Origin of the sequence: Kitasatospora sp. NPDC048407 (genome assembly GCF_043200475.1) — a bacterium.
Taxonomy (GTDB): Bacteria; Actinomycetota; Actinomycetes; order Streptomycetales; family Streptomycetaceae; genus Kitasatospora.
On the sequence record NZ_JBICXW010000022.1, the window covers coordinates 1 to 54,268 of the forward strand.

Annotated in this window: 57 protein-coding genes and 4 tRNA genes (1 of these 61 cut by a window edge); 43 read left to right on the plus strand and 18 right to left on the minus strand. The window is 72.5% G+C overall.

Translation table 11 applies throughout. The features are described from left to right. Positions 1–268 precede the first annotated feature (268 nt). Positions 269–1,399 carry a hypothetical protein gene (locus ACGFWJ_RS29905; protein ID WP_392955121.1) on the plus strand — a complete coding sequence of 377 codons (1,131 nt, stop codon included), beginning with the start codon at positions 269–271 and terminating at the stop codon, positions 1,397–1,399. 73 nt (positions 1,400–1,472) lie between these two features. Here the strand turns inward: ACGFWJ_RS29905 and ACGFWJ_RS29910 are convergent, their stop codons facing one another. The 6 genes from ACGFWJ_RS29910 to ACGFWJ_RS29935 form a co-directional block, all read right to left on the minus strand. Continuing rightward, positions 1,473–1,898, minus strand: a complete 426-nt coding sequence (locus tag ACGFWJ_RS29910; protein ID WP_392955123.1) for a cytotoxic translational repressor of toxin-antitoxin stability system — start codon at positions 1,896–1,898, stop codon at positions 1,473–1,475. Then, positions 1,895–2,311 (minus strand): prevent-host-death protein, encoded by a 417-nt coding sequence (locus ACGFWJ_RS29915; protein ID WP_392955125.1) that lies wholly within the window; start codon positions 2,309–2,311, stop codon positions 1,895–1,897. Before ACGFWJ_RS29915 ends, ACGFWJ_RS29910 begins: the two co-directional genes overlap by 4 nt. A gap of 176 nt (positions 2,312–2,487) precedes the next feature. Further along, positions 2,488–2,561: transfer RNA gene (locus ACGFWJ_RS29920), tRNA-Phe, on the minus strand. Positions 2,562–2,593: 32 nt separating this feature from the next. Further along, positions 2,594–2,667, minus strand: a tRNA-Asp gene (locus tag ACGFWJ_RS29925). A gap of 42 nt (positions 2,668–2,709) precedes the next feature. Further along, positions 2,710–2,782, minus strand: a tRNA-Glu gene (locus ACGFWJ_RS29930). Positions 2,783–2,890: 108 nt separating this feature from the next. Then, positions 2,891–3,232, minus strand: coding sequence for a metallopeptidase family protein (locus tag ACGFWJ_RS29935; RefSeq protein ID WP_387640729.1), 342 nt, complete (start codon positions 3,230–3,232; stop codon positions 2,891–2,893). Positions 3,233–3,414: 182 nt separating this feature from the next. Here ACGFWJ_RS29935 and ACGFWJ_RS29940 point away from each other — a divergent pair, with 182 nt between their 5' ends. From ACGFWJ_RS29940 to ACGFWJ_RS29955, 4 genes are all read left to right on the plus strand, one after another. Further along, positions 3,415–3,939: a hypothetical protein gene (locus tag ACGFWJ_RS29940; RefSeq protein WP_392955127.1), complete on the plus strand. Its 525-nt coding sequence runs from the start codon at positions 3,415–3,417 to the stop codon at positions 3,937–3,939. A gap of 313 nt (positions 3,940–4,252) precedes the next feature. Further along, the gene (locus tag ACGFWJ_RS29945) at positions 4,253–6,526 is read left to right on the plus strand and encodes a DEAD/DEAH box helicase (protein ID WP_392955129.1); all 2,274 of its coding nucleotides are present in this window, start codon (positions 4,253–4,255) and stop codon (positions 6,524–6,526) included. Positions 6,527–6,645: 119 nt separating this feature from the next. Continuing rightward, a complete protein-coding gene (locus tag ACGFWJ_RS29950) occupies positions 6,646–7,458 on the plus strand; it encodes a TIGR02452 family protein (protein WP_392955131.1) in 813 nt (270 codons plus the stop codon). Between the two features lie 17 nt (positions 7,459–7,475). Further along, on the plus strand, positions 7,476–7,673 hold the full coding sequence (locus tag ACGFWJ_RS29955; RefSeq protein ID WP_392955133.1) for a hypothetical protein: 198 nt from the start codon (positions 7,476–7,478) through the stop codon (positions 7,671–7,673). Positions 7,674–7,961: 288 nt separating this feature from the next. On the opposite strand, the gene ACGFWJ_RS29960 is transcribed toward ACGFWJ_RS29955, so the two are convergent. The 3 genes from ACGFWJ_RS29960 to ACGFWJ_RS29970 form a co-directional block, all read right to left on the minus strand. Beyond that, positions 7,962–8,261 carry a hypothetical protein gene (locus tag ACGFWJ_RS29960; protein WP_387640457.1) on the minus strand — a complete coding sequence of 100 codons (300 nt, stop codon included), beginning with the start codon at positions 8,259–8,261 and terminating at the stop codon, positions 7,962–7,964. A gap of 155 nt (positions 8,262–8,416) precedes the next feature. Further along, positions 8,417–9,118 (minus strand): tyrosine-protein phosphatase, encoded by a 702-nt coding sequence (locus ACGFWJ_RS29965; RefSeq protein ID WP_392955135.1) that lies wholly within the window; start codon positions 9,116–9,118, stop codon positions 8,417–8,419. A gap of 96 nt (positions 9,119–9,214) precedes the next feature. Next, the gene (locus ACGFWJ_RS29970; RefSeq protein ID WP_392955137.1) at positions 9,215–9,997 is read right to left on the minus strand and encodes an SDR family oxidoreductase; all 783 of its coding nucleotides are present in this window, start codon (positions 9,995–9,997) and stop codon (positions 9,215–9,217) included. Positions 9,998–10,067: 70 nt separating this feature from the next. On the opposite strand from ACGFWJ_RS29970, the gene ACGFWJ_RS29975 reads away from it, so the two are divergent. Then, positions 10,068–10,682 carry a transglutaminase domain-containing protein gene (locus tag ACGFWJ_RS29975; protein ID WP_392955139.1) on the plus strand — a complete coding sequence of 205 codons (615 nt, stop codon included), beginning with the start codon at positions 10,068–10,070 and terminating at the stop codon, positions 10,680–10,682. Here ACGFWJ_RS29975 and ACGFWJ_RS29980 read toward each other — a convergent pair. Continuing rightward, positions 10,649–11,869: a DNA glycosylase AlkZ-like family protein gene (locus ACGFWJ_RS29980; RefSeq protein ID WP_392955141.1), complete on the minus strand. Its 1,221-nt coding sequence runs from the start codon at positions 11,867–11,869 to the stop codon at positions 10,649–10,651. The two genes, ACGFWJ_RS29975 and ACGFWJ_RS29980, sit on opposite strands and share 34 nt — an antisense overlap. Positions 11,870–12,045: 176 nt before the next feature. Between ACGFWJ_RS29980 and ACGFWJ_RS29985 the strand changes: the two genes are divergently transcribed. The 5 genes from ACGFWJ_RS29985 to ACGFWJ_RS30005 all read left to right on the plus strand — a co-directional run bounded on the left by ACGFWJ_RS29985 (position 12,046) and on the right by ACGFWJ_RS30005 (position 15,162). Beyond that, entirely contained in the window at positions 12,046–12,717 is a 672-nt protein-coding gene (locus ACGFWJ_RS29985; RefSeq protein ID WP_387640468.1) for a DNA polymerase beta superfamily protein, read from the plus strand. A 123-nt stretch (positions 12,718–12,840) separates the two neighbouring features. Then, positions 12,841–12,913: transfer RNA gene (locus tag ACGFWJ_RS29990), tRNA-Lys, on the plus strand. 304 nt (positions 12,914–13,217) lie between these two features. Further along, positions 13,218–13,850 carry a hypothetical protein gene (locus tag ACGFWJ_RS29995; protein ID WP_392955143.1) on the plus strand — a complete coding sequence of 211 codons (633 nt, stop codon included), beginning with the start codon at positions 13,218–13,220 and terminating at the stop codon, positions 13,848–13,850. Then, positions 13,847–14,389 (plus strand): RNA polymerase sigma factor, encoded by a 543-nt coding sequence (locus ACGFWJ_RS30000; RefSeq protein WP_392955145.1) that lies wholly within the window; start codon positions 13,847–13,849, stop codon positions 14,387–14,389. Before ACGFWJ_RS29995 ends, ACGFWJ_RS30000 begins: the two co-directional genes overlap by 4 nt. Next, the gene (locus tag ACGFWJ_RS30005; protein WP_392955147.1) at positions 14,386–15,162 is read left to right on the plus strand and encodes a hypothetical protein; all 777 of its coding nucleotides are present in this window, start codon (positions 14,386–14,388) and stop codon (positions 15,160–15,162) included. The genes ACGFWJ_RS30000 and ACGFWJ_RS30005 overlap by 4 nt, the downstream gene beginning before the upstream one ends. Positions 15,163–15,843: 681 nt before the next feature. Here ACGFWJ_RS30005 and ACGFWJ_RS30010 read toward each other — a convergent pair. Together ACGFWJ_RS30010 and ACGFWJ_RS30015 are read right to left on the minus strand one after the other, a co-directional pair. After that, positions 15,844–16,014: a hypothetical protein gene (locus tag ACGFWJ_RS30010; protein WP_392955148.1), complete on the minus strand. Its 171-nt coding sequence runs from the start codon at positions 16,012–16,014 to the stop codon at positions 15,844–15,846. 49 nt (positions 16,015–16,063) lie between these two features. Beyond that, entirely contained in the window at positions 16,064–16,174 is a 111-nt protein-coding gene (locus ACGFWJ_RS30015) for a PIN domain-containing protein (protein ID WP_392955261.1), read from the minus strand. Between the two features lie 137 nt (positions 16,175–16,311). On the opposite strand from ACGFWJ_RS30015, the gene ACGFWJ_RS30020 reads away from it, so the two are divergent. The 5 genes from ACGFWJ_RS30020 (at position 16,312) to ACGFWJ_RS30040 (ending at position 18,795) form a co-directional block, all read left to right on the plus strand. Further along, a complete protein-coding gene (locus ACGFWJ_RS30020; protein WP_392955150.1) occupies positions 16,312–16,542 on the plus strand; it encodes a hypothetical protein in 231 nt (76 codons plus the stop codon). A gap of 20 nt (positions 16,543–16,562) precedes the next feature. Continuing rightward, positions 16,563–16,685, plus strand: coding sequence for a hypothetical protein (locus tag ACGFWJ_RS30025; RefSeq protein WP_387640480.1), 123 nt, complete (start codon positions 16,563–16,565; stop codon positions 16,683–16,685). Positions 16,686–16,817: 132 nt separating this feature from the next. Beyond that, positions 16,818–17,144 (plus strand): ribbon-helix-helix protein, CopG family, encoded by a 327-nt coding sequence (locus ACGFWJ_RS30030; protein ID WP_387640482.1) that lies wholly within the window; start codon positions 16,818–16,820, stop codon positions 17,142–17,144. A 29-nt stretch (positions 17,145–17,173) separates the two neighbouring features. Continuing rightward, positions 17,174–17,626 (plus strand): hypothetical protein, encoded by a 453-nt coding sequence (locus tag ACGFWJ_RS30035; RefSeq protein ID WP_392955153.1) that lies wholly within the window; start codon positions 17,174–17,176, stop codon positions 17,624–17,626. A 353-nt stretch (positions 17,627–17,979) separates the two neighbouring features. Then, positions 17,980–18,795 carry a hypothetical protein gene (locus ACGFWJ_RS30040; protein ID WP_392955155.1) on the plus strand — a complete coding sequence of 272 codons (816 nt, stop codon included), beginning with the start codon at positions 17,980–17,982 and terminating at the stop codon, positions 18,793–18,795. A gap of 5 nt (positions 18,796–18,800) precedes the next feature. Here the strand turns inward: ACGFWJ_RS30040 and ACGFWJ_RS30045 are convergent, their stop codons facing one another. Next, entirely contained in the window at positions 18,801–19,481 is a 681-nt protein-coding gene (locus ACGFWJ_RS30045; RefSeq protein ID WP_392955263.1) for a hypothetical protein, read from the minus strand. A 223-nt stretch (positions 19,482–19,704) separates the two neighbouring features. On the opposite strand from ACGFWJ_RS30045, the gene ACGFWJ_RS30050 reads away from it, so the two are divergent. The 3 genes from ACGFWJ_RS30050 to ACGFWJ_RS30060 all read left to right on the plus strand — a co-directional run bounded on the left by ACGFWJ_RS30050 (position 19,705) and on the right by ACGFWJ_RS30060 (position 25,109). Next, positions 19,705–22,284, plus strand: a complete 2,580-nt coding sequence (locus ACGFWJ_RS30050; RefSeq protein ID WP_392955156.1) for an SdrD B-like domain-containing protein — start codon at positions 19,705–19,707, stop codon at positions 22,282–22,284. A 98-nt stretch (positions 22,285–22,382) separates the two neighbouring features. Then, positions 22,383–23,291: a phosphorothioated DNA-binding restriction endonuclease gene (locus ACGFWJ_RS30055; RefSeq protein ID WP_392955158.1), complete on the plus strand. Its 909-nt coding sequence runs from the start codon at positions 22,383–22,385 to the stop codon at positions 23,289–23,291. 312 nt (positions 23,292–23,603) lie between these two features. Beyond that, a complete protein-coding gene (locus ACGFWJ_RS30060) occupies positions 23,604–25,109 on the plus strand; it encodes an LCP family protein (RefSeq protein WP_392955160.1) in 1,506 nt (501 codons plus the stop codon). A 7-nt stretch (positions 25,110–25,116) separates the two neighbouring features. Here ACGFWJ_RS30060 and ACGFWJ_RS30065 read toward each other — a convergent pair whose 3' ends face one another. After that, positions 25,117–26,511 carry a serine/threonine-protein kinase gene (locus ACGFWJ_RS30065; RefSeq protein WP_392955162.1) on the minus strand — a complete coding sequence of 465 codons (1,395 nt, stop codon included), beginning with the start codon at positions 26,509–26,511 and terminating at the stop codon, positions 25,117–25,119. A 213-nt stretch (positions 26,512–26,724) separates the two neighbouring features. Here ACGFWJ_RS30065 and ACGFWJ_RS30070 point away from each other — a divergent pair, with 213 nt between their 5' ends. From ACGFWJ_RS30070 to ACGFWJ_RS30085, 4 genes are read left to right on the plus strand one after another with little or no spacing between them, the layout of a single operon-like run. Next, the gene (locus tag ACGFWJ_RS30070; protein ID WP_392955164.1) at positions 26,725–27,315 is read left to right on the plus strand and encodes an RNA polymerase sigma factor; all 591 of its coding nucleotides are present in this window, start codon (positions 26,725–26,727) and stop codon (positions 27,313–27,315) included. Positions 27,316–27,328: 13 nt separating this feature from the next. Further along, entirely contained in the window at positions 27,329–28,330 is a 1,002-nt protein-coding gene (locus tag ACGFWJ_RS30075) for a CU044_5270 family protein (RefSeq protein WP_392955166.1), read from the plus strand. Positions 28,331–28,381: 51 nt separating this feature from the next. Then, positions 28,382–28,654 (plus strand): type II toxin-antitoxin system Phd/YefM family antitoxin, encoded by a 273-nt coding sequence (locus ACGFWJ_RS30080; RefSeq protein WP_392955168.1) that lies wholly within the window; start codon positions 28,382–28,384, stop codon positions 28,652–28,654. Beyond that, a complete protein-coding gene (locus tag ACGFWJ_RS30085) occupies positions 28,651–29,055 on the plus strand; it encodes a type II toxin-antitoxin system VapC family toxin (protein WP_387640506.1) in 405 nt (134 codons plus the stop codon). Before ACGFWJ_RS30080 ends, ACGFWJ_RS30085 begins: the two co-directional genes overlap by 4 nt. Before the next feature lie 83 nt (positions 29,056–29,138). Here the strand turns inward: ACGFWJ_RS30085 and ACGFWJ_RS30090 are convergent, their stop codons facing one another. Together ACGFWJ_RS30090 and ACGFWJ_RS30095 are read right to left on the minus strand one after the other, a co-directional pair. Beyond that, positions 29,139–29,531, minus strand: coding sequence for a DNA-binding protein (locus ACGFWJ_RS30090; protein ID WP_392955171.1), 393 nt, complete (start codon positions 29,529–29,531; stop codon positions 29,139–29,141). Beyond that, positions 29,531–29,785, minus strand: coding sequence for a hypothetical protein (locus ACGFWJ_RS30095; RefSeq protein WP_392955173.1), 255 nt, complete (start codon positions 29,783–29,785; stop codon positions 29,531–29,533). The genes ACGFWJ_RS30090 and ACGFWJ_RS30095 overlap by 1 nt, the downstream gene beginning before the upstream one ends. A 156-nt stretch (positions 29,786–29,941) precedes the next feature. Here ACGFWJ_RS30095 and ACGFWJ_RS30100 point away from each other — a divergent pair, with 156 nt between their 5' ends. The 20 genes from ACGFWJ_RS30100 (at position 29,942) to ACGFWJ_RS30195 (ending at position 52,624) form a co-directional block, all read left to right on the plus strand. Further along, positions 29,942–30,937 (plus strand): ABC transporter ATP-binding protein, encoded by a 996-nt coding sequence (locus ACGFWJ_RS30100; protein WP_392955175.1) that lies wholly within the window; start codon positions 29,942–29,944, stop codon positions 30,935–30,937. Then, on the plus strand, positions 30,937–31,731 hold the full coding sequence (locus ACGFWJ_RS30105) for an ABC transporter permease (RefSeq protein ID WP_387640515.1): 795 nt from the start codon (positions 30,937–30,939) through the stop codon (positions 31,729–31,731). The genes ACGFWJ_RS30100 and ACGFWJ_RS30105 overlap by 1 nt, the downstream gene beginning before the upstream one ends. Before the next feature lie 61 nt (positions 31,732–31,792). Continuing rightward, entirely contained in the window at positions 31,793–32,743 is a 951-nt protein-coding gene (locus ACGFWJ_RS30110) for an ACP S-malonyltransferase (protein WP_392955177.1), read from the plus strand. Further along, positions 32,730–34,274, plus strand: a complete 1,545-nt coding sequence (locus ACGFWJ_RS30115; protein WP_392955179.1) for a class I adenylate-forming enzyme family protein — start codon at positions 32,730–32,732, stop codon at positions 34,272–34,274. Before ACGFWJ_RS30110 ends, ACGFWJ_RS30115 begins: the two co-directional genes overlap by 14 nt. Further along, positions 34,255–34,503 carry an acyl carrier protein gene (locus ACGFWJ_RS30120; protein ID WP_035864761.1) on the plus strand — a complete coding sequence of 83 codons (249 nt, stop codon included), beginning with the start codon at positions 34,255–34,257 and terminating at the stop codon, positions 34,501–34,503. Before ACGFWJ_RS30115 ends, ACGFWJ_RS30120 begins: the two co-directional genes overlap by 20 nt. A 12-nt stretch (positions 34,504–34,515) precedes the next feature. Further along, on the plus strand, positions 34,516–35,721 hold the full coding sequence (locus ACGFWJ_RS30125; RefSeq protein WP_392955182.1) for a PLP-dependent aminotransferase family protein: 1,206 nt from the start codon (positions 34,516–34,518) through the stop codon (positions 35,719–35,721). Beyond that, positions 35,718–38,060: a lantibiotic dehydratase gene (locus ACGFWJ_RS30130; RefSeq protein ID WP_392955184.1), complete on the plus strand. Its 2,343-nt coding sequence runs from the start codon at positions 35,718–35,720 to the stop codon at positions 38,058–38,060. The genes ACGFWJ_RS30125 and ACGFWJ_RS30130 overlap by 4 nt, the downstream gene beginning before the upstream one ends. Further along, entirely contained in the window at positions 38,057–39,112 is a 1,056-nt protein-coding gene (gene sbnA / locus ACGFWJ_RS30135) for a 2,3-diaminopropionate biosynthesis protein SbnA (RefSeq protein WP_387866945.1), read from the plus strand. Before ACGFWJ_RS30130 ends, sbnA begins: the two co-directional genes overlap by 4 nt. Further along, entirely contained in the window at positions 39,109–40,137 is a 1,029-nt protein-coding gene (sbnB, locus tag ACGFWJ_RS30140; protein ID WP_392955186.1) for a 2,3-diaminopropionate biosynthesis protein SbnB, read from the plus strand. The genes sbnA and sbnB overlap by 4 nt, the downstream gene beginning before the upstream one ends. Then, entirely contained in the window at positions 40,134–40,886 is a 753-nt protein-coding gene (fabG, locus tag ACGFWJ_RS30145; protein ID WP_387640534.1) for a 3-oxoacyl-ACP reductase FabG, read from the plus strand. Before sbnB ends, fabG begins: the two co-directional genes overlap by 4 nt. A gap of 62 nt (positions 40,887–40,948) precedes the next feature. Then, the gene (locus tag ACGFWJ_RS30150) at positions 40,949–41,239 is read left to right on the plus strand and encodes an acyl carrier protein (protein ID WP_035864774.1); all 291 of its coding nucleotides are present in this window, start codon (positions 40,949–40,951) and stop codon (positions 41,237–41,239) included. A 2-nt stretch (positions 41,240–41,241) separates the two neighbouring features. Continuing rightward, entirely contained in the window at positions 41,242–41,760 is a 519-nt protein-coding gene (fabZ, locus tag ACGFWJ_RS30155; RefSeq protein WP_392955189.1) for a 3-hydroxyacyl-ACP dehydratase FabZ, read from the plus strand. Positions 41,761–41,793: 33 nt separating this feature from the next. Further along, positions 41,794–43,824: a GNAT family N-acetyltransferase gene (locus tag ACGFWJ_RS30160; protein WP_392955191.1), complete on the plus strand. Its 2,031-nt coding sequence runs from the start codon at positions 41,794–41,796 to the stop codon at positions 43,822–43,824. Between the two features lie 38 nt (positions 43,825–43,862). Beyond that, positions 43,863–44,900 carry an aminomethyl transferase family protein gene (locus tag ACGFWJ_RS30165; RefSeq protein ID WP_387640542.1) on the plus strand — a complete coding sequence of 346 codons (1,038 nt, stop codon included), beginning with the start codon at positions 43,863–43,865 and terminating at the stop codon, positions 44,898–44,900. Next, a complete protein-coding gene (locus ACGFWJ_RS30170) occupies positions 44,900–47,221 on the plus strand; it encodes a beta-ketoacyl synthase N-terminal-like domain-containing protein (RefSeq protein ID WP_392955193.1) in 2,322 nt (773 codons plus the stop codon). Before ACGFWJ_RS30165 ends, ACGFWJ_RS30170 begins: the two co-directional genes overlap by 1 nt. Before the next feature lie 8 nt (positions 47,222–47,229). Further along, complete coding sequence (locus ACGFWJ_RS30175) at positions 47,230–48,225, plus strand: hypothetical protein (protein ID WP_392955195.1); 996 nt, start codon at positions 47,230–47,232, stop codon at positions 48,223–48,225. Then, positions 48,222–48,479: a hypothetical protein gene (locus ACGFWJ_RS30180; protein ID WP_392955197.1), complete on the plus strand. Its 258-nt coding sequence runs from the start codon at positions 48,222–48,224 to the stop codon at positions 48,477–48,479. The genes ACGFWJ_RS30175 and ACGFWJ_RS30180 overlap by 4 nt, the downstream gene beginning before the upstream one ends. Further along, positions 48,476–49,711, plus strand: a complete 1,236-nt coding sequence (locus ACGFWJ_RS30185; protein WP_392955199.1) for a hypothetical protein — start codon at positions 48,476–48,478, stop codon at positions 49,709–49,711. Before ACGFWJ_RS30180 ends, ACGFWJ_RS30185 begins: the two co-directional genes overlap by 4 nt. After that, complete coding sequence (locus ACGFWJ_RS30190; protein ID WP_392955201.1) at positions 49,708–50,880, plus strand: hypothetical protein; 1,173 nt, start codon at positions 49,708–49,710, stop codon at positions 50,878–50,880. Before ACGFWJ_RS30185 ends, ACGFWJ_RS30190 begins: the two co-directional genes overlap by 4 nt. Before the next feature lie 43 nt (positions 50,881–50,923). Further along, on the plus strand, positions 50,924–52,624 hold the full coding sequence (locus ACGFWJ_RS30195) for a DHA2 family efflux MFS transporter permease subunit (protein ID WP_392955203.1): 1,701 nt from the start codon (positions 50,924–50,926) through the stop codon (positions 52,622–52,624). An 81-nt stretch (positions 52,625–52,705) separates the two neighbouring features. On the opposite strand, the gene ACGFWJ_RS30200 is transcribed toward ACGFWJ_RS30195, so the two are convergent. Together ACGFWJ_RS30200 and ACGFWJ_RS30205 are read right to left on the minus strand one after the other, a co-directional pair. Then, entirely contained in the window at positions 52,706–53,701 is a 996-nt protein-coding gene (locus tag ACGFWJ_RS30200) for a LuxR C-terminal-related transcriptional regulator (RefSeq protein WP_392955205.1), read from the minus strand. Positions 53,702–53,861: 160 nt separating this feature from the next. Next, positions 53,862–54,268, minus strand: partial view of a BTAD domain-containing putative transcriptional regulator gene (locus tag ACGFWJ_RS30205; protein ID WP_392955265.1) — the final stretch only. Its footprint extends 1,450 nt past the window's final position; the window shows 407 of its 1,857 coding nt (coding positions 1,451–1,857); its start codon lies beyond the right edge, outside the window; it ends in the stop codon at positions 53,862–53,864.

A 54,268-nucleotide genomic window follows, 5' to 3' on the forward strand; every position in this document is an offset into this window, starting at 1 on the left:
CGGTCCGAGAACCGCTCACCCGCCGACGACTTCACCTGTCCAGGCCTTGGCACAACCAGCCCAACGACCAAAACCACACAAAGTCACCGGTATTGCATCTAGTCGGCGAGTCCGCCGTTGGCCGGGTTCATCTACGCGTCAGGTTCAGCCGAGAAGTGCGCGGGTCGGTCCCGGTCGGCCGGCGCCGCAGCTGACTGCGGGCGTATGCCTGCCTCGGGCTTGGCGGATTTCGTCATCGGGGATCGGGGGTCCCGCTAGGGTCGCGGCGATGAGTGAGTACCAGTACTACGAGTTCCTGGCGATCGACCGCCCGCTGACCCGCGAGGAGCAGGAAGAACTGCGATCGCTGTCGACCCGGGCTCGGATTACGGCGACCAGCTTCACCAACGAATACCAGTGGGGCAACTTCCGAGGTGACCCCAGGCGAATGGTGGAGCAGTACTACGACGCTCATCTCTACCTGACCGACTGGGGCACCCACCAGGTGATCCTGCGTGTGCCCAAGGGGCAGCTCACACAGCGAGCGGTGGAACCGTACTGCTTCGACGAGTGCTTCGAGGCATGGACGACCAGGACCCATCTCATCCTCGACCTGCGCAGTGAGGACGAGAGCGGAGACTGGGACGAGGGTGCCGAGGACTCGCTCGGTGCTATCGCCGGGGTTCGGGCCGAGCTGGCCTCCGGGGATCACCGCGCCTTGTACCTCGCGTGGCTGTCCGGCATCGGCGCCTGGGCACTCCAGGACGACGGCGAGGAGGCTTACCAGGCAGCGGTCGAGCCCCCGGTCCCGGCTGGGCTCGACCGGCTCACCGCACCACAGCGGGCGCTCGCGGACTTCCTGCGTGTCGACGCCGACCTGCTGGCGGTCGCCGCCCAGGCCAGCCCGCCCGCCTCCGCGCCTTGGAAGAGGCCCGGGAAGAAGGAGTTGGCGCCGCTGGTCGCCGCGCTTCCCGAGACGGAGAAGGACGATCTCCTGTTGCGCCTCGCGCTGGGTGATGAGCCTCAGTTGGGAGCCGAACTCGTGCGCCGGCTGCGCGGCGAGCCGCCCGTCGCGACGGTGCCGGGGCAGCGCTCTGCCGCCGAACTGCTGGACGCCGCGCATGCGCTGGCCACCGAGCGTCGGCAGCGCGCCGAGCTGGTTGGAGTGGACGCGCGGGCGGCGAAGCTGTCCGCCCTGGCTGCCGATGAGGAAGTGATCTGGCACGAGGTCGAGAACCACGTCGCGCGTAAGCAGGCGGCCCGCTACGACACCGCCGTGGCACTCCTGGTCCAGCTCCGTGACGCCTGCGACCACGTCGGACGCGGCCTCCAGTTTCGGCAGCGGCTGACCGCGCTCCGCGAGGAGCATCAGCGCCTGCCTGGCCTGCTGCGCCGCCTCGACGACCGGGCGCTGGGCTGACGCCCGTCCTTCCCGTGCGTGGGGCTCGCCAAGGGAGATCGGATGGTCCTGGGCCGCGATCCAGCGGCCGTAATCAGTGCCCCTCGGTCCAGAACTGCTGGAGTCGCGCGATCGCCTGGGCCTTGTCCAGCTCGGCGACCTGGTCCTCGGTGAGTCCGACGCGGTTGATCAGCATGTGGACCAGATCTACGGGAAGCGCCTCGCGTGGTGGCTCAGGCGCGCCTCGATCGGGAAGCGTGCCGTCCAGGACACAGGGCCAGAAAACATCCTCCGTCACGTCCAGCTGATCGCGGAGGATGTGCGCCCACATGCTCGCGCCGTACGCGGTGCGGTCGACCGGGTGCGATACCCGAGTACGCAGGATCCGCTCGTCGGGGAGCCCGAATTCATATGTGATGTGGTGGGTGCCGGTGCGACCACGCGCGTCACGTACGCGTTCCCAGCCTTCAACCTTGCAGAACTGCTCGTGCCGTTCGCGTGTCGGCTGAGGCCAGGTCACTTCGCGACTCCGAGCAGCCAATCGCGGAGCTGCGCGTCGTCGCTGAGGCCGATCAGCTGAACCAGGCCCCAGTTGTCGCGGTGGTTCGGAGCGCTCAGGAGTCGGTCCTGCCAGTCCTCCGCGTACTCGCGCAGCGCGTCGACCATCTCGTCGATGGCCTCATCGAACGTGCCGCCGTCCGCGGCGACCGGGAGGCCGGGGAAGAACACCGACCAGCCACCGCCCTCGGCGACCACCTCGGCCTTGGAGGGGCACAGCAGCGTGAGGGCGTGGCGCAGCCGCCCCGCGTCGACGACGGCCGCACGGCCGGTGTCTCGGCGAACGGTCGCGACCCGGCCCTGCCCGGCTGCGTCCAGCAGGTCCTTCAGATGCGCTCGGGCTTCGGTGTAGCTCTCGTAGTGGACTGCTGCCATTGGGAGCCTCCTCGTCCGAGAACCAGGGTTGCGCCCGCCGTGAAGTACGTCAAGTACGTTACGTACTTACTGTCGGCAGAAGAGTGGCGACCGTCAGCCGTCCCGTTGGCGTCAAACGGCACAAAAATGCCCCCGCAGCGCGATGCGCTCGGGGGCTTTCTGCTGGTCAAACTGTGTGGCCAGGGCCGGGGTCGAACCGGCGACCTTCCGCTTTTCAGGCGGACGCTCGTACCAACTGAGCTACCTGGCCGTACTGCAACTGCACGCCTCTTGCGAGACGAGCGATCCCGACGGGACTTGAACCCGCGACCTCCACCTTGACAGGGTGGCGAGCTAACCAACTGCTCCACGGGACCTCATGCGGATTGCTCCGCACAGGACCTTACTGCGGTACTGCGTACCCCCAACGGGATTCGAACCCGTGCTACCGCCTTGAAAGGGCGGCGTCCTGGGCCACTAGACGATGAGGGCTTGCGGCCCTTCCGGCCGGTTTATCCGGCGTTCGGGGACGTCGAGAAGCATATGGGATGCCGGGCTGGAACGCCAAAACGGTTTCCGGGGGTGGGCGCGGCGGGGGTTTCAGGACCAGCCGAGGTCGTGGAGTTCGTCGTCGTCGAAGCCGAAGTGGTGGGCGACTTCGTGGATGACGGTGATGCGGACCTCCTCGACGGCCTGGTCGCGGGAGTCGCAGTGACGGAGGGTCGGGCCCATGTAGATCAGGATCCGGTCGGGGAGGACGCCGGCGTACCACTCGCCGCGTTCGGTGAGCGGGATGCCCTCGTAGAGGCCGAGCAGTTCGGGGGTGGCGGGGTCGGGTTCGTCCTCGACGAAGACCGCCACGTTGTCCATCATCGCGGCCAGCTGCGGCGGAATCTGGTCCAGCGCGTCGGACACCAGCGCTTCGAACTCGTCCCTGGTCATCTCCACCCGTCCATTGTCGGAGGTCCGTTGACGGGACGCCAGATGATCCGCGCCGGTGCGCCCGCGGTGGGTGGCGCGGGGCTGATGGTCGGCGGTTGCCCGTGTCCCGGTGGGGCGGACGCGCGTTGGGCACCCGAGAACGATTGGCGGCCCGGGCGGGTCGTGCGGGAGGTGGCTCGGTGATGGCGGTTCGGTCGGCGCGGCGACGGGTGGTGGCGGGGGCGGCGATGGCGGCGGTCGCCGTGTTCGGACTGAGCGGCTGCATGTCGGTGGGCGGGCAGCCGCCCGCCGGGCCGGACCGGGTGAAGCCGACCGGCCCGGGGACGGCCACCACGCTCAAGGCCGGCGTGGGGGCCGGTGGGCACCAGGGCGGGCAGCGCGGGGAGCGTGGCGGTGCGCCGAGTGCTGACGGCGCGTCACCCGGTGTGGCGCCGTCCCCGGGGGCGCACGTTCCGGGGCCGACGCCGCCGGCGGTCGGGTTGCAGGGAGCTCCGGTGCCGGTGCCCGGGACGAACGTCGGCACTCCCGGCCCGACCGGCACGCCCGCGACGCCGGGAACGCCCGCGCCGACCCCGACCGGTGGCGGCAGCGCGTCCACGCCGACGCCGCCGCAGCCCAGCACGCCGGAGCCCTCGCATTCGGCCAAGCCCTCGCCGACGCCCAGCGGGACGCCGGCGGAGCCCAGCGAGTCGCCGTCCGGCCACTGAGCGAGACGGGCGGGCACTGAGCGCGACGGGCGGGCGCTGAGCGCGACGGTCGGCGCTGAGCGCGACGGTCGGGCCGCCGCCGGGCCCAGAAGCGGCGGCGGAGCCTTGCTTCCGGGGCGCTGGCCAGGGGATTTGCCTCTGATCCGTAGGCTCCCCTATGGTGGTAGATCGTTCGTTTGATCCTATTTGGCTGGCGCTCCTCACACCTTTGAGCGCCCTTGGCGCGTTCCGGCGATCCGTGGCTGACCGCATAGAGGCGGTATTTCCAACAGACCCCCGGACTTTGGCGCGTGCCACTTCCGGAAGGTTTTGCATGTCTCTCGTTGACGACGCCCGCTTCGCCATGCCCGCGAACGGCTCCGACGCCGCCGACACCGACTCTCTCGACACCGACACGCTCGACGCGGAGCTCGCCGAGCTGACCGACGCCGGCGAGGCCGCGGAGGCCGACGCCACCGACACCGACGCCACCGACGCCGAGCCGACCATCACCTTCGGTGACCTCGGTCTGCACGACGAGGTCGTCCGGGCGCTCGCCAAGCGCGGCGTCACCACCCCGTTCCCGATCCAGGCCGCGACCATCCCGGACGCGCTGGCCGGCAAGGACGTCCTCGGCCGCGGCCGCACCGGCTCCGGCAAGACCCTGAGCTTCGGCCTGCCGCTGCTGACCCGCCTGGCGGGCGGCGAGCGCACCAAGGCGAAGCACCCGCGCGGTCTGATCCTGGTCCCGACCCGCGAGCTGGCCATGCAGGTCGCCGACGCCCTGGAGCCGTTCGGCTCGGTGCTCGGCCTGCGCCTGAAGGTGGTCTGCGGCGGTACCTCGATGTCCAACCAGATCTACGCGCTGGAGCGCGGCGTGGACGTGCTGGTCGCCACCCCCGGCCGCCTGCGCGACCTGATCAACCGCGGCTCCGCGAAGATGGACGAGGTCGAGATCGCCGTCCTCGACGAGGCCGACCAGATGGCCGACATGGGCTTCCTGCCCGAGGTCACCGAGATCCTCGACCTGGTGCCGGCCGGCGGCCAGCGCCTGCTGTTCTCCGCCACCCTGGAGAACGAGATCGACACCCTGGTCAAGCGCTACCTGAAGAACCCGGTCACCCACGAGGTCGACCCGTCGGCCGGCGCGGTCACCACCATGACCCACCACATCCTGGTCGTGAAGCCCAAGGACAAGGCGCCGATCACCAGCGCGATCGCTGCCCGCAAGGGCCGCACCATCATCTTCGTCCGCACCCAGATGGGCGCGGACCGGGTCGCCCAGCAGCTGGTGGAGTCCGGCGTGAAGGCCGACGCGCTGCACGGCGGCATGACCCAGGGCGCCCGTACCCGCGTCCTCGGCGACTTCAAGGACGGCTACCTCAACGTGGTCGTCGCCACCGACGTCGCCGCCCGTGGCATCCACGTCGACGGCATCGACCTGGTGCTGAACGTCGACCCGGCGGGTGACCACAAGGACTACCTGCACCGCTCCGGCCGCACCGCCCGGGCCGGCCGCTCCGGCACCGTCGTCACCCTGGTGCTGCCGCACCAGCGCCGCGGCGTGTTCCGCCTGATGGAGGACGCGGGCGTGGACGCCTCGCGCCACATCCTCGACCACGCCTTCGACGCCGAGGTCGCCAAGATCACCGGCGCCCGTTCGCTGGTCGAGGTCCAGGCCGAGAGCGCGTCCGGCATCGCCGGCGCCGCCGAGCGCGAGGTCGCCGAGCTCACCCGTGAGCTGGAGCGCCTCCAGCGCCGCGCCAACGAGCTGCGCGAGGAGGCCGACCGCCTGGCCGCCCGTGCCGCCCGCGAGCGTGCCGAGCTGGGCATCGAGGACGAGGTCGAGACGGACGAGGCGACCGCCGAGGCCGGCACCGAGACCGCCGAGCAGCCGGCCGCCGCGGCCGAGCCGGTGGCCGAGGAGCGCACCACGTCCTACCGCGAGGCCCGCAGCGAGCGCCCCGCCTACAACCGCGACCGCGACGACCGCGGTGGCCGTGAGCGTGGCGGCTTCAACCGTGACGACCGTGGCGGCCGTTCCTTCGGTGGCGACCGTGAGCGTGGCGGTTTCAACCGCGATGACCGTGGTGGCCGTTCGTTCGGTGGCGACCGTGAGCGCGGTGGCTTCAACCGCGATGACCGTGGTGGCCGTTCGTTCGGTGGCGACCGTGAGCGTGGCGGCTTCAACCGTGACGACCGTGGCGGCCGTTCCTTCGGTGGCGACCGTGGCGGCCGTCCGCAGGGTGGCTTCAACCGCGATGACCGCGGTGGCCGTTCCTTCGGCGGCGACCGTGAGCGTGGCGGCTTCAACCGTGACGACCGTGGTGGCCGTTCGTTCGGTGGCGACCGTGAGCGTGGCGGCTTCAACCGCGATGACCGTGGTGGCCGTTCGTTCGGTGGCGACCGTGGCGGCCGTCCGCAGGGTGGCTTCAACCGTGACGACCGCGGTGGCCGTTCCTTCGGCGGCGACCGTCCGCAGGGTGGCTTCAACCGCGATGACCGCGGTGGCCGTTCCTTCGGCGGCGACCGCGAGCGCGGTGGCTTCAACCGTGACGACCGCGGTGGCTTCAACGGCGGCGACCGCAAGCCGCGTTGGAAGAACTGACGCTCTGCATTGAGCACTGGCCGGGCCCGCTCCACTTCGGTGGGGCGGGCCCGGCCGCGTTCCCGGGCGGGCGGAAATCCGTTGGTGGGGCCGGGAGTCGGCGAGCTAGCGTGCCCGGCATGAGTAGTAGGCAGCGGGCACTCGCCACGCAGAACGAGGAGATCGCCGACCGGGGCGAGTACCGGTGCGCGGACGGCACGGCCGTGCGGATCGCCGAGGAGCTGGCCGAGGCCCGGGCGGGGACGGTGTCCTATCCGCCGGAGGCCGAGTTCGGGGCCGGGCCGGGGCCGCTGCGCGGGGCCGCCGAGGTGACGGGCGAGGGCAGTATGCAGGCCGCCGAGCGGCTGGTCGCGGACGGCGGGCGAAGCGTCGCGGTGCTGAACTTCGCGTCCGCGCGCAACCCCGGCGGCGGGTACCTGCGGGGCGCCAAGGCCCAGGAGGAGGACCTCTGCCGGACGGCACTGCTGTACCGCTGTCTGCTGGAGGCCCCCGACTACTACGAGGCGCACCGCGCCTCCAGCGACCTGCACTACAGCCACCGGGTGATCTGGTCGCCGGGCGTGCCGGTGATCCGGGACGGGCGCGGGGAGCTGCTGGCCCGGCCGCACCGGCTCGGCTTCCTGACCTCGCCGGCACCCAACGCGGGCCAGCTGGCGCTGCGTTCGCCCGGCAAGGCGCTCGACCTCGGGCCGGTGCTGGCGGAGCGGGCCACCCGGGTGCTGGCGGCGGCCGCCCGGCACGGGGCGCGCGAACTGGTGCTCGGCGCCTGGGGCTGCGGGGTGTTCCGCAACGACCCGGCCGAGGTCGCGGACGCGTTCGGGCAGGCCCTGGACGCGTGGGGCGCGGCCTTCGACCGGGTGGTGTTCGCGGTCTGGGACCGCAGCGTCCCCTCCGCGAACCGGGCGGCCTTCGAGGCGCGGTTCGGCGTCTGACCTGCGGTTGTTCGCCGGTGGCCGACGCCGAGGGGCGGGCCGGCTTTCGCGGCGTGGTTCGCCGTCCGGCCTGTGCCTACTCGCCGGTGGTCAGCGCCGAGGTGGCGGCGGACCGGCTTTCGCGGCGTGGTTCGCCGTCCGGCCTGTGCCTGCTCGCCGGTGGTCAGCGCCGAGGTGGCGGCGGACCGGCCTGCGTGGCGTGGTTCGGTGCCTGACCTGCGGTTGTTCGCCGGTGGCCGACGCCGAGGGGCGGACCGGCTTTCGCGGCGTGGTTCGCCGTCCGGCCTGTGCCTACTCGCCGGTGGTCAGCGCCGAGGTGGCGGCGGACCGGCCTGCGCGGCGCGGTTCGGTACCGGACCTGCGGTTGTTCGCCGGTGGCCGACGCCGAGCGGCGGGCGGCTTTCGCGGCGTGGTTCGCCGTCCGGCCTGTGCCTACTCGCCGGTGGCCAGCGCCGGGGCGGCGGCGGACCGGCCTGCGTGGCGTGGTTCGGTGCCTGCGGGGGTCAGTCGCGGGTGGCGATCGCCGAGGCGGCCGCGACCACGCCGGTGACGGCGAGGACGGACGGCCAGGCGCCGATCTTCTTCGCCAGCGGGTGCGAGCCGCCGAACGCCGCCACGTACAGCGTGGTCAGGCCGACCGCGACGGGCGTGCCCGCGCGGCGCTGCCAGCGCACGGCGGCCGCCGTCCCGGCGACGGCCAGGACGGCGCCGCCCAGCTCGCGCCGGCCGCTGAACCGGGCGGTGGCGTAGCCGCCGATCAGACCGGCGGCGGCGACGGCGGCGGTGGCGGGGAAGCGGGCCATGGGACGGACTCCTTCGGACGGCTGGTGGACGTACCTGCTGGACGCACCTGGTGGGCGCGCGCTGCAGCTCGTGACCGACGCGCGCACCGCCCACCGTAACGCGACCAACGAGTCGGGCCGCCGGGAGGGAACGGGACGGCGGACCGCGGGTCAGCTCACTCCGGGCGCAGGGCGCGCAGCGCGGCGAGGTCGGCGTCGGACGCCCCGTGGTTGAGGACGTAGTTCTCGAGGGTGCCGTGGAGCTCCTGGGCGCGGGCCAGTGCGGCGGTCAGGTGGGCGGCCTCGATGGGTCGGGAGAGGCGTTCCGCGCCGGCGGTGTCCAGGTAGGGGACGGGGCCGTTGTCGAGGCCGAGGCCGACGTTGGAGCGGAGGAAGTCGGCGATGACGGCGCCCTCGGGCAGGCCGGCCAGGGTCTGCAGGACGGCGATGGTCAGGCCGGTGCGGTCCTTGCCGACGGCGCAGTGGACCAGCACCGGGCCGCCGGTGGCCAGTGCGCGGACGGCGGCGGCGACCGCGACGCCGCCGGTCTCGGCCATGAACGGGTAGAGCGCGGCCTGGTCCTCGGGCCAGGCCAGGTCGGTGGTGGCCGGGTCCGGGAGCAGTGGCAGGTGCAGGTACTGGACGTCCTCGCCGATCGGGCGGTCCGGCCAGATCTCGAGCTCGGCGGCGCTGCGCAGATCGACGACCGTCCGGATGCCGAGTTCCGCGAGGCGGGCGGCGCCCTCGTCGGTGAGCCGGTTGAGGCTCGCCGAACGGTAGAGCAGCCCGGGGCGGTACACCCCCGCACCGGCGTCGCGGAGGTTGAGCACGTCGGGGATGTCGAGGAACGGCGCGGCGGCGATTTCGGTCTCGGTCATGCCGCCCACCGTAGGGGCGGTGGGCGGTGACACGCCGGGGCGTTGACCGAACCGGTATCGCCGCAATGCGTGATGTTCATACGGGCCGATGGCGGGTCAGCGACCGCCGGCCGCGTCCAGGAAGGAGCCGGTGATGTAGGAGGCGCCGGGGGAGAGCAGGTACAGGATCGCCTCGGCGATCTCCTCGGGCCGACCGCCGCGTCCCATCGGCAGGTTGGGGCCGACCCGGTCGACCCGGCCGGGCTCGCCGCCCAGCGCGTGGATGTCGGTGTAGATCAGGCCCGGGCGGACGGTGTTCACCCGGATGCCCTCGGCCGCGACCTCCAGCGACAGGCCCGTGGTCATCGAGTCCAGCGCGCCCTTGGACGCCGCGTAGTCCACGTACTCGCCGGGCGACCCCAGCCGGGACGCCGCAGAGCCGACGTTGACGATCGCCCCGCCCCGGCCGCCGTACCGGGTGGACATCCGGCGTACCGCCGCTGCCGCGCACAGGAACGGGCCGGTGATGTTGGCCGCCCAGATCCGGTTCAGCCGGTCCTCGTCGAGTTCGTCCAGCCGGCACTGCTTCTCCAGCGTGCCCGCGTTGTTCACCAGCGCGGTGAGCGGCCCGAGTTCGCGCTCCGCGGTGTCGAACAGCCGCTCCACCTCGGCGGTGGTGCTGACGTCCGCCCGCACCGCGACGGCCGTGCCGCCGGCGGCGCGGATCCGCTCCACCACGCCCTCCGCCGAGGCCTGGTCGGCGCGGTAGTTGACGCACACCCGGTAGCCGCGTTCGCCCGCCAGCAGGGCGGTGGCCGCTCCGATGCCGCGCCCGCCGCCGGTGACCACCAGTACCTCGTGCTGTGCCATGCCGCCCGTCCCTTCGTTCACGGAGACCATGCCGCAGACGGTAGTCCATGGGGTGAAATCCCTTTGCCCGGCGGCGAGTCGGCGACGCAGCATCACTGCCATGGACCCTTCCGTCTCCCCGCACGGCCTGCTCCGGGCCGAACACACCGCCCTCGACGCGTACCTGGCCGCCGACGAGGTGGTCGACCACCGGCACCCCGCCGTGCTGGAGCGTGCCGCCGCGCTGCGGCAGGACGACCCGGTTGCGACCGCCGAGGCGGTGTTCGGCTTCGTCCGCGACCGGATCGACCACTCGGCCGACGTCGACCACTGGTCGGCCGCCTACCGGGCCTCGGACGTGCTGGCCGCCGGCAACGCGATCTGCCACGGCAAGGCCCACCTGCTGGCCGCGCTGCTGCGCGCCAACGGCATCCCCGCCGGGCTCGCCTACCAGCGGCTGGAGGTGCTGCACGGCCTCAACGGCGTTCTGCTGCCCGGCAGTTCGTGGTGGGTCCGGCTGGACGGCCGGGGCAACCGGAACGGCGCGGACGGGCACTTCGCCACCACCCCCGCCACCGAGCGCCCCGCCTGGGCCAACGACCCGGCGCTCGGCCGGCACCACTACTCCACGCTGTACGCCTCCCCGCCGCCGGTGCTGCTGGACGGTCTGCGCCGGGCCCGGCCGGGCGCCGCCGGGTTCGGCTACCTGCCGCTCGAACTCCCGGGCGTGGCATAGCGGCTGGCGGTGCGCAGCGCGGCGAGCTTCGGGGCGCGGCTCTTCGGCGAGTCCAGGCCGAAGCTCCGCGCGTCGCCCAACTCCTCGCGGACGAAGGTCTCGACGGCGTCGATGGTGGCGCGCAGCGCGGCGTCCATCGGCACGAACAACTGGTGCACCAGCTCCCGCTGTTCGGGGTCGTACTCCCAGAAGCCGACGATCCGGCCGCGGTCCACCACCAGGTGGGTCGACGGGTCGGCCTCGCTGCCGAAGCTCCGCCCCGTCCGGGACGCCGGGGTGTGGCGGTTGGCGTCCCGTTCGTCGATCAGCCGCGGCAGGTCGCGGTGCAGCAGGTGCAGGCCGTCGATGCTTGCCACCAGTGCGTACGCGGGCTGCTCCGGGACGGTGAACTCGTGGAACTCGTCGGCGAGTTCGGCCGGCATCAGCAGCATTTCGGAGCCGGGAAGCTCGACCAGGTGCAGCGGGGCCAGTGCGGCCTTCGCGGTGGCGGCGTTGAAGCCGGAGAACCAGCGGAAGTGCCGCACCGAGGCGGGCGCCGCCCAGGAGAAGTAGCGTCGGGCCAGGTCGGCGGCCTCGCCGTGCACCGCCTGGTCCCAGCGCAGATAGCCGTACCGCTGCTGGTCCAGGCGCCCGTTGACCGGCACCCGGCGGATCATCCCGCGCGACTGCAACAGGCCCAGCGCCAGCGGCAGCGTGGTCGACACGCCGCGCTTGCGGCCCGTCTCGCCCAGCGGGCGGGCCGCCGGGCCGGCCAGGGTGCGGATCTGCTGTGGGCCCAACGGCTCGGTGTCGGACAGCAGTTCGGACACCGTCAGGCAGAGCTGCTCGACCTCGTCCCTGGTCACCCCGAGATGGCGCACCGCCGCCGCGATCTCCGACTCCGCGACGCCCGCGCCCGCCGCCAGCCCGAGCGCGAAGTCCTCCGCCGGCAGCACGTACGTACAGCCCCGGGCCGCGGGCAACTCCTGCACCTCCGCGGCCGCGAGCGCCGCGTCCACCGCCGCCCGGCCCAGCCCCGCCCGCGCGAACAGCCCCAGGTACGGCGCCGCACCGCCCACCGAACGGGCCCACCCCGTCGCCGTCAGCACCTGCGCCGGGGACGCCCCTTGGTGCAGCCCGCCGTCCAGCCACTGCCGGTGCGCCCACCAGGCCCGGAGCTTCGCCGCCGCGATCTCGCCGTTCGCCATGCGCCCAGTATCGGCACGGGGCGTTGCTGGGCGGAGCACCCTCGGCCGTGTCGGAAATCGCTCGCGCGTACGGGGCGTTGCTGGGCGGAGCGCCCTCGGCCGTGTCGGAAATCGCTCGCGCGTACGGGTCGTTCGGGGCGAGACTGCCGGGACGGCTCTTGTTGAGGTGATCTCCCGTGCACGTCCTGCTCTCCGGCATCGTCGGCTCCACCGCGTACGGCCTGGCCCACGCCGGCTCCGACCTCGACCGGCTCGGCCTGTTCGCCGCGCCCACCGTCGCCTTCCACGGCCTGCACCGGCCCGCCGAGTCGCACGTCACCACCGCCCCGGACCGCACCCTGCACGAGGCGGCCAAATGGTGCCGGCTCGCCCTCTCCGGCAACCCCACCGCCACCGAACTGGTCTGGCTGCCCGAAGAGTTGTACGAAGTCCGGACGCCGCTCGGCGAGGAGCTGATCGGCCTCCGGGAGACCTTCCTGAGCGGCCCGGCGGTGCGCTCTGCTTATCTCGGCTACGCCCGGCAGCAGTTCCGCAAACTCGCCGCCCGCGACCGCACCGACCCGGCGGGCGCCGCCCGCGCCGCCAAGCACGCCCGGCACCTGGTCCGCCTGGTCCGCCAGGGCGTCACCCTGCACGAGACCGGCCACCTGGAGATCCGCCTCCCCGACCCGGACCGGGTCCGCGCCCTCGGCGAGCAGTACGCGCAGCGCCCCGAGGACGCCACCGCCCTGCTCGCCGACGCCGAAGCCCGCTTCGACCGCCCCGGCGTCCTTCCCACCACACCCGACGAACGCCCCGCCGAGAGCTGGCTCCGCAAGGTCCGCGCCGCCCACCTGCCCACCACCTGACCGCCCGTCGGCCCCGCCCCGCCCCGCCGCCGACCCGCCCGGTAATCCGCTGGCCAACTCCCGCCGGGCACCAGGTAGGATCACCCCGGCAGGTGCTGTCCCACGAGGCCCACGCCTGCCACCGGGCCGCTAGCTCAATTGGCAGAGCTGCGGACTTTTAATCCGTAGGTTCAGGGTTCGAGCCCCTGGCGGCCCACTTGGAACGTGGCGGTAGTACCGCCTCTAACCTGCAGTGCAGCACCCCGACCAATTCGAGTGATCGGGGTGCTGCTGCGTTCTCGGGGCATCTGCGTGAGCGCGCTGCGGATGGACTCCTCGGCCTCCCAACCGCCTTGAACAAGCTGGGTGCTGACGGCGAGGGAAGGGAGTCGAGACGGTCTCCGACCAGCAGAGGCCGCAGGCTTCACCGCGGCGCGGGCCGCAGAAGGCCATGAGGTGCCACATGGCGTGCGCCTCGCCTCCGACCCGGCGGCGCTGCGCGACACCGACACGCCGAGCTCATGCCAGCCGGCGCCCAGGTCCTGGCGGGCATCGAGTTGGGCGGCATCCCGTTGGTCGTCGCCCTGTCGGCCGCCACTGGCCTGCCCGCCGGGTTTGTGCGTCGTCTGCCAAAGCCGTACGGCTCCCACCGGCAGATCGAGGGCATCGCCATCACCGTTCCGCGCACCGCCCTGATCGGCGACGTCGTCCGCTCCGGCAGCCAACTCCTCACGGTGGGACGGACGCTGCGGATGGCCGGGAGCCCGGTCACCGACGCGGTGTGCGGGCCGGAGCGCCCGCTCGGTGGCCGGACGGTGCCGGCCGAACCCCGGGTGTCCGCGCCTCCGCCAAGGCCGACAGCCGTTGACCGAGTCATGAGTCGGCCCGACCCGCTGCCGCCGATTGTCTCTGCGGACGGCTGGCGCGGCGGGATTACCATCTCGTACGTGCGGCCCCTGGGCGAGGGGCGACGAGGCATCGCCGAGGCCGGGGTGTTCGTGTGGCGCGGGTCACGGCAACGGCCGGACGCGGCGGGACAGGTACGGGCGTGGAGAAATCGATACGCGCTCAAATACGGGCTGGGGATGCGAGGGCGTTCGGGCAGGTCTTCGAGGACCACGCCCGCGCGGTGTACCGGCACGCCGTTCGGATGACGGGGAACTTGGACGTTGCCGAGGACGTGGTCTCGCTGACCTTTCTGGAGGCGTGGCGCCTTCGCACCAGGGTCGAACCCGAGGGAGAGAGCCTGCGGCCCTGGCTGCTGGGCATCGCCACCAACGTCATCCGCAACACCCGGCGGGCCGCCCGCCGTCATCGGAAGGTACTCGCCGCGCTTCCGCCGCGCGAAGTCGCCCCCGACTTCGCCGTCGAGCTGACCAGCCGCATGGCCGACGCCGAGGAGATCGCCGCGGCGAAGGCCGCGCTGGAGCAGTTGTGCCCGGCCGACCGGGAGGTGTTCGCGCTGTGCGTGTGGGAGGGGCTTGACCACGCGGCCGTCGCCGAGGCACTGGGCAAGCCGATCGGGACGATCCGCTCCCGGCTCTCCCGCGCTCGCAGCCGGCTGCGGAACTTCACCGCGAAGGAACTGGAGGCGAAGCGCTCCGCGAACAATCTGCAACCCACGGACAAGCGCGGACAGGTAACAGGTGACCGCGCCTTCGCGGTCCGGTCGACCAAGGAGACGATCCGATGAGCGCCACCCCCCAGCACCAGTCCCAGCAGGCTGAGCGGGAGGAACTGGCCCGGCTGCTGCCGGCCGCGGGCGATCCGGAACTTCCTCGCCGCCGCCAGCTCCTACTGAAGGAACATTTGATGGGCGCCATCATCGAGAATCCCCGGCCCGCGACCAAGCGACGGACCCTGATGCTGCGGGTGGTGCTCCCGCTGGGAGTGGCCGCTGCCGTGGCGGGGGCCGCGCTCGCCGTGGTGCCCGGCCACCGCGCCGCGCCTTCCCCGAGTGTGGCCGCGCCGGGAAGCGAGGGGCTGGGCAGCGTCACCACCGTGGCGTACACGTTGCAGGGCAGCAGCGACGACCTCGTCAAACTCACCATCCTGGACGGCTACAAGCCGATTGACGCGACCCAGTTGCAGCACGATCTGGACCGGGTCGGCGTCCGCAGCCGCGTCTACGCCGGCGAACCCGGCTGCCACGCCCCCGACCCTACGATGCCCTCCTACTCGCCGGAGACCGTGGCCAAGGCGAACCAGGACCCGCTGTCGGCCTTCGGCTGGGACATGCGGGGGGAAGCCGGTTCGGACGGCGCCCGGCAGGTTCTCACCATCCGCCCCAGCGCCATCCCGACCGACCTGCGGCTCTTCATCTACCTGCCGCTGGCCAAGACCGACCCGGAGCACAGTTCCCGCGAACTGCGGGCCGGTCTGATGCAGAGCCCCGCCCCCGACTGCATGCCCGCCGGGACTTATGAGAACCCCCTGGCCAGCCTGTACCCGACCCCGGAGCACTGAGTCCTCCCGACGCCCGACCGCCGGCGCACGGCGCACTCCGGACAACGGTCCCCGCACCCACCGGAGCACCGTCGCAGGCACGCCGCGCACAGGTACCTCCTGCCCGGCCCCTCGTGCGGAGGGTCGACCAGCAAGACCCCCCGGTCTGGGACGGCCTCGGCCGGTGGCATCCACAACGACCGCGCCAAGGCCGAAGCTGTGATCGGCCTGATTCGCGTCGCCCGCCCCGGAGGCGGGCCGGCCCGGACTGCCGCCCCCGCCCCGTTGGTTGGCCTCGGCATCGACACCCCACGGCCTCCCGCGTCTCCAGCACCGCCGGGGATGTTCCTGCGTGAGCGACGCGTGAGCTGACTGCGTGGCAGCGGCCGTTCGGTGCCGGATGGGCTGTCATCGCACACGCCGACACGCTGCAGACATAGCAGGAAATGACCTGCTCCAACCCGCCGGAGCACGAACGACGTTGATCTTTTAATCCGTAGGTTCAGGGTTCGAGCCCCTGGCGGCCCACTTGGAAGGACGGGGTCACACCCCTTCTGACCTGCAGCGCAGTACCCCGGCTGGTGTTTTTGGCGGGGTGCTGCTGCGCTTCGGAAGGGCGCGTGCGCGTGAGCGGGATGGTTGACATTCCGTCAGAACGTGCCCTGCTTGTCCGTCGCCGAGAGGGCGGTGCGCAGCACCTGATCAGGCGTGCGGCAGTGGGTCGGCGCGAAGAGCGGTTGAAGACTCGATCAGTCCTGAGCGCTCCAATTGCAGCAGGACTTCGTCGAACGTGACGGGCGGGTTGCGGCGGCTGTCCGCAATCTCGCGGGCACACGAGTACGCGACGCGCCCGTCCATGTCGATCAAGTCCATGACGAAGTCGTCGGCGGACTTTCGCTCGATGTCCCATTCGGCGAGGTAGTCAGATGGGAAGTCTTTGAGGGTTGTTCGTGACGATGACCTGAGCGCCGGCCTTGATGGCGGCGGCGAGGACGTGCCGGTCGTCGGGGTCGGGCAGTTTGAGCCCCTCGATGAGCGGCTCGGATGAGCGGCTCGTAGTTGGTGACTAGGAGGCAGTCGCGGTCGGCATTGTTCATGCGGCGTCGCCGTTCGGCGTTCTTCTCCGGTGAGATGCCCCGCTCGATCTACGCTCGGTCGACTTCGTCCAGGGTGGCGAACCCGACTCCCGGGACGCTCGCGGACCCGAGTGAGTACCTGGTCGGCCAGCACGCCGAGGGCACAGCTACCAGCGACGAGGTCGACCGTGTCCTCATGAACTCGGGCGTGGACATCCTGACCGACCGACAGGTCTTCGACTCCGTCGAGAACTTCGAGCCTCCTGTCTGCCCCGGCTGCGCGTACCGGCGCCACGGGAGCGGGGGGCAGCAGGCGAGGCCGTAGCTGCGATGGTGGCCGAGGGCGTGGATCCGAGGCTGGTTCGGAAGTGGGCCAAGAGTCAGGGGAGGGTGATCAGCGAGCGCGGGCGGCTGGCCAGCGGGCTGATCAAGGACTACCGGCGCGCCCACGGTCTGGCCGGCGACTGACACCGCCGGGGTGGGTGCCGGCGACGAGCGGGCCCCTCGTCCCGGAGCCTGGACCGGAGGGGGTGGGCCCCGGTGACGATCGTTGAGCGGAAAGCGCTTGGCGCGTCGTAATACGCGTAATAAACTAACGACATGGCCAAGACCAGGATCAGCATCAGTCTCGACAGCGATCATGCCGAGCGCATTCGGGAGCATGCCGAGCGCGCGGGTCTGGATGTTTCGGCTTATCTCGTCAACGCCGCTACCCGGCAAATGGCCGAGGCGGAAGCCGCTGAGGCGCAGTTCGCGCGGATCGACGCGGTGATTGCCGCAGCGGAGGCAGAGGCCGCCGAACTGCCTCCGCTGCCTGACGTCGCTGATGAAGACCTTACGGAGGAGGAGCGCCGGGAGGTCGCGGAGGCCATGGAACTTATCTATGGTGCGGATGCTCCTGTGGCCCGTCCGGGCAACGCCGCGTGACCGCGCGGGTGCCGGTCTATGACACTGGCATGCTGATCGCGCTCGCTGATCGAAAGCCCAAGGCGGTACGGCTGCACGCCGGCCTCAAGGAGACGCCGCATCGCGCGGTCGTGCTCGGGCCGGTACTGGCCCAGGTGTGGCGGCCCAGTCCTGCCACTGTGCACGCCATGGCCGGGGCCCTCAAGGACTGTACGGTGCCGCAGGCGCGGAGCTCGGCCCTGGCGATGCGTCCCACTACTGCTGGACAGACGGTCTGCATCATGTGTGCGACCGGGCCGGATCTGGCGGAGTGGCAGCGCATCGGTAGCGCGCTTGCTGTGGCCGAGCTGCCTCCGAAGAAGCGTCCGGACGCCGTGGATGCCTTGGTCGCGCTGACTGCGGCCCGACATGGCAGCGCTGTTGTTTTCACCAGTGACCCGACTGACCTCACGGCTTACCTGAAGGCGTTGGACGCCCAGGACGTCCATGTGGTCCAGGTCTGATCCCGAGCTCGGACCGGAACAGTGGAGGGAACGCGTCAGACCCTTCGCCCGGCCGCGTCATCGGTGGCTTCAGGAGTCTGGGCCCGCTGCGAGTGCGTGAGCTATGCGTGAGCGGACTGCGTGTCAGAGCCACTTCACCGGCGGATCAAGCGGCACGCCACAACCTGCCAGCCTGCAGAAGTAGCACGTAATGAGCGATGACAACTGTGCGGGGCACGATCGGGCTTGATCTTTTAATCCGTAAGTTCAGGGTTCGATCCCCTGGCGGCCCTCCGGATTCGAGGCCAGGTCGAATACTCTCCCACCTGGCCTCGAGCGTTTCCGAGGTGGCTCAGGGGTGGGGAAGGGGACGGATGAACGCCGCCGAGGAGTTGATCTCGCTGGCCCGTCGGGGCCGGTTCGAGGCGGTGTTGCCCGAGCTGCTGGAGATGGCGCGGCGGGTGGACGGTCCGCGGGACGAGGGGTGGGAGTCCGTTGCCGCCGCGGTTCAGATTCTCTGCTGGCGCGACCGGTTCGCCGAGGCGGCGGAGTTGGCCGAGCAGCTGATCGTCCGGGACGGGCCGCTCGGAGGGGAGTTGTGCGATCAGGACGTGCCGTTCCGCGAGGCCGTGCTGGCGGCCCAGCTGTATGCCGGGCGGCCGGCCGGGCCGCGGCTGGCGGGGCTGGTGGGGCGGCTTCCGGCCGGTCGGAATCTGACCGAGGATCTGGCGTGGGTGGCCGAGGAGTTGCCCGGGCGCCCGGTCGAGGAGCTGCTGCCCTGCCACTGCGAGTGGGGCGGTCCGGCCAGGCCGCTGGACGGGGCGACGGAGCGCATGCTGGCGAAGGGATTTGCCGAACTGGCGGTGGCGGAGCGGCAATTGCTCTGGCAGGACCTGTTCAGTGCGAATGCCTTCGACCGTGCCCACGCACTGGTCGAGAGCACCGGTGAGACGCCGGACCGCTTCGCCGCGTGCCTCTGGATGGCCGGCTGGTACGCGGTGCGCGGCGAGACTGCCCGGGGCGAGCGGCTGCTCCTTGCCGCCCATGGACGGTGGTGGCCCTACATGAAGTGGGATGCGATTCCCGAGGCCCCGGTGCTGCAGCCGACCCTGCGTCTGGTGCTCACCGAGCGGGTGCGGGAGTACTACCTGACCAGGCCGATCGGTCCGGAGGCGGAGCAGAACGCCTGAGGCGGCTACGGGGCGGGTGTGGCGTCGGGGGTCGGGGGGACGGGTGCGTAGGGCTGGGTGTCGAAGTCGACGATCACCGGTTGGGGGTCGGAGGCGAGGGCGGCCTGGACGCGGTACATGGTGCCGTCGGGGTCGATCCAGTACCGGACGGTGTCCGAAGTGGTGGTGGTGCCACGGGCGTTGGGGCCGGTGATGACGTCGGTGGGGTGGCCGTTCAGGGTGGTTCGGGAGAGCCAGGTGGCGCCGTTCTGGGGGAGGAGCTGGGGGTTGTCGGGGCGGTCGGCGGCCAGGTTCAGGGCGATGGCGAGTGAGGTGTCGAGGGAGCTGCCGGAGGTCTGGAGCGGGCGGGTGGACCAGCCGGAGGCGGGGGGTGTGGCGGGGGCGGTGGCCGGGGCGTCGGGCATGGGGAGGACGCGGACGGTGGTGGGCGTCCACTGGATCAGGCCGGTGGTGGAGCTGTCGCGGCCGGTTCCGTGCAGGACTCCGTAGCCGGTTCTGGTGCGGAAGTCGACGGATCCGGTGACGGTCAGCCGGCCGGCGGTGCCGGGCACGGTGATGGTCAGCGCGCGGCCGCCGGCCTCGTAGTTGCGGAACCGGGTGAGCGCCAGCCGGTTCGCCTCGTCCGTGGTCGGCGGGCGCGGGCCGGTGGGGTCGTCGCCGGTGCCGAGCAGGGCGAAGGTGCTGATCGCGGCGACCGCGACGGCGAGCAGGGCGACCAGCACCCAGCGCGTACGGCCCCGAACGATCCTGATGTTCCCCACGATGCTCCCCATGTGGCGGGAGGCCGACAGACCTCCGTCAGGCTATCCGAAATCAATGGTTCCGATTGTGTGAGTTTTCGTCAACTTGTGGGAAACTGGCGCAAGTTACCGGGCCTAGGCTCGGTGTGGGGCGAGGTGAAGGAGCACGATGCCAACTACCAAACTGGCGCGGGTGGGGCTGTGCGGCCTGTTACTGGTGGGCGGAACCACCGGTGCGGTCGTGGCGGGCGCCGGGCAGGCCGGTGCGACGGCCACCGACGGGACGCTGACGGTGCAAGTGCTGCGCGACTTCTTCGGTACCGGCGTGATCAACACGGCCATGGACGTGCCGCAGCGCGGCATGAAGATCAGCGTCACCGACCCGGCCGGCCGGCGGGTGACCGGCACCACGGACGTCACCGGGAAGGTCGTGGTGGCCCCGTCGGCCGCGTTGAGCGGTGGGCGGTACCGGGTGGATGTGAGCGTCCCGGCGCCGTTCGACGGCTACCTGCGGCCGGCGCCCGCCTCGACCGCGCCGAACCACTTCGACAGCTTCACCTCGTTCGTGGACGTCTCGGCCGGCAAGGACGCCTCGGTGATCACCGGGGTCTGGGACGCGGCGGACTACACGGAGCCGGACGCCCGCTACTTCGTGCCGGTCCAGACCGACAGGGTGATGGGGAGCGACACCCGGGCGCTGGTGTCGTTCGGCAAGGACGTTCGCGGTACCTGCCCGACCGGACCGGCCTGTCCGACCGTGCTCGACACCCAGCAGCAGGTGGGGACGACCTCGGGGCTGGCGTACGACAAGTACCGCGGCCGACTGTTCCAGGCGGCGTTCGCCCGGCGGTTCACCGCGTACGGGCCGGAGGGCGGCGACGCGATCTACGCCGTGCCGGCCGACGGCGGGAGCGCGCCGACGCTGTTCGCGAAGGTGCCGGGCTCCACCGAGACCGCGCACGGCACCAACATGATCAAGGACGCCGAGTTCGTCGACGCGCCGGGCAAGGAGAGCATCGGCGGCCTGGCCCTGTCCGAGGACGGCTCGACGCTGTACGCGGTGAACATGCTCACCCGCAGCCTGGTCAGCTTCGACGCGACCGGGTCGGAGGCCACCGGTCCCGAGAACACGGTGGCGATCCCCGACCCCGGCTGCGCGGCGTCCGGCGACTGGCGCCCGGCCGGCCTCGCCGTCCACGACAACACCCTGTACGTCGGCGGCGTGTGCTCCGCCGAGAGCACCCAGAAGCGCGCCGACCTGAAGGCCGTCGTCTACGGCTACGACGGCAAGCGGTTCACCAAGGTGCTGAGCCAGGCGCTGGACTTCGAGCGCAGCTACGTCGGCACCGGCGTGGCCGAGTACGACCAGGACCACTACTGGAACCCGTGGCACGCCGGGCTGGACAACTGGGACAGCTACCTGCTGAGCGGTTGGATGGTCTACCCGGAGCCGGAGCTGGCCAGCATGGCCTTCGCCCGCGACGGCTCGATGATCCTCGGCTTCCGCGACCGGTTCATGGACGTCGCCTCCGTCGGGCTCGACCCGCGGCCCGGCAACAACAAGACCGAATCCGGGTACGCCGGCGGCGACATCAACATGGCCTGCGCCGTCCCCACCGGCGGGTACGCGTGGGAGGGCACCGGAAACTGCCCCAACCACGCCGCCACCAACACGCCCCCGCTGCCCCGGCCCAGCGGCGCCGTCTCGTACTTCGCGGGTGACTTCGCCGTCTTCTACCACCAGGAGACCTCGCTCGGCGGCGTCGCCTACATCCCGCAGCAGCAGTGGGTGATCAGCACCCAGATGGACCCGACCGTCAACTACTTCACCAGCGGCACGGGTTACTACGACATCGACACCGGCGCCGGCCCCGGCAACAAGCCGGACGCCAACGGCTACGAGTTCGTCCAGAAGAACGGCTTCGGCAAGGCCGGCGGCCTCGGCGACATCGCGTACACCGCCGCCAACGCGCCCGTCCAGATCGGCAACCGGGTCTGGTTCGACGGCGACCACAACGGCATCCAGGACGCCGGGGAGGCACCGCTGCCGGGCGTGACCGTCAACCTGCTCGACGCCGAGGGCAAGGTGGTCGCGACGACCAAGACCGACGCCAACGGCGAGTACTACTTCGGCGGGGTGGGCGCCGCCTACCAGCTGACGCCGGGCGCGGACTACACCGTGGAGTTCGACGTCTCGACGGCGGACACCAGCGGGGTGCCGGGCAAACCGGCCGCCGCCGACCTCCGGTACACCCTCCCGACGGCCGGCGACGACCGGGCCCACGACTCCAACGTGATCCCGCCGACCGAGGGCCCGCCCGGCCTCGGCCACGCGCAGGTCACCGCACCGTCCGAGCCCGGCGGCGTCGACCACACCATCGACGCCGGCGTGTACGTCCCGGAGGCCACGCCGTCGAGCTCCGCGTCGCCGAGTCCCAGCCCGTCGGACTCCGCCTCGCCGAGTCCCGAGCCGTCGGGGTCCGGGTCGCAGAGCCCGAGTTCGAGCCCCAGCCCGAGCGCGAGCCCCAGCGAGAGCGCGAGCCCCAGCGAGAGCCCGAGCCCGACGGCGTCCGTGCCGCCGGCCGGAACGACGCCCGCAGGCCCCGCCGCGACCAGCACTCCGAAGGGATCGCTCGCCTTCACCGGCAGCTCCGGCACGGGCCGGATCGTGCTCCTCGGCGCCTTGCTGGTGGGTGCGGGCGCGGCGCTCGTGCTGCTGAGCCGGAAGCGTCACGCCAGGCGCCACTGACACCTCGAACCACCCGACGGGCCGGTGCCGCACGCACCGGCCCGTCGGCATTCCGGCCCGGTGACGGGCCTTCAGCGCTCCGAACTACCCTGGCGGGCATGGATTGGCTCGAGCGGGTGGCGAAGCTGAGACGGTGGACGAGCAACGGCGCGCGGGCTCCGCACAAGCCGTTGCTGCTGCTGTACGCGCTCGGGAGTCACCAGCGGGACGCCGACCGCGAACTCCGGTACAGCGAGGTCGAGGAGGAGCTGAAGCGGCTGCTCGCCGAGTACGGACCGTCGAATCCGACGACCCCCGCCTACCCGTTCCACCACCTGGTCAACGACGGGGTGTGGGAGGTGCGGACCGACGGGGGAACGGGGAGTCCGGGCAGCGGCATCGGGGTGCTCCGCTCCAGCGGGGCCGCCGGCCGGCTCGCGCCGGAGCTGCGGGCCGCGCTGCGCCGGGAGCCGTCGCTGCTCGGGCGGCTGGTGCGGGTGCTGCTGGACACCCACTTCGCGCCGTCGCTGCACCTGGAGCTGTGCGAAGCCGTCGGGCTCGATCTGGAGCTCGCGGAGAGCGGGGCGGTGGCCGGCGCCGAGGCCGCGGCTCGGCGGCAGCGGGACCGGCGGATGCGTGAACTGATACTCACCGCCTACGAGTTCCAGTGCGCGTTCTGCGGCTACGACGGGATGCTCGGCGGCACCTCGGTCGGCCTGGAGGCCGCGCACGTGCGCTGGTGGTCGCACGACGGGCCGGACGAGGTCGACAACGGCCTGTGCCTGTGCTCGCTGCACCACAAGCTCCTGGACAAGGGCGTCCTCGGCCTCGGGGACGACCACCGGATCCTGGTCTCCCGGCGCTTCGTCGGCCGCAGCGAGGCCAGTCGGCAGCACGTCCTCGCCCTGGCGGGACGTCCGGTCATCGGCCCGCAGGCGGGTACCGCGTCCGTTGCGGCGCAGCATCGTGCGTGGCACACCCGGCAGGTTTTCCGCGGTGAGGCCCGGGAGCCGGTGGGTGTCGGCTGACCGACGGGCGTTCAACGGCCGTGTGGGAGTGGGACGTTCGTCACCTCGTTCGGAAGATTGCACCCCCGCGTGCAACATCTGCGCCCCCTTGTGCATCTATTAGGGGGAGAAAAGCTCGGAGGGGCCGGGCGGCGGGGGTGCGATGTGGTAAGCGGACAGTCCGGAACCGTCGAGCCGGTGTCGGAGGGGGAAGAGGGACAGGTTCCCCGGCAACGGTCGAGGAACGGGGGACGGGCCGGGGGCCGGCGGGCGTCCAGGCAGGGGCGCGGGCGGCGCGGGCTGAAGATCGTCGCCTGGAGCGTCGCCGGGCTGGTGGTGCTGACCGTCGGCACGGGCGGCTACCTGTACATGCGCTACAACGGCAACATCAAGTCCGCGCCGCTGTACGCCGGTGAGAGCGGGGACGCCGGGCACGAGGTGCCGGACGAGTTCGGGCGGACCCCGATCAACGTGCTGGTGATCGGCTCCGACGGGCGCGACACCCAGGAGGACTGCGACATCGGCGGCAGCGAGTGCGGCCCCGGCGCCAACGCCGACGTCCAACTGCTGCTGCACGTCTCGGCGGACCGCTCCAACGCCACCGTGATGAGCATCCCGCGCGACCTGATGACCGACCTGCCGGTCTGCCAGGACGCCGGGCACCCGAACAAGTCCAAGGGCGGCCGCGGGCAGATCAACTCCGCGCTGGAGTACGGCCCCGGCTGCTCGGTGGCCGCGGTGCACAAGCTCACCGACATACCCATCGATCACTTCATCAAGGTCGACTTCGTCGGTGTGATCAAGATGTCGGACGCGGTGGGCGGCGTCCCGGTGTGCGTCAGCGACAACGTCTACGACCCGTACTCACACCTCAAGCTGACCAAGGGCAAGCACACCCTGAAGGGCATGGCGGCGCTCCAGTTCGTCCGCACCCGGCACGGGTTCGGGGACGGCGGCGACCTCGGGCGGGCGGCCGCCCAGCACGCCTTCCTCGGATCGATGATCCGTGAGCTGAAGAACGCCGGGACGCTCACCGACCCGGGCAAGGTGCTCTCGCTGGCCGATGCCGCGACCAAGGCGCTCACCGTCGACCCCGGCCTGGACGGGATCACCAAGCTGGCCGGTCTGGCCGACGACCTGAACAAGGTGCCGCCGAACCGGGTCACCTTCACCACCATGCAGACCGATACGGATCCCAAGAACGACGCCCGGCTGGTGGTCAACCCCGACGCGAAGAAGCTGTTCGCGTCGATCAAGAACGACCAGCCGCTGAGCGCCGACCCGAACGGCGCGAGCAGCGCGCCGCCCTCCTCGGCGCCGCCCGCCGAGGCCACCACCGCCCCGCCCGCGAACAGCACTCCGCGCAAGAACATCGCCGTGACGGTGCGGAACGGCAGCGGTGCCCAGCGCCGGGCCACCGAGATGGCCCAGGCGCTGCAATCGGCCGGGTTCTCGAAGGACACCGCGGCGGGCACGAACCTGCCCGCCGAGCAGAGCACCGTCCGCTACCCGGCCGGGAAGGAGGCCGAGGCCAAGCAGGTGGCTGCCGCGCTCGGCATGCCCGAGAGCGCCGTCCAGGCCGGCAGCGGCAGTTCGATCGAGCTGGTGATCGGCACCGACTGGAAGTCGGGCACCAGCTACCCCGGCGGCGGGCAGGGCGGCTCGACCGCCCCTGCGGACCCGGCCGCCGCGCTCAAGGGCGCCGAGGCCACCACCGCCGACAACGACAACACCTGCGCCCAGGTCAGCCACGACAACACCGTCAAGCTCAACGGCCACGGTATGACCCCGATCAGGGCGTTCGACCTCAGCCCGGACGTCCCGGTCTCCGCGCCCTGACGTCTCGTCAGTGCCGCTCCCGGTGGAGCAACCGGCCCGCCAGCAGCACCACCGGGGCGGCGAACGCCGCCACGTGCAGCAGCCACCAGCCGGGGCCGTGGCCGGCGTCCAGATGGGACGCGACCTCCGGCGGCAGGGCGTGCACGAGGCGTTCGAGGTGCGGGCCCGCATCCCACAGGTCGGCGACACCCAGGCGAACGGGCAGCACCAGCGTCAGCAGGAACCCGGCGGTCCGGACTGCGGCCGGAACCCGGGGTGAGTACCAGGCGGTGGCCAGAAGGGCGATCGCCGTCGGCAGCAGCCACAGCCAGGACAGCCCCACGGCGCTGCTGTCGGAGTTCAGGCTGAGCGCCTCGAACAGGGGGGTGTGCGCCAGCTTCACCAGGACGGCGCCGGACGGCGGCAGTTGACTGTCCGGGTGGAACGAGAACGCGTTCAGCAGCAGCGCCGCACCGAGTGCGGCGAGCACCAGCAGCGGCGGCAGCACCGAGGCCACCGAACGGCGGGCGGCCCGGGGCGCAGCGGGCGGCAGCGCGTTCGGGACGGTGGCGGCGGCGGTCGGCGCGGCGGCGGCCGCCGGCGGGTGCGCGCCCAAGTGCGGGGCGAGCATCGCCGCGGCGCGGGCGCCGGTCAGGCGGGCGGCCGGGTCCTTCGCCAGCAGCCCGTCGATCAGCGGCGCCAGCGGACCGGCCAGCACGCACGGCGCGGGCGGCTCGAACAGTACGGCGGTGAGGGTGCCCACCGGGGTGTCGCGGCGGAACGGCAGCCGCCCCTCGACGGCCTGGTAGAGCGTCGCGCCCAGCGAGAACAGGTCGCCGGCCGGGTCGGCGGGTCCGCCCTGGGCGCGCTCCGGCGCGATGTAGTCCACCGACCCGACGAACATGCCGGAGGCGGTCAGCGCGGTCTGCTCCTGCTGGACGGCGATCCCGAAGTCGGCGAGCAGCACCCGCCCGTCGCCCGCCAGCAGGATGTTGGCCGGTTTGACGTCCCGGTGGACGATCCCGGCGCGGTGCGCGGCGTCCAGCGCGGCCAGTACGGCGGACGCCACCCGGGCCGCCTCCGGGACGGGCAGCGGGCCGCCCTCCGCGATCCGCTCGTGCAGCGACCGTCCGACGATCAGCTGCATCACCGTCCACGGCGCGCCGCCGTCCAGCACCACGTCGTGCACCCCGACCACGTGCGGATGGTCGCGCAGCCGGGCCGCGTGGCGGGCCTCGCGCTGCGCCCGCTCCAGCAGCTCGGCGTGCTCGGCGGCCGTCCCGGTCGGGGGCAGCCGCACCTCCTTGACGGCGACGTCCACCCGCAGCGTCTCGTCGTGCGCCAGCCACACGCTGCCGAACCCGCCCGCGCCGAGCGCCCGCACCAGCCGGTACCGGCCGCCGACCAGCCGACCCTCCGTCATCCCGCCCCCGTTCCTCGCCGCTGCCCGGCAGTCTCGCAGAACTCCCGTCCCGGCCAAGGGTGTTCGGTGTCCGAAAAGTTTTCGCCGAAACCGCCGAACCTGACCCCGGCGAGATGGCAATAGAGGGTGGAAGCGCCGGAGGAGCCGGTGCGAAGGAGAACCCATGCGCAGCACCGAGCAGGTAATGGTGACCGGCCGGCGGGGGGCGGGCCGGTGACGGCGGTACTCGGCACGGACACGCCCCTGCGGGAAGGAGTCGACGACGACGCGGCGGTCATCGGGGCGTCGCTCGCCGAACCCGACCGGTTCGGCGAGATATACGACCGGCACGCCGTCGCGGTGCACCACTACCTGGCCCGGCGGATCGGGGCCTCGGTGGCCGACGACCTCACCTCCGAGACCTTCCTGTCGGCGTTCCGGATCCGCGGCCGCTACGACCGGGCCCGGTCCGACGCCAGGCCCTGGCTGTACGGAATCGCCACCAACCTGCTGCACCGCCACCAGCGCACCGAACGCTCCGGCTACCGCGCGCTGGCCCGCAGCGGCGTCGACCCGCTCGACACCGGCGACCACGCCGACACGGTCGCCGCCAGAGTGACGGCCGGCGCCCAGGCCCAGGAGATCGCCGGGGTACTGGCCCGGCTGACGGCGAAGGAACGCGACGTCCTGCTGCTGTTCGCCTGGGCCGAGCTGAGCTACCAGGAGATCGCCGAGGCCCTGCGGATCCCGGACGGCACGGTCCGCTCCCGGCTCAACCGCGCCCGCCGACGGCTGCACACCGCACTCGACCGACCCACCCACTGACAGAGGAGTTCTTGTGGACGAGATCACCGGGCTCGCCGAATTCCGAGCCGACACCGCACCGATGACCACTCACGCCCGCCTCCGCGGCCGTCGGCAGCTGGAGGACGCCATCGCCGGAACGCCCGCAGCACGACGGGGCCGACGGCTGACCACGCGCCGAGTGCTGGTCGCCGCGGCCCTGACGACGGCGCTCACCGCGGGCTTGGTCAGCACCCAGATCGCCGGACCGGGTGCGACCGAATCCAGCGCCCATGCGGTCTCGGTGCTGAACCTCGCGGCCGACGCGCTCGCCGCCGACAAGACCCCGGCACCGCGGCCGGACCAGTTCGTGTACCTGGATTCCATCCACACCACCAGCGACCCGAACGCCATCACCACCGTCCAGCGCTGGCTCTCCGTCGACGGATCGAAGCCCGGCCTGGTCCGGTCGTCCGGCGGGGTCATCGAAGCCGACCGCGTGAAACCCCCGTCCGGCGGGCTCACCGACGGCTCCGTCGGGGCACCCCCGTCCGGCGGGCTCCCCTACGACTCCGTCGTGGAACCCCAGCAGGCAAGCCCCAGCCTCTACGCGGACCCTCCCTACGACAAGCTGGCCAAACTGCCGACCGACCCCGACGCGTTGCTGGAGATCCTCTACGCGGACCCGTTCGTGCGCACGGTGACGGACGCCAAGAACATGACCCGCGAGGTCGCGGTCTGGACGATCCTGCGCTCTCTCATGAGGGGCCCCTGCCCCGCCCCGCAAAAGGCCGCGCTGTTCCGGGCCGCCGCGAAGATCCCGAACATCTCCTATCACGAGGAGGCCACCGACGCCCTCGGCCGGACCGGCGAGGCGGTGTCCCTGCTCGACCCCAAGGTGGGCATCGTCCAGCTCATCCTGGACCGGAAAACCCACGCTTTCCTCGGCGAACGCATCCTCGGCCGCCCCGGAGAGGGCCACGACGGCACGGTCGCGTTCAACAGCGCGGTGCGGAAGATGGCGTTGGTCGACGCGGTGGGGCAGCTGCCGTCCTGACCGGGCGCGGCGCCTGTGGCGCGCCGTATTGCAGTGCAATACGCTGGTGGAATGAAGACCATCACGCAGCGAGAACTCGCCGCCCGGTCCAAGGCCGTGCTGGACGATGTGGAAGCCGGCGAGACCTACCACATCACCCGGAACGGCACGGAGATCGCCGAGGTACGTCCGCTGGGGACGCGTCGCCGTTTCGTGCCGGTCGACGAGCTCCAGCACAAGTGGCGTGGTGCCTCGGTGATCGACGCGGAACGGATGCGTGCGGAAGCGGACGAGTTCTTCGGCGACGAGGACCGGGTCGGTGACGAGCCGCAGGGGCGGGAATGAGCGGCCGCCGACTGCGGGGGATGCTGGACACCTGCGTGGTGATCGACCTCCCCTCGATCGACCCTGGTTCGCTGCCGCTGGAGGCCGCCGTCTCCACCGTGGTGCTCGCTGAGCTCGCCCAAGGGGTGGCCGTAGCGGGCGATCCGGTCGAGATGATGGCCCGCGCGCAGCGGTTGGCGGATGCCGAGGCGGAGTTCGCGGCACTGCCGTTCGACCGGGAGGCGGCCCGCCGGTTCGGCACGCTGGTCGCGCTCACTGTCAAGGCGAACCGCAACCCGCGGCCGCGCCGGATGGACCTGATGATCGCGGCCACCGCCGCCGCCCACGGGCTGCCGCTCTACACCCGCAACGCGGACGACTTCCGGGGGCTGGAGACCGGAGTGGAGATCATCCCGGTCTGACGCCCCTGACCGGACGCGGTGTCACGGGCTCTCCGTGGCACCGCGTTCGGCGTGCCGGGCCGGCTGCCGTTTCGGGCGCAGGTTCAGAGCCCGACGACCAGGACGCGGGGGCCGCAGAGCAGGGTGAGGTCCTCCGGGTCCGAGGTGAGGACGGTGACCGGGCCGGGTGCCGAGCGCGCGATCACAGCGAATGCGGCGTCGATCGCGTACTTGTGGCCGTGCAGCCGGTGTTCGCGAAGCAGCGCCGCCGCCTGGCTGCCGATCTCGCGGGTGACGTCGTGGACGTCGATGCGGGAGAGGGCCCAGCGGATCCGGGCCGGATGGGCGCGGGCGTGGTCCGCCTCGATCACGGTCATCGCGGTGGTGCCGACCCGCACACCCTCCGCGGCGGCGGCTTGGAGGAAGGCGACGACCTGTCGGTCGTTCAGGTAGAGGCGGGACAGGCCCTCGCTGTCCAGGAGGAGGGTGCCGGGCATCAGGCGGCGGCGTCGCCGGTCGCAGCGGGCCGGTCGTGGCGCAGCAGCGCGCGGGCGGCGTCGATCTCCTCGGGGGTGAGTGGTTCGTTGTCCGCTTCGAAGTCGGCGACGATCTCGCGGAGCTTGTCCATCGCCACGCGGTGCTCCAGTGCCTCGGCGACGTAGGCCGAGAAGCCGCCCGGGCCTACCTGGCTGCGGATGCTCTCCGCAAGGTCCTCGGGCAGGCTGACCGAATACTTCTTGCTACCGCTCATGCTCCCGATCCTACTGGTGGTGGCAAGAGGCTGTGTGGAGTGCTGCGGGTCCCGGGATAGGGGTCCGATAGCCGGGTCGGTTCGGGGCGATAGGGGTGGCCGGGAGAGTAGTGCTCACAAGAGGCGAACCTCCGCCGAATCGTGAGGACTCGGATGATGATCGATTACCAGAACCGTACGGCGTCGAGGGGGACGGCGTCCCCCCTGGCGGCTGAACTGTCCAGTGTGGTCAAGCGGTTCACCAACGCCAAGGGCGAGGTGTTCACCGCCGTCAACGGGCTGGATCTGCGGATTCGGCGGGGCGAGGTGGTGGCGTTCCTCGGGCCGAACGGCGCGGGCAAGACCACTTCGATCGACATGCTGCTGGGGCTGACCCGGCCGGACGAGGGCGAGGTGCGGCTGTTGGGGGTGAGTCCCGAGCAGGCGGTGCGGGCGGGGCGGGTGGCGGCGGTGCTGCAGTCCGGCGGTCTGCTGCCGGACCTGACGGTCGAGGCGACCGTGCACATGCTGTCGTCGCTGCACCCGGGGGCCGACCCGGAGCGGTGCATGGCGCGGGCGAACATCACCGAGCTGCGGGCCCGCCGGGTGGCGGCCTGTTCGGGGGGTGAGCAGCAGCGGCTGCGTTTCGCGCTGGCGCTGCTGTCCAAGCCGGACTTCCTGGTGCTGGACGAGCCGACGGCCGGCATGGACGTGGTGGCCCGGCGGGACTTCTGGGCGGCTGTCCGGGAGGACGCGGCGCGCGGCATGACGGTCATGTTCGCCACCCACTACATGGAGGAGGCGGACCAGTTCGCCGACCGGGTGGTCATGATCAACAAGGGTGCGGTGGTGGCCGACGGCTCGGCCTCCTCGATCCGCGCCGCGACCAGCGGCCGCACCGTCTCGGCGGTGCTCAGCCCGTACGAGGCCGGCGTGGTGTCCCGGACGCCGGGCGTGCGTTCCAGTGCCGTCCGCGGCGAGCGCACCTACTTCACCTGCACCGACTCGGACGCGCTGCTGCGGGTTCTGGTCGGTGAGACGCAGGCGCGGGACATCGAGGTGGCGCCGCGCAGCCTGGAGGAGGCCTTCATGGCCATCACCGAGAACGCCGGCCGCGCCGACAGCGCCGCGAACGCGGACCGCGCCGCCAACGCCCAGAAGGAGAACGTCTGATGGCCGCCGTCACGGCGCCCGCCGCCGCCCGCACCTCGGTGTTCAACGGGGTCAACCCGACCTTCGTCCGCTACGAGCTGCGCCGCCGGTTCAACCGGCAGACCACGATCTTCACGGTGCTGCTGCCCGCGGTGCTGTACCTGGCCCTGTTCCGCACCGGCCCCTCCGGTGGCGCCACCCTGCCGCACGGCAACTTCGCCGCCTGGATGATGATCGGTCAGGCGGTGTACGGCGCGGCCACCGCCGCGGTCAGCTCGGCCGCCACCATCTCGGTGGAGAAGTCGGTCGGCTGGATGCGGACGATCGCGATGAGTCCGCTCACCCCGCCCGGCTATCTGCTGGTCAAGGTGCTCTGCTCGGTGCTGATGGCCGGTGTGCCGGTCGCCATCGTGGGAGTGCTGGGGGCGCTGACGGGGGCCGAGGCCGACGCCAACGTGTGGGTGGTCTCGCTGCTGGTGGCCTGGGTCGGGGCCGCGGTGTTCGCCGCGCTCGGCATCGGCATGGGCCTGGCGCTGAAGCCCGACGTGGTGATGCACATGCCGGGCCTGACCATGACCGCCCTGGCCTTCCTGGGCAACCTGTTCATCCCGCTCAGCGGCGTGATGCTGGAGATCTCCCGCTACACCCCGATGTACGGGGTGGCGACGCTGGCCCGGTACCCGCTGAACGACGGCTTCTCGTTCCACGGGGAGCACTCCAGCGTGGCCGGCGCGGTGTTCAACCTGCTGGCCTGGTTCGCCGGCTTCTCGTTCCTGGCGATCCGCCGCTTCCGCAAGTCCACCGGCCGCCCGTAGCGGTCCCCAACCGAAGCCCGAGGCGTGGGCGCAGGCCCCACTCGAAAGGAGGTTCGAACAAATGTTCGCATTCATTGCGCCGGGTCAGGGCTCCCAGACCCCGGGCATGCTGGCCGCCTGGCTGCGCGACCCGGCCACCGCCGAGCGGGTGCGGGCCTGGTCGGAGGCCGCCGACCTGGACCTGGTCCAGCTCGGCACCAAGGCCCCGGCCGCCGAGATCGCCCGCACCGAGAACACCCAGCCGCTGCTGGTCGCCGCCGGACTGCTCGCCCACCACGTACTGGCCGGCGCCGTCCGGCCGGACGGGGCGGTGGCGGCCGGCCACTCGGTCGGCGAACTCACCGCCGCGGTGTACGCCGGGGTGCTGGAGCCCGCCGACGCGGTGCGGCTGGCCGCGATCCGCGGCCGGGCGATGGCCGCGGCCTGCGCCGAGGCACCCACCTCGATGGCCGCCGTGATCGGCGGCGAGCAGGACGAAGTCCTCGCACGGACAGCGGAGTTGGGCCTGACTCCGGCGACCTTCAACGGACCCGGCCAGATCGTCGCGGCCGGTCTCGAAGAGGCGCTGGGACAGCTGGCCGCCGCCCCGCCCGCCGGGGCCACCGTCAAGCGGCTCAGCGTGGCCGGCGCCTTCCACACCCCGTTCATGGAGTCGGCCCGGCAGACCTTCGAGGCCGCCGCCGAGGCGGTGCCGTTCGCCGCGCCGACGCAGCTGCTGCTGTCGAACGCGGACGGCGCGGCCGTCGAGGACCCGGCGGAGATCCGCCGCCGGCTGGTCCAGCAGGTGGTCAGCCCGGTCCGCTGGGACCTCTGCCTGGACCGGCTGGGCGAACTGGCCCCGGAGGCGACGTTCTCGCTGCCGCCCGCCAAGACGCTCGCCAACCTGCTCAAGCGCCACCACCCGCAGCTGGAGGTGGTCTCCGTGAACACCGCCCGGGACGTCGCCCGGGCGCAGGAGCGGCTCACCGCCGCCGGGATCAGCGAGGGAGTGGCCGTCCATGCCGGTGTCTGACCTGCTCGACTACCCGCTCGCGGAGCGGGCCGACCACCCCGCCGTCACCGACGCCGACGGCACCCTGAACTACCGTCAGCTCGGCACCGCCGTGGACCGCGCGGTCGGCTGGCTGCGCGGCCAGGGCGTCGCCGCCGGCAACCGGGTGGTGTACACCGGCGGCAACGACCGCTCGTTCCTGGCCCTGTTCTGGGCCACCCTGCGGATCGGGGCGATCTTCGTCCCGGTCCACCCGGAGCTGACGGACCAGCAGATCGACCACATCGTGGCCGACTCCGAGGCCGCGCTGGCCATCTGCCGCCCGGCGGCCGGCGCCCGCGCCGCCCGCACCGTCGAGGTCGAGGAGGCCTGGCAGCAGGTCCTCGCCACCGCCGAGGACGGCTTCCGCGCCGACTTCGACGACGACCAGGTGGCGATGCTGATCTACACCTCCGGCACCACCGGCCGCCCGAAGGGCGTGGTCTGCCCGCACCGCCAGATGCTCGCCGCCCTCGACGCCGTCAACGCCTGCCTGGGCTACCGGCAGGACGACGTGGTGCTGTGCCGGCTGCCGCTCTCCTTCGACTACGGCCTCTACCAGGCCCTGCTGTCCGCGCTGGTCGGCGGCACCCTGGTGCTGGCCCGCCGCAGCGAGGACGTCGGACTGCTCCGGCTGATCGAGCGCACCGGCGTCACCGTCGTCCCGCTGGTGCCCTCGCTGGCCCAGATGCTCCACCTGCTGCAGAGCAAGCTGCACCGGCCCACCAAGGTGCGGCTGTTCACCAACACCGGCGCCCGCCCCGGCCGGGCCGTGATGGCGGACCTGCTGGAGGTCTTCCCCGGCTCCGAGTTCGCCTCGATGTACGGCATGACCGAGTGCAAGCGGATCTCCATCCTCGACCCGGCCGAGTACGCCGAGCACCCCGACTCGGTCGGCCCGCCGATCCCCGGCGACAAGGTCCGGATCGTCGCCGCCGACGGCAGCGTGCTCGGCCCCGGCGAGACCGGCGAGATCGTGGTCTGGGGACCGACCGTGATGGCCGGCTACTGGCGGATCCCGCTGGAAGCGCAGAACCGTTTCATCCGCCGCCCGGACGGCACGCTGGAGCTGCACACCGGCGACCGCGGCCGGCTCGACGAGGACGGACGGCTGTACTTCGTCGGCCGCGACGACGACGTCATCAAGCGCCGCGGCATGCGGATCGCCCTCACCGAGATCGAGGACGCCGCCGAACGCCTCCCCGGCGTCACCGCCGCCGTCGCGCTGCGCCCCGAGACCGAGGGCGGGCCGCTGCTGCTGGCCGTGCACGGCACCCTCCCGCCGGAGCAGGTCCGGGCCGCGCTGGTCGGCCGGCTCGACCCCAGCCGGATGCCCGACCGGGTCGTCGCGCTGGACACCGTCCCGCTGACCGCCAACGGCAAGCCGGACCGGGCCGCCGCCAAGCGCCTGGTCGACGCGGCTGCCGCCGAAGCGGCCGAGGCAGAGCAGTACCGAATCCACCAGTCCGTCACCGCATCCCCGAGGGGCAGCCATGAACCAGTCGCAGTTTGACCAGCTCGTCGAGCGGATCTGCTCCGTGCAGGTCACCGACTCCGAGACCCCGCTCGTCGACCTGGGCGTGGACTCGCTGCACACCATCGCCCTGGTGATGGCCGTCGAGGAGGAGTTCGGCATCGAGGTCGACCCCGACGCCCTCGCCGACCCGGCGCTGGCCTCCCCGGCCGGACTGTTCCGCTACGTGCAGGCCTGGGCCGCCGACGCCGCCCCGGCCCGAGTCTGAGGACCGACAGCCATGTGGACCGACACCAGACCCGCGGCAGAAATGCCCCGGCTGTTCGAACGGGGCGGGGACGTCATCTCCCTGGCCGGCGGACTGCCCGACCTGGACGTGCTCCCGCTGGGGGACATCTCCCAGCAGCTCGCCCGGCTCGTCCGGCTCGGCGGCAAGCTCGCCCTGCAGTACACCACCCCGCACGTCGCCAAGGCCCTCGTGCCCGCCGTCTCCGACCTGATGGCCCGTGAGGACGGCCACGCCGGCGCCGAGAACCTGATCCCGACCAGCGGCTCCCAGATGGGCCTCACCGCCGTCGCCCTCGCCCTCGGCGCCCCCGGCGAGACCATCCTGGTGCAGACCCCCGCCTACCCCGGCGCCACCGCCGCCTTCCGCACCGCCGGCCTCGAACTGCACGCCGCAGGCGAGGACTCCGAAGGCCTCTGCCCGCAGCAACTGCGCAGCACCGTCCGGGAGTTGCGCGAGGCCGGCCGCACCGTCCGGCTGCTCTACGTCAACCCGACCTTCCAGAACCCGACCGGCGCCACCCTCTCCGTCCCGCGCCGCGCCGCCATCCTCACCGCCTGCCGCGAACTCGACCTGCTGCTGATCGAGGACAACCCGTACGGCCTGCTCGGCTTCGACGGCACCACCACCACGCTGTTCCAGGCCCTCGACCCGCAGCAGGTGGTCTACCTCGGCACCTTCTCCAAGATCTTCGCCCCCGGCCTGCGCTCCGGCTGGATCGCCGCCCCCGAGCACCTGCGCTACGACCTCGCCCGGGTCGCCGAGATCATCTCGCTCTCCCCGTCCGCGCTCGCCCAGGGCACGCTGGCCGCCTACTACTCCCGCAACGGCTGGACCGAGCTGATCGACCGCTACCGGGACAGCTACCGCGAACGCTGCACCCAGATGGCCGACGCGCTGGACGCCGAACTCGGCACCGACAGCCCGTGGACCTGGCAGCGCCCCGGCGGCGGCTTCTACCTCTGGCTGCGCCACCGCGACGGCGCCGACGCCACCCGCTACGCGCAGGCCGCCGCCGCGCACGGCATCTCCTTCGTCCCCGGCGGCCACTTCTCCATCGACGGCGAACACAACGACGGCATCCGGCTGTGCTTCAGCAACGTGCCGCGCAAGAAGATCGCCGAAGGCATCGCCCGGCTCGCCGCCGCGCTCACCGAAACCCCCGCCGCAGCAAGCGAGTTGGCGGAGGTGTCGGGATGACCGCCCCCGCCGTCGAGGCCGCCCGCGCCGTGGACTGGGCGGACTTCGCCCCGCTCCACCCGCTGGCCGGCTCCGACTGGCAGGTCTGGGGCGTCGGACTGCTCCGCAACGCCGGCTTCCCGGTCTCCGGCCTCGACCTGATCGGCGGCACCTCCGCCCCGGCCGCCGCCGCCCGGCTCGCCGCCGGCGAGGGCACCGCCGAGGAGTTCGACACCGCCTACCGCGCCGACGTGGACGCCGAGGCCGCCCGCCTCGCCGCCCTCGCCACCGACCCCAAGCTCCGCCTGGCCATCGCCTGGCAGAACCGCACCGTCTTCCGCATCCTCGACTCGCTCGCCGCCCCCGGCGGCAAGGAGACCAAGCGCCGCCAGCGCGAACGCACCCTCGCCATGTACTGGCTGCGCTACTGCGCCAAGGCCGAGACCATCGGCTTCTTCGGCCCCGGCGCCTGGATCGGCGTCGGCCGCACCCAGGAAGCCATCGGCATCGACCACGGCCCCGCCCTGGTCGCCGCCGCCCGCACCTCGCTGGAACGCTGGACGGTCGCCGCGATCGCCGACTGGATGGCCGAACAGCCCGGCGCCCGCTGGTGGTTCCCGCCGATGCTGCGCCCCGACGTCCACCTCGACGGCGAGCAGCTGGTGCTCGCCAACCGCAAGACCGTCCGGCTGCGCCCCGAGGACGCGCAGGTGCTGCGGCTCGCCGACGGCGACCGCAACGCCGAGCAGATCACCGACCTGCTGATCGCCGACCACGGCTGGGACGCCGCGAGCGCCCGCGGAGCCGTCGACAAGGTGCTGAACCGGCTGCTGCGGCAGCGGGTGCTCGGCTGGGACGCCAACATCCCGGTCGACGTCCGCGCCGAGGAGGTGCTGCGCCGCCGCGTCTCGGCGATCGGCGACCCCGAGATGTTCGTCCGCTACGACGCGGTGCTCGCCGAACTCGCCCGCCACAAGGGCGAGATCGACCGGGCCGGGAGCGCCGAGCAGCTGGTCGAGGCACTGGACGCGCTGGACGCGTACTTCGTGGAGACCACCGGCCAGGCAGCCTCCCGCGAGGAGGGCAAGGCGTACGCCGGCCGCACCCTGGTCTACCAGGACACCCTGCGGGACTGCCGGATGGAGCTCGGCCGGGACTTCCTGGACGGCATCGCCCGCCCGCTCGCCCTGGTCGCCGACGCCGCCGACTGGTTCGGCAACCGGCTCGCCGAACTGGTCGAGACCGAGGTGGTCGCGCTGGTCCGCAAGGCCGCCGAACGGCAGCGCCCCGGCACCGCCGTCACGCTGGCCGACGTCTGGCCGCAGACCCTGGCGCTGTTCTGGGGCGAGCACAACCACCCCGTCCAGCAGGCCGTCCGGGAGCTGGCGCTGAAGTGGCGCGAGGTCATCGGCGAGGTGCCGGACGGCGCCACCCGGGTCGACCTGAGTGTCGACCAGATCATCGACTCGGCGAAAGAGGTGTTCGCCACCGGCGAGGTCCGCTCCCCGCACCTCGCCGTGCACAGCCCCGACCTGCAGGTCGTCGCCCGCTCGGTGGACGCCGTCAACGCCGGCCGACACCTGGTGGTGCTCGGCGAGTTGCACGCCTGCCTGGCCACCCTCGACCTGCCGTTCCTGGACTGGACGGCCGACACCGGCTCGCTGCGCGACAAGGTCAACCGGGCGATCGGCGGCGAGCGGCTGGTGCCGCTGCTGCCGGTCGGCTGGAAGCGCAACAGCGGCCGCATGGTGCCCGCCCCGATCGGCGCGGGCGACCGGCTGATCGGCTTCACCCGCGCCCCCTTCGACCAGCGCGAGCGGATCGAACCCGCCGTCGCCATCACCCTCACCGAGCACGACGGCACGATCACCGCGACCACCACCGACGGCCGCACCCGGACGCTCTCCGAACTGCTCGCGGTACTGATCTCGATCATCGCCTGCGACGCGTTCAAGATCGGCCTGGACCGCCCGCACGCCCCCCGGGTCACCCTCGACGACCTGGTGCTGTTCCGGGAGACCTGGCGGCTGCCCGCCACCGGCGTGGCCCTCGCGCCCAAGGCCGACCGGATGCGCGACTACCTGACGGTGCGCCGCTGGGTCGCCGACAACGCGCTGCCCGACCGGGCCTTCGTCAAGTTCCCCGAGGAGACGAAGCCCTCCCTGGTCGACTTCACCAGCCCGACGCTGGTGCTCTCCTTCGCCAACCTCGTCCGCCGGGCGGTGCAGTCGGACCCCGACGCCAGGGTGACCGTCAGCGAACCGCTGCCGGCCCCCGAGGAGTCCTGGCTGCCCGACGCCGACGGTGAGCAGTACGTCAGTGAGCTTCGGCTCCAGATCAGCCGAAAGGTGCCGGAATGACCGTGCTCGTCCCCGACGGCGCCGAACTGCGGGTCCGCCCGCACCGTCCGTCGGACCCCGACATCGTCTCCACGATCGGCGGCACGCCGCTGGTGGCGCTGGACCGACTCTTCGCCACCGACCGCTTCCAGGTGTACGCCAAGTGCGAGCGGTTCAACCCCGGCGGCTCCATCAAGGACCGCGCCGCCAAGTCGATGGTCGAACAGGCCATCGCCACCGGCCGGATCGTGCCCGGGGTCTCCACCGTGGTGGAGTCCTCCTCCGGGAACCTGGGCATCGCGCTCGCCCAGCTGTGCAACTTCTACCGGCTCGGCCTGATCATCGTGGTCGACCCGCGCACCACCCCGCAGAACCTCGCCATCATGCGGGCCTACGGCGCCCGGGTGGAGGTGGTCGAGCACCGCGACCCCGCCACCGGCGAGTTCCTGCCCGCCCGGATCGCCCGGGTCAAGCACCTGCTGGACACCGTCCCCGACTCCTGGTGGCCCAACCAGTACGCCAACGAGGACAACTCGCGCGCTCACCGCACCACCATGCGGGAGATCTTCGAGGCCCTCCCCGAGGCCCCCGACTACCTGTTCCTGGCGGCCGGCACCACCGGCACGCTGCGCGGCTGCGCCGAGTTCATCCAGGACCAGGGACTGCCCACCCGGGTGGTCGCGGTGGACGCCGTGGGCAGTGTGATCTTCGGCCCGCCGGAGCCCTGGGAGTCCTCGCACAGGCGCACCATCCCCGGCCACGGCGCGGCGGTCGTCCCCCAGCTGCTCCGCCCCGGCCTCGCCGACCGGGTGGTCAAGGTGACCGACTCCGAGTGCATCCGCGGCTGCCGCCGCCTGCTCGCCGAGGAGTCGATCCTGGCCGGCGGCTCGTCCGGCGCGGTGATCGCCGCCCTGATGCAGGCCGAGTCCTGGATCGAACCCGGCAGCACCTGCGTCGCCGTGCTCCCGGACGGCGGCGACCGCTACCTCGACACCATCTACGACGACCAGTGGGTGGAGTCCTACCTCCGGCAGTACCTGCCGCCGACCGACCAAGAAAGGGGCCAGGCATGAGGATCCTCGGCCGGGAGGACGTCCGGGCCGCGCTCGCGGACCTCGACTCCACCGTCATCGACCTGGTGCGCAACGCCTACGTGCTGCACAGCCAGGGCAAGTCCGACCTCCCGTTCTCCACCTTCCTGCGCCCGCTGCACCGCTCCGACTCGCGGATCATCGCGCTGCCCGCCTACCTCGGCGGACCGGCCCCGGTGATGGGCCTGAAGTGGATCTCGTCCTTCCCGGAGAACGTCAAGCGGGGTATGCAGCGCGCCAGTTCGCTGTGCATCCTGAACGACCTGGAGTCCGGCTACCCGCTCGCCCTGATGGAGGGCAGCCAGATCTCCGCGGTCCGCACCGCGGCCGGCGCGGCGCTCGCCTCCGGGCTGCTGAACGCGGACCGCGAGGTCCGCACGGTCGGCCTGGTCGGCTGCGGCACCATCAACAACCAGGTGGTGCACTTCCTCACCCAGGTGCACGACGGGCTGGAGACCGTCCTGCTGCAGGACGCCTTCCCGGAGCGGGCCAAGGTGTTCGCCGCGGAGCTCGCCGCCGAGTACCCGGACGTCGAGTTCAAGGCGGCGACGCTCGGTCAGGTGCTGACCGCCGACACGGTCTCGATCGCCACCACCGACTCCTCGTACTGGCTGGACCTGGCCGACCACCCGAACCGCCCCGACGGGCAGGTCATCCTGCACCTGTCGCTGCGCGACCTGTCGGTCGCCTCGGTGCTGGGCGCGGTCAACGTCACCGACGACGCGGACCACGCGATCCGCGAGCAGACCTCGCTGCACAAGGCGGAGCAGCAGGTGGGCCACCGCCGGTTCGTCACCGCCGAGATCGGCGCGCTGCTCGACGGCACCGCCGAACTGCCCGCCGGCCGCACCGTGGTGTTCGCCCCGTTCGGCCTCGGCGTGCTGGACCTGGCCGTCGCCGAGGCGGTGCTGAACCACGCCGAGCGGCACGGTCTGGGCACCGAGGTCGACGGCTTCGACCCGGGCAGCCACAAGGTCACTTCCAACCTCGCCGGGAGCACGGCATGAGTCAGCTGTTCACCGAAGGCACCAGGGCCGTCGTCACCGGGGCCTCCCGGGGCATCGGCGCGGCGATCGCGCTGCACCTGGCCGAGCACGGCTGCGACGTCGCGCTCAACTACCGCTCCAGCGCCGGCAAGGCCGAGCAGCTGGCGGAGAAGATCGAGGGCCTCGGCCGCAAGGCGCTGCTGGTGCGGGCCGACGTGTCCGACGAGGCGCAGGTCACCGCGATGTACAAGGAGATCCGCACCGCCTGGGGCGGCGTGGACGTCGCGGTCCTCAACTCGGGCATCACCGCCGACGGTCACCTCGCGGCGATGAGCGCCGCCAAGTGGCAGGAGGTGATCTCCACCAACCTGACGGGCGCGTTCCTGACGGCCCGTGAGGCCACCAAGCAGATGTACGCGAGCGGCGGGTCGATCGTTTTCATCGCCTCCACCTCGGGCATCGCCGGCCGGGTCGGCCAGGCCAACTACGCCGCCTCCAAGGGCGGGGTGATCGCGATGGCGAAGACCCTGGCCTACGAGGGCGCCCCCAAGGGCATCCGGGTCAACGTGGTGGCGCCGGGCTTCATCGACACCGACATGGTGAAGAAGGTGCCGCGGGCCCAGCTGAAGGAGGCCGCGGCGGCGATCCCGCTGGGCCGGATGGGCACCCCGGAGGAGGTCGCGCAGGCGGCGGTCTTCCTGGCCAGCCCGGCGGCCTCGTACATCACCGCCAAGGTGCTCACGGTCGACGGCGGGATGCTCTACAGCTGATCTGCCCTCCCCTGAAATCAAACTGACGTTCCATCAACCCTCCCCAACGGAAAGGCAGCACCATGTCCACCGCCACCTTCGAGGACGTCCGGACCCAGGCCGAGCAGCGCCTGGAGAAGAACCTCAAGATCAAGTCGATGATCATCGACCGCCTGGGCCTGGACGCCGAGGCCGAGGTCGTCTCCGACAACCAGCCGCTGTTCGGCCGTGGCCTGGAGATGGACTCGCTGGACACCCTCGAGATCGTCGTCATGATCAACAACGAGTACGACGTGCTGATCAGCGACGACGACTTCGAGGCCTTCGGCTCCATCAACGCCCTGGTCGACTTCATCGAAGCCCGCGAGGTCTGACCATGGCCACCGCCGTCGCACCCACCCGGCAGGTCGCCAAGGAGAAGCCGAGCAAGGGCTTCGCCTACTCCTCCGACGACATCAAGCGGATGCTCCCGCACCGCTGGCCGATGCTGATGATCGACCGCGCCTACGACGTGGTCCCCGGCGTCTCCGGACGCGGCATCAAGAGCGTCTCGGTGAACGAGCCGTTCTTCGCCGGCCACTACCCCGACCACTCGATCATGCCCGGCGTGATGATCGTCGAGGCGATGGCCCAGCTGGTGGCCGTGGTCTACGTCGCCGAACTGCTGGAGTCTCCGGCCCCCGCCGAGGGAGACCCGTCGGCCAGCGTCGGCTACCTCGGCTCGATCAGCTCGATGAAGTTCTCCCGGCTGGTCGTCCCCGGCGACCAGCTCACCCTGGAGGCCAAGCTCGGCCAGAAGCTCGGCGGCCTGCGCTCCGTCTCCGTCCGCGCCACCGTCGGCACCGAACTCGCCGCCGCCGGCTCGCTGATCGTCACCACCGAACGCAAGGGCTGACCTGCCCTCAGGGAGCAGACAAGGAGGTGTGGAATGTCCATCACGATCCGCCCGTACCAGGAGGGCGACGCGCATGACATCGCCGAGCTCTACAACCGTCACCGCGACAACCCCAACCCGGTGGCGGGCGGAATCACCGGCGACGAACTGGAACGCGAACTCGCCGAGCGCGACACCGCGACGTTCCTGATCGCCGCCGACGACGACCGGGTGGTGGGCACCTTCGGGCTGTTCCACAGCACCGGACGCCGCTCCGCCCGGGCCGGCGAACTCATCGCCGACATGTTCTTCGTCGCCCCGGCCTACCGCAACGGCGTCATCACCGGACGGCTGTTCACCGAAGCCGTCGAATGGATGATGCGCTGCGGCTGCCTGGTGCTCCGACTGACCGTCAACCCGGCCAACACCGTCGCCTTCAAGCTCTACCGGCGGGTCGGCTGCGTGTCGGTCGGCGAGACCGTCCCCGGCGAGGACGGCAACGTCGAGCTGCACAACTACATCCCGCTGATCCTGCGCAGCGTCTTCCACGACCTCGACCCCGAGGCGCTGGCCGCACTCGGCCAGCTCAGCAGCTTCGGCAACGTCGCCGGCGGCCGCGACGACGAACTCCGGTCCGACGTAAGGGCGGTGGACGGAATCCGCACCGTCGCCTACGCTCTGGCCCTCGGCGAGTTCAAGCTCACCGCCACCATCGACGTGGACCGCGGCCTGATGCTGGAAGCGGCCCTCACCACCCCCGAGGGCGCCACCCGGCCACTGAAGATCGCCGAACCGCCGTACGAGGTCCGGATCCAGCAGCCGGCCGAGCCGCACCGCTTCGGCGACAGCGGCCTCACCGCCGAGCTGGACGCCGCCGAAGGCACCCTCACCGTGCACGCCGAGGGCCACCACGGGCCGGTGTTCGTCTCCACCTGGCCCAGCGCCGAGGCCGACCGCTCGGCCGGCTGGCGCGAAGGCCAGGCCCGCGACCTGGAGATCCACCCCGTCGAGCACGGCGTGCAGGTCCGCGAGAGGTCCGGCGGCAACCAGGTCACCGGCACCCTCACGCTCCACCAGGGCGTGCTGGACCAGCAGTTCACGTACACCACCCGGCCCGGCCGGATCTTCCAGACCGTCGGACTCCGCCAGGGCGACTTCACCCTGACCGGCCCCGACACCGACGCCGCCCAGCACCTGATCGGCACCGGCATCGGCGTCCGCGACACCTCCGAGGTGGTCGCGGCCGCGCAGACCGCACCCGCCGGATCCACCCTCGACTGGACCGACGGCAGCACCCGGATCACCCTCCCGGCCGGCCGCCCGGTCCGGCTGATCCACACCACCCTGGTCGAACGCCACCTGGAGCCCGACGCCGACGGCACCGCCCGGCTGCGCACCGAACTCCGCACCGGCGCCGACCACGACACCACCCCCCGCAGCACCGCAACGGCCGAACCCGCCACCGGCGAACGGAAGTTGACCGTCAAGGCGAACGCCGGCGGCATCACCTCCTGGACCGAGAACGGCAAGAAGGTGCTGCGCAGCCCCGCCCCCCGCACCCGCGCCTTCGGCTGCAACCCGCGCTGGAGCGCAGGCGCCTGGGTCACCCTGGAGCACCACCGGCACAGCCTCGCCACCGGCCTCGGCTGGGGAGTCCCGACCGTCCGCGAGTGGGAGCAGAAGCACCCGCTCGGCCTGGCCGCCCCGCAGGAGCGGATCAGCTGGGAGGTCACCGCCCCCGAGCAGGCCGCCGAGCCGGTCCGGATCGACATCCACGCCCCCGGCGCGGACGAGGAGACGGTGCTCTGGCTCACCCCGGACACCCCGGCCGGCACCCCCGTGGTGCTGCACTCCGCCGGACAGCGCCACGAGCTCGACTCCACCGCCTTCGGGCAGGTCTGGGCCTCCGCCGCGGCGATCCGCCTCACCAGCGGCCACTGGCTGCACCTCGCACCCGCCGCCGGCGGGCCCGGAGCGCCGGAAATCGTCCTGCGCACCACCTCCTCCGGACTGCTGATCGGCTGCGCGACGGCCGCCACCGAGGCCGCCTGGCAGCTGTCCGTCCACCCCGCACCCGCGATCTGACACCCCGTCGAAAAACCCTCGAAAGGACCACCAGAGCCATGACCACCACCGTTGCCGTGCGCACCGCGCAGGACGACTACACCACCGTCCGCACCGCCATCGGCGTCTACCCGATCACCGCCCCGCTGGTCCGGATCTCCGGCGGCGACCGCTACGAGTTCCTCGACCTGTTCCTCGCCAAGTCCAGCGAGTACGTCGAGCCGGACACCGTCCGCGAGGCGCTGGCGCTGAACCAGGACGGCTCGCCGTTCGCGATCCTGCTGCACTTCGAGATCGGCGACGACTCCTGGCTGCTGCCCCGCACCCCCGTCTCCGCCGAGGCCCTGACCGGCTACCTGGAGGCCCTGGAGGCCCCCGCCGACGTCACCGTCGAGGTCGCCCCCGAGGGCTGGGGCGCCACCGCGTTCGAGGGCCCGACCGCCTGGGCCGCGGCCGCCGCGTTCGTCGAGTTCGACATCTCCGGCCTGACCCTGCACGGCGTCACCGAGTCCGCCGTCCCCGGCGAGCCCGCCGCGCTCGCCCACCTCGCCCGGGTCGGCACCACCGGCGAGTACGGCTACCTGTTGCTGTCCAACGCCCCCGAGGCCGGCCACGCCGCCGCCGTCGAGGCGGTGCTCGCCCAGGGCGGCGCCGAGGTCGGCGACGAGGGCCTGGCCCGCGTCCAGGCCGAGGCCGGCATGGCCGTCTACGCCGCGGGCTTCGCCGGCCTGCCGGTGCACGAGGCCGACCTGGCCTGGATGGTCGACTGGAACCGCATCGGCGAGTTCCTCGGCTCCGAGGAGCTGGTCAAGCCCACCGCCGAGAACGCCAAGATCACCGCCCTGGCCGCCCCGGCCGGCGCCGCCTTCACCGTCGGCACCCCCGTCACCGCCGGCGGGCAGCAGATCGGCACCGTCATCTGGCAGGCCCCGTCCGCCAACGCCGACGAGGAACTGATCGTCGCCAAGCTGGACGCCCCGTTCTGGGTCCCCGGCCTGGAGCTCACCGCCGCCAACGAGGACGGCGCCGACACCCCGGTGCGCACCGTCACCCAGCCCCGCGTCATCGCCCGCTCGCTCACCACCCGGATCCACTGATGACCAAGACCACCGAACGCATCGCCCTCACGGGCCTCGGGCTGATCACCGGCGCCGGCGATGACGTGGAGAAGAGCTGGGCGTCGATCTCCCAGGGCGTCTCCGGCATCCGCACCAACACCCTCTTCCCCACCACCGAGCTGCTCACCGACTGGGCCGGCATGGTCACCGCCGAGCAGCCCGCCGACCTGGACCGCTGCTACGCGCTGGCGGCCACCGCGATCCGCGAGGCACTGCGCAGCTCCGGCCTCGACCTGGACACCGTGGACCGCGACCGGGTCGCCGTGGTGGTCGGCTCCAGCCTCGGCGCGATGCCCACCCTGGAGACCGTGCACCGCGGCCTGGTGAAGGACGGCGTGCTGGACGCCGTCCAGGCCGCCGCCTCCCAACTCCCCTGCGTGGGCGACTACATCGCCGCCGAGTTCGACCTGCGCGGCCCCCGCGTGGTCCTCTCCAACGCCTGCGCCGCCAGCGCGGTCGCCCTCGGCTACGCGGCCGAACTGCTCTGGAAGGGCGAGGTCGACTACGTCATCTGCGGCGGCGTCGACCCGCTGGCCCAGCTCTCCGCGTACGGCTTCTCCGCCCTCGGCGCGCTCGACCCCGAGCCGTGCGCGCCGATGTCCGCCTCCACCGGGCTCACCCTCGGCGAGGGCGCCGGCTTCATGGTGCTGGAGTCCGCCGAACGGGCCGCCGAACGCGGTGCCGCCCCGCTCGCCGAACTCGGCGGCTACGGCCTCTCCTGCGACGGCTACCACCAGACCGCCCCCGACCCGAGCGGCAAGGGCGCGGCCGCGGCGATGGCCCAGGCCCTGCGGACCGCCGGCCTCGCCCCCGAGGACGTCGACTACGTCAACCTGCACGGCACCGGCACCCCCGCCAACGACGTGTCCGAGCCCAAGGCCGTGAAGCTGCTCTTCGGCGCCGAGGTGCCGCCCGCCAGCTCCACCAAGTCGATGCTCGGCCACACCCTGGGCGCGGCCGGCGCGGTGGAGGCGATCGTCTCCACCATGGCGATCGACCGGGGCGTCATCCCGCCGACGCTCAGCACCCGCGGCGTCGACTCCCCGTTCGGGCTGGACATCGTCCCGAACACCGGGCGGCCCGCCCCGCTCGAGGTGGTCGCCTCCAACTCCTTCGCGTTCGGCGGCAACAACGCCACCGTCGTCCTCAACAAGCCCGGCCGGCCCGCCCGTTCGGCCCGGCGCACGCAGCCCGTGCACCACGTCGTGGTCACCGGCGTCGCGGGACTGGCCGGCTCGTCCGCCTCAACCGAGGAACTGACCGCCGCGCTCGCCGCCGGAAAGGTCGGCTTCGACACCCTGGAGCAGGTCGCCGGCATCGGCGAGCGCCCGATCGGCCGGATCGACGTCAAGGCCGTCGCCAAGCGCCTCAACCCCAGCAAGGCCCGCCGGATGGACCCGCTGGGCGTGCTCGCCGCCGGCGCCGTCGGCGACCTGTACGAGCGGCACGGCAAGCCGTCCCGTGCCGAGGCCGAAGGCACCGGCATCGTGTTCGCCACCGGCTACGGCCCCGTCACCTCGGTGCTCGACTTCCACCGCGGCGTCATCGAGAAGGGCATCACCGGCGCCAACCCGGCGACCTTCGCCAACACCGTCGTCAACGCCGCCGCCGGACACGTCGGCATGCTGCACCGCTACCGCGGCTACACCGCCACCATCGCCAACGGCGGCACCTCCTCCGTCCTCGCGCTCCAGCTGGCCGCCCGGGTGATCGCCCGCGGCATGGCCGACCGGATCATGGTCGTGGTCGCCGACGAGTTCCCCGAGCAGGCCCTGGCCACCCAGGCCCGACTGCCCGGATACGCCAAGACCGCGCACATCGAGCCCGGCCGCGGCACCGGCACCGTGCTCTCCGAGGGCGCGGCCGCGATCCTGCTGGAGTCCGAGGCCTCCGCCGCCGCCCGCGGCGCGAACGTCCTGGCCGACGTCCGGGGCTTCGGAGCCTCCGGCGAACCGGCCGGCATCGGACGGATCGGCCGCGACGGCGAAGCCTGGGCCCGCGCCCTGCGCGGCGCCCTCGCCGAGGCCGACTCCACGCCCGAGCAGATCGACACCGTGGTCTCCGCCGCCTCCGGCTACCGCCTGGTCGACGTCGCCCAGTCCCGCGCCCTGGCCCTGGCCGGCCTCTCCGACCGTCCCACGGTCACCCCCAAGGCGCTGCTCGGCGAGACCTACGGCTCGGCCGGCGCCCTCGGCCTGGTCGCCGCCCTCGCAGGGGACGCCCCCGCCGGACGCCTGCTGCTCTCCAGCTTCGCCTACGGCGGCTCCTACGCTGCCGCGGTGTTCGACGCGAGGCCGTGATGGGCACCGTGCGCACGGCCCTGCGGGCCGCCGGGGACTGGCTGACCGAGGAACAGCGTCCGGAGACGGACCTGGTGACGCTCGGCTGGGCCGGCCGACTGGGCCCGGTACTCGCCGCGGCGGGGCCGGTGGCCGGCCCCGGCACCGGCCCCGTGCCGGCCACCCGGGCCGCCGGGGACTGGCTGACCGAGGAACAGCGCCCGGAGACCGACCTGGCGCCGACGGACGGCCGGTTCAGGACGCCGGACTCGGAGCCCGGCGGGGCACCGAACTCCGGCCGGGTGCCGGGCGGCGGCCCGGCACCCACCCCGGCACCCACCCCGGCACACCGCCCGCAGGCCCGGGCGGCGACGGAGATCACGGCCGGCGCGCCCGCCCCGCAGATCAGCCAGGACGACGAGGCGACCATCGACTGCCTCGTCACCCACCACCCCAACCTGCCGCGCGACCGGATGGGCAACCGCCTGAACGACGCCGGCCGGTGGCTGATCACCGAGGCGGTGGCCAGCCTGTACGGGGTCCGGCTGCGGCCCCGCGAACTGGCCCGCGACGAACACCGGCGGTGGAGCGTCCCGGCCCTCGGCCTGACCGCCTCGGTCGCGCACTGCGCCACCTACTCCACGGTGGCACTGGTCTCCGACCAGACCGTCGGCGTGGACCTGCAGGACCACCGGGACCGCCCGTACGCGATGCAGTGGCTGGGCGCGCTGCTCGGCCGCCCCGACGGCGAACCCGCCACCATGCGGGACTTCGCCGAGTGCGAGGCCCTGATCAAGGCCTCCCACCTGCGCAAGGAGACCTTCGCGGGCGTCCGGCTCCCGGACTGGCGACCGGGCTGGCGGCCCACCAACACCGGCCACCTGATCCGCTCCGCCGACCTCGGCCACGGCCTGCACCTCGCCCTCGCCACCGACGCCCCCGCCGCCGTCCGCTGGTGGTGGCAACCGAACCCGACCGCCCCCGCCACCCGCACCGAAGCACTCACCCCGGAGGCCGCCGCATGACCGCCACGGCCACCACGACCCACCCCCGGCCCGCGGAGCCCGGGGAAGCGGAAGCCGTCGTGGCCCGCACCTGCCCGCGATGGGACTGCTCGGCCGAACCCGTCGACCCGCAGCCGGACTCCGGTCCGGCCCCGACGCCGGCCGACCCCGGCAGCGCGCGGCGCCAGGTCGTGGCACGCACCTGCGCCCAGTGGGACTGCCTGCCCGAACCCGCCGAGGGCGTCGTCGCCCCGGCCCTGGAGCTCGTCGCATGACCGCCACCGCGACCCGCACCCGGCGGCCCGAACTCGACGGCGCGCAACGCGACTTCGGCACCGTTGCCGCGACCCGCACCCGGCGGGCCGAACTCGGCGGCGCGCAGCGCGGCTTCGGCACCGTTGCCGCGACCCGCACCCGGCGGCCCGGACTCGCTGGCGCGCAGCACGACTTCGGCACCGTTGCCGCGACCCGCACCCGGCGGCCCGAACTCGGTGGCGCGCAGCGCGGCTTCGGCGCCGTTGCCGCGACCCGCGCCCGGCGGCCCGGACTCGGTGGCGCGCAGCGCGGCTTCGGCGCCGTTGCCGCGACCCGCGCCTGGCGGCCCGGACTCGGTGGCGCGCAGCGCGACTTCGGCACCGTCGCCGGCGCCCGCAGCCGCTCGCGGCGAGGCGGACCGGTGTCGAAGCTCGAACTCTTCACCTCGGCGCCGGAGTTCGCCGCAGCCCGCGCGGCGCAGTTCGAACCCGCCTGCGCGCAGCGCGGCTTCGGCACCGTCGCCGGCGCCCGCAGCCGTTCGCGGCGAGGCGGACCAGCGTCGAAGCTCGAACTCTTCACCTCGGCACCGGAGTTCGCCGCAGCCCACGCCCCGCAGTTCGAACCCGCCCGCGCGCAGCGCGACTTCGGCACCGTCGCCGCGACCCGCACCCGGCGGCCCGAACTCGGTGGCGCGCAGCGCGACTTCGGCACCGTCGCCGGCGCCCGCAGCCGTTCGCGGCGAGGCGGACCAGCGTCGAAGCTCGAACTCTTCACCTCGGCGCCGGAGTTCGCCGCAGCCCGCGCGGCGCAGTTCGAACCCGCCTGCGCGCAGCGCGGCTTCGGCACCGTCGCCGCTGCCCGCAGCCGTTCGCGGCGAGGCGGACCAGCGTCGAAGCTCGAACTCTTCACCTCGGCGCCGGAGTTCGCCGCAGCCCGCGCCGCGCGGCTCGAACCCGCCCGCGCGCAGCGCGACTTCGGCACCGTCCCCGGCGCCCGCAGCCGCTCGCGGCGAGACGGGCCAGCGTCGAAGCTCGAACTCTTCGCCACGGCACCGGAGTTCGCCGCAGCCCACGCCGCGCAGCTCGAACCCGCCCGCGCGCAACGCGGCTTCGGCACCGTCCCCGACGCCCGCAGCCGCTCGCGGCGAGGCCGCCCGGCCGCACCGCAGCGCCGTTCCGTCGACCGTCCGGCGCCGAAGTTCGCACTCCCCGCCGTCCGCACCGAAGCCCTCACTCTGGAGCCTGCCGCATGACCGCCACGGCCACCGCCACCGCCGCCCAGGCCCGGGCCTACACCCGGCGGATCTCCCAGATCGAGCGCGGCTACCTGAACGCCAACGCCACCGGCACCCCGCAGCTGATCCAGATGGTGATCGAGGGCGAGGGCCGCATCGACCCGGAGCAACTCGCCGACGCGGTACGGCAGTCCACCGCCGTCAACCCCGGTCTCGCGGTTCGTCGCAAGGGACCCAACTGGCGGGCCGACGACACCCTCCCGCCGATCACCGAACTGCCCGCCGACGCCGGGTTCGAGCACCCGTTCTTCCACCGTGACCTGGACGTGGTGGCGGGGCCGGTCTGTGAACTGGGCCTCGCCAACGGGCCGGTGACCACCCGCCTGGTGGTGCGGGCCAGCCACATCGTCACCGACGGCCGCGGCCTGCGCTACTGGATCGAGGACCTGTTCCGCGCGCTGCGCGGCGAGAGCCTGCTCGGCGCGGACTCCACCGTCGACGACACCCACTTCCGCACCGCCGCCGCCCCCGTCCCGGCCGCCCCCGTCCCGGCCCGGGTGGAGGGGTACCCGGCGATCCTCGGGCAGGGGCCGGCCGACGGGACGGCGCTCTGGCTGCGCCGCTCGGTCGCGGCCACGCCGTCCGCCGCCACCGCCCGGATCGGCGCCGCGGTGTCCCGCCTGCTGGCCGCCGACTCCGGCCGCCTGATCATCCCGGTGGACCTGCGCCGGCACGACCGCGAGGTACGCTCCACCGCCAACCTGACTTCCCAGCTGGTGCTCGATCTGCACCGCGAGGACCGCTGGAACCGGCTGCACAGCCAGCTGCTCGCAGCCATGCTTCGCAAGCGCGAAGTCGCCGCCCTGGAACGGGACTTCCTGCGCAGCAACCCGTTCGCGAACTCGCTGCGGGAGGCCCAGGAACTGGACGGCACCCGCTTCCCGTGCACCGCGATCCTCACCGACCACGGCCGGATCGACACCGAGCTGTACCGCACCGCGCAGTTCCGTCCCACCGAGTACTACACGCTGCCGATGCTCGTCCCGTACGCCGAGATGTTCCTGAGCACCTGCCAGCTCGACGGCCGCACCGAACTCACGCTGTCCTGCCGCAACCGGCCCGACGCCCGTCCGGCCGCCGAGGCCGTCCTCGACGAGGTCGAACGGGCCCTGCTCGCCACCGACTGACCCGGCACCCCTCCTCCCTCCCGCTGATGAAGGACCTGCGAAGATGCCCACCAAGCAGCCCGCCCGCACCACGGTGAACGCGGTCAAGGGCAAGGCCCGCCGCAAGCCGGGTCCGGCGCGCAAGCCCGCCGCGAAGCCCGCCGCCGCCGCGAAGCCCGCCGCCGCCGCGAAGCCGACCACTGCCGCCACCCCGAAGCCCGCCGAGTCCAAGCCGGTGGTCGAGGAGACCGTCGCACTCGCCGCGGCCGAGCCCGAGACGCCGGCCACCACCGCGCAGACCGAGGCCCCGAAGGCCGACGCGGCCCCGCCCCAGGACGGCCCGCCCCAGGACGGCCCGCCCCAGGACGCCCCGTCCAAGGCCGCGCTGATCACCATGGCCGCCGCCATCGCCGGCGGGTTCATCGCGCTGCTGGACACCACCATCGTCAACGTCTCCATGCAGGAGACCACCGCCCGGTTCGGCGGCATCAACCAGGTGCAGTGGGTGGTGACGGCCTACCTGCTGGCGCTGGCGGCGACGATGCCCGCCACCGGCTGGCTGGCCACCCGGTTCGGCACAAAGCGGGTGTTCGCCGCGGCGACGGCGCTGTTCGCGCTGGGTTCGCTGGGCTGCGCCGCCGCCCAGTCGCTGGACCAGCTGATCGCGGCCCGCGGCCTGTCCGGTGCGGCGGCGGGCATCCTGACCCCGGCGTCGACGATCCTGCTGACCCGCGGTGTGCCGCGCGAGCACCTGGCCAAGATCCAGGGCCTGAACGGTTCGGTGATGCTGATCAGTCCGCTGCTCGGCCCGACCATCGGCGGTCTGCTGGTCGCCTGCGGCGGCTGGTCCGCGGTGTACGTGGTGAACATCCCGTTCTGCGCGATCCTGCTGGCCGCCACCCTGCGCTGGGTCCGCAAGGACGCCCCGCCGGCCGGCAGCGCCAAGCCGCTGGACCTGCTGGGCCTGGTCTCCTCGGCGACCGCGACCGTCTCCCTGGTGCTGGCCATCCACGCGTACGCCGAGCGCGGCGCCGAGGTGAGCGCCTCGCTGCTGGTGCCGCTGGGCCTGGCGGTGGTCGGTGCGGCGGTGTTCGTGGTGCGTGAGCTGAAGGCGAAGTTCCCGCTGCTCGACCTGCGGCTGTTCCGCATCCCGGTGTACGCGACCGCGGTGGTGAACATCTTCTGCCTGGGCTTCGTCCTGTACTCGCCGATGATGCTGATCCCGCTGTACTTCGAGGACGCCCGCGGCGAGTCCGCGGTGACCACCGGCCTGCTGATGTCCGTCGGCGGCCTGGGCGTGGTGACCGCCGCCTGGCTGTCCCGGGTGCTGCTGCGGAAGATCGGCGGCGGCGCGACGGTGCTGATCGGCATCTGCTTGACGATGATCGCCACCGTCCCGATGACCGGCCTGACCGGCACCACCCCGTACTGGCTGATCTGCGGCAGCCTGGTGGTCCGCGGCCTGGGCACCGGCCTGACCATCGTGCCGACCATGACGCGGGCGTTCCAGTCGATCCGTCAGGAGTCCATCCCGGACGCCTCCGCGCAGCTCAACCTGACCCAGCGGATCGGCGGCGCGCTGGCCATCGCGGTGGTCACCGTGGTGCTCACCGACTCCGCCCGCAGCCACCACGGCATGGTGCCGGCCGCGTTCGCGCACTCCTTCGGCTGGCTGCTCGGGGTGTACGGGGTGACGCTGCTGCCCGCACTGGCGCTCCTCCTCGCGGACCGCCGGGAGAAGAAGCGCCAAGCCACGGCGGCGTGACGAACCGCCAAGCCGCGACGGCGTGACGAACCGCCAGCGCGACGCCCACCAGGCCTGTCCGGCAGTCTCGGCCGGACAGGCCTAGCGCGTGGCGGGGAGCCAGCCGTCCTGGACGGCCCGCACCCCGGCCTCGAAGCGGCTGCGGGCGTCCAGACGGTCCATCAGGTTGGCGGCGAACCGGCGGGCGGTGCGCGGGGAGACGCCCATCCGCTTGGCTATCGCCTCGTCGGTGTGGCCCTGGGCGAGCATCTTCAGCACCGCCAGCTCGTGCGGCGGCATCTCGTTCTCGTCGCACTTGGGCGCGTCGCCGACCGGGATCGCACTGGCCCACACGCCCTCGAACAGCGCGCACAGCGCGGCCACCGTGCCGGCGCCGCGCAGTACCACCGCGCCGGCCCGGGCGTTGTCGGTGTCGATCGGCAGGACCGCCTGCTGGCGGTCGAAGATGATCATGCGGATGGGGAGTTCGGGCACCGTCCGGACCTGGCCGCCCTGCAGGTTCAGCCAGGTGACGTGGTCCAGGGTGGGCCGGTGGTTGCGGACGCTGTCCAGGTAGACGGTGCGCATCTGCACCCCGCGTTCCAGCAGCGCCGCGTTCGGCTGCCGGCTGGCCCGCAGGTCCTCTTCGGTGTGGGCGCCGCCGGGGGCGAAGGTCGCCACCTCGCAGCGCACCGATCCGGCCAGTTCGGCCAGCCGCTCGCGGATCGTCTCCGGGCCGTCCAGCTGCTCGGACGCCGCGTCGGTGGCGGTCGGCCGGAACGCCGAGCACTCCGCGATCAGTTGGGCCGCCGCGGCCCGCGATGCCTCTATCCGCAACTGTTGGGCCGCCAGCTCGGCCTGCTGGCGGGCCAGCAGCACCTCCATCGCGGTCTCCGGGCCGACCGCCCGGAACCCGATTCCCTCGCGGGCGGACGGCTGGATCAGGGCCAGTTCGCTGAGCCGGTCGAGTCCGGTGCGCACTCTGTCCTCGGTGAGGCACAGGGCTGTGGCCAGCGCCATGACCCCGGCCCGCGGGTCGGCGAGCATCCGGCGGTAGATGGACTCGGCCTCCGCGTCGAGCCCCAGAACGTCCAGCATGGATCGGTCCCCGTTCGATCAGCGCCAGTAAGTAGGTCTACATGATTTCCTGAGCTTACTGACACCGGGCAACCACACCCTGACCCGCACATTCCGGAAACGTGTCCGGACAACAACGGCCCGGACACGGCCCGTGAAACGTTCGTGAATCCGCCCGTCCTCAGGCTGTCACCAGCAGCTGACGGTCCGCCGGGGCGGCCGGGGCACCGGCCCCGTCCGACGGCTCGGGCAGCAGCCGCGAGCAGTCCCGGACCAGGCTGTGGAACGAGAACAGCGCCGCCCCCTCCTGCCGGATCAGGTTGTTCTCGAACAGCGCGTCCAGGCAGCACTCCACCTCGTCCGCACTCAGCCCGGTCACCGCCGCCGCCCGGTCCATGTCGAACGACCCGGCGGGCTGACGGCTCATCAAGCAGCTGAACCGCTGCTGGGCCCGGTCCAGGTACTGGTAGGACGCGCGCAGCAGCGCCATCAGGTCGCGGTCCCCGGTGCGCAGGCAGCGCGCCCGCCGCTCCGGGTCGGCCAGCCGCTCCACCAGGTCGGCCACCGACCACGCCGGACGGTCCCGCA

Bases quoted from the DNA above. Each gene is read 5' to 3' on its own strand.
- ACGFWJ_RS29905 (WP_392955121.1), top strand. From the start codon at position 269: ATGAGTGAGTACCAGTACTACGAGTTCCTGGCGATCGACCGCCCGCTG.
- ACGFWJ_RS29915 (WP_392955125.1), bottom strand. From the start codon at position 2,311: ATGGCAGCAGTCCACTACGAGAGCTACACCGAAGCCCGAGCGCATCTG.
- ACGFWJ_RS29935 (WP_387640729.1), bottom strand. From the start codon at position 3,232: ATGACCAGGGACGAGTTCGAAGCGCTGGTGTCCGACGCGCTGGACCAG.
- ACGFWJ_RS29940 (WP_392955127.1), top strand. From the start codon at position 3,415: ATGGCGGTTCGGTCGGCGCGGCGACGGGTGGTGGCGGGGGCGGCGATG.
- ACGFWJ_RS29945 (WP_392955129.1), top strand. From the start codon at position 4,253: ATGTCTCTCGTTGACGACGCCCGCTTCGCCATGCCCGCGAACGGCTCC.
- ACGFWJ_RS29950 (WP_392955131.1), top strand. From the start codon at position 6,646: ATGAGTAGTAGGCAGCGGGCACTCGCCACGCAGAACGAGGAGATCGCC.
- ACGFWJ_RS29960 (WP_387640457.1), bottom strand. From the start codon at position 8,261: ATGGCCCGCTTCCCCGCCACCGCCGCCGTCGCCGCCGCCGGTCTGATC.
- ACGFWJ_RS29965 (WP_392955135.1), bottom strand. From the start codon at position 9,118: ATGACCGAGACCGAAATCGCCGCCGCGCCGTTCCTCGACATCCCCGAC.
- ACGFWJ_RS29970 (WP_392955137.1), bottom strand. From the start codon at position 9,997: ATGGTCTCCGTGAACGAAGGGACGGGCGGCATGGCACAGCACGAGGTA.
- ACGFWJ_RS29975 (WP_392955139.1), top strand. From the start codon at position 10,068: ATGGACCCTTCCGTCTCCCCGCACGGCCTGCTCCGGGCCGAACACACC.
- ACGFWJ_RS29980 (WP_392955141.1), bottom strand. From the start codon at position 11,869: ATGGCGAACGGCGAGATCGCGGCGGCGAAGCTCCGGGCCTGGTGGGCG.
- ACGFWJ_RS29995 (WP_392955143.1), top strand. From the start codon at position 13,218: ATGCCAGCCGGCGCCCAGGTCCTGGCGGGCATCGAGTTGGGCGGCATC.
- ACGFWJ_RS30000 (WP_392955145.1), top strand. From the start codon at position 13,847: ATGACGGGGAACTTGGACGTTGCCGAGGACGTGGTCTCGCTGACCTTT.
- ACGFWJ_RS30005 (WP_392955147.1), top strand. From the start codon at position 14,386: ATGAGCGCCACCCCCCAGCACCAGTCCCAGCAGGCTGAGCGGGAGGAA.
- ACGFWJ_RS30010 (WP_392955148.1), bottom strand. From the start codon at position 16,014: ATGGACTTGATCGACATGGACGGGCGCGTCGCGTACTCGTGTGCCCGC.
- ACGFWJ_RS30030 (WP_387640482.1), top strand. From the start codon at position 16,818: ATGGCCAAGACCAGGATCAGCATCAGTCTCGACAGCGATCATGCCGAG.
- ACGFWJ_RS30035 (WP_392955153.1), top strand. From the start codon at position 17,174: ATGCTGATCGCGCTCGCTGATCGAAAGCCCAAGGCGGTACGGCTGCAC.
- ACGFWJ_RS30040 (WP_392955155.1), top strand. From the start codon at position 17,980: ATGAACGCCGCCGAGGAGTTGATCTCGCTGGCCCGTCGGGGCCGGTTC.
- ACGFWJ_RS30050 (WP_392955156.1), top strand. From the start codon at position 19,705: ATGCCAACTACCAAACTGGCGCGGGTGGGGCTGTGCGGCCTGTTACTG.
- ACGFWJ_RS30055 (WP_392955158.1), top strand. From the start codon at position 22,383: ATGGATTGGCTCGAGCGGGTGGCGAAGCTGAGACGGTGGACGAGCAAC.
- ACGFWJ_RS30065 (WP_392955162.1), bottom strand. From the start codon at position 26,511: ATGACGGAGGGTCGGCTGGTCGGCGGCCGGTACCGGCTGGTGCGGGCG.
- ACGFWJ_RS30080 (WP_392955168.1), top strand. From the start codon at position 28,382: ATGAAGACCATCACGCAGCGAGAACTCGCCGCCCGGTCCAAGGCCGTG.
- ACGFWJ_RS30085 (WP_387640506.1), top strand. From the start codon at position 28,651: ATGAGCGGCCGCCGACTGCGGGGGATGCTGGACACCTGCGTGGTGATC.
- ACGFWJ_RS30090 (WP_392955171.1), bottom strand. From the start codon at position 29,531: ATGCCCGGCACCCTCCTCCTGGACAGCGAGGGCCTGTCCCGCCTCTAC.
- ACGFWJ_RS30095 (WP_392955173.1), bottom strand. From the start codon at position 29,785: ATGAGCGGTAGCAAGAAGTATTCGGTCAGCCTGCCCGAGGACCTTGCG.
- ACGFWJ_RS30100 (WP_392955175.1), top strand. From the start codon at position 29,942: ATGATCGATTACCAGAACCGTACGGCGTCGAGGGGGACGGCGTCCCCC.
- ACGFWJ_RS30105 (WP_387640515.1), top strand. From the start codon at position 30,937: ATGGCCGCCGTCACGGCGCCCGCCGCCGCCCGCACCTCGGTGTTCAAC.
- ACGFWJ_RS30110 (WP_392955177.1), top strand. From the start codon at position 31,793: ATGTTCGCATTCATTGCGCCGGGTCAGGGCTCCCAGACCCCGGGCATG.
- ACGFWJ_RS30115 (WP_392955179.1), top strand. From the start codon at position 32,730: ATGCCGGTGTCTGACCTGCTCGACTACCCGCTCGCGGAGCGGGCCGAC.
- ACGFWJ_RS30120 (WP_035864761.1), top strand. From the start codon at position 34,255: ATGAACCAGTCGCAGTTTGACCAGCTCGTCGAGCGGATCTGCTCCGTG.
- ACGFWJ_RS30125 (WP_392955182.1), top strand. From the start codon at position 34,516: ATGTGGACCGACACCAGACCCGCGGCAGAAATGCCCCGGCTGTTCGAA.
- ACGFWJ_RS30130 (WP_392955184.1), top strand. From the start codon at position 35,718: ATGACCGCCCCCGCCGTCGAGGCCGCCCGCGCCGTGGACTGGGCGGAC.
- sbnA (WP_387866945.1), top strand. From the start codon at position 38,057: ATGACCGTGCTCGTCCCCGACGGCGCCGAACTGCGGGTCCGCCCGCAC.
- sbnB (WP_392955186.1), top strand. From the start codon at position 39,109: ATGAGGATCCTCGGCCGGGAGGACGTCCGGGCCGCGCTCGCGGACCTC.
- fabG (WP_387640534.1), top strand. From the start codon at position 40,134: ATGAGTCAGCTGTTCACCGAAGGCACCAGGGCCGTCGTCACCGGGGCC.
- ACGFWJ_RS30150 (WP_035864774.1), top strand. From the start codon at position 40,949: ATGTCCACCGCCACCTTCGAGGACGTCCGGACCCAGGCCGAGCAGCGC.
- fabZ (WP_392955189.1), top strand. From the start codon at position 41,242: ATGGCCACCGCCGTCGCACCCACCCGGCAGGTCGCCAAGGAGAAGCCG.
- ACGFWJ_RS30160 (WP_392955191.1), top strand. From the start codon at position 41,794: ATGTCCATCACGATCCGCCCGTACCAGGAGGGCGACGCGCATGACATC.
- ACGFWJ_RS30165 (WP_387640542.1), top strand. From the start codon at position 43,863: ATGACCACCACCGTTGCCGTGCGCACCGCGCAGGACGACTACACCACC.
- ACGFWJ_RS30170 (WP_392955193.1), top strand. From the start codon at position 44,900: ATGACCAAGACCACCGAACGCATCGCCCTCACGGGCCTCGGGCTGATC.
- ACGFWJ_RS30180 (WP_392955197.1), top strand. From the start codon at position 48,222: ATGACCGCCACGGCCACCACGACCCACCCCCGGCCCGCGGAGCCCGGG.
- ACGFWJ_RS30185 (WP_392955199.1), top strand. From the start codon at position 48,476: ATGACCGCCACCGCGACCCGCACCCGGCGGCCCGAACTCGACGGCGCG.
- ACGFWJ_RS30190 (WP_392955201.1), top strand. From the start codon at position 49,708: ATGACCGCCACGGCCACCGCCACCGCCGCCCAGGCCCGGGCCTACACC.
- ACGFWJ_RS30195 (WP_392955203.1), top strand. From the start codon at position 50,924: ATGCCCACCAAGCAGCCCGCCCGCACCACGGTGAACGCGGTCAAGGGC.
- ACGFWJ_RS30200 (WP_392955205.1), bottom strand. From the start codon at position 53,701: ATGCTGGACGTTCTGGGGCTCGACGCGGAGGCCGAGTCCATCTACCGC.